Annotated in this window: 51 protein-coding genes, 1 rRNA gene and 1 pseudogene (1 of these 53 only partly in view); 36 read left to right on the forward strand and 17 right to left on the reverse strand. The window is 71.8% G+C overall.

Translation table 11 applies throughout. The annotated features are described in order from the left end of the window. Nucleotides 1–201 precede the first annotated feature (201 nt). From rrf to ACWD02_RS22075, 3 genes and pseudogenes are all read left to right on the forward strand, one after another. Nucleotides 202–318: ribosomal RNA gene (gene rrf / locus ACWD02_RS22065) — 5S ribosomal RNA — on the forward strand. A 279-nt stretch (nt 319–597) separates the two neighbouring features. Beyond that, a pseudogene (locus ACWD02_RS22070) lies at nt 598–1,236 on the forward strand (DEAD/DEAH box helicase); the annotation flags it as partial. A 429-nt stretch (nt 1,237–1,665) separates the two neighbouring features. Then, complete coding sequence (locus ACWD02_RS22075) at nt 1,666–2,487, forward strand: hypothetical protein (protein WP_451214550.1); 822 nt, start codon at nt 1,666–1,668, stop codon at nt 2,485–2,487. A gap of 84 nt (nt 2,488–2,571) precedes the next feature. Here the strand turns inward: ACWD02_RS22075 and ACWD02_RS22080 are convergent, their stop codons facing one another. Then, a complete protein-coding gene (locus ACWD02_RS22080; protein WP_451213400.1) occupies nt 2,572–3,849 on the reverse strand; it encodes a DUF1015 domain-containing protein in 1,278 nt (425 codons plus the stop codon). A 72-nt stretch (nt 3,850–3,921) separates the two neighbouring features. Between ACWD02_RS22080 and ACWD02_RS22085 the strand changes: the two genes are divergently transcribed. After that, entirely contained in the window at nt 3,922–4,950 is a 1,029-nt protein-coding gene (locus ACWD02_RS22085) for an HAD hydrolase-like protein (RefSeq protein ID WP_451213403.1), read from the forward strand. A 183-nt stretch (nt 4,951–5,133) separates the two neighbouring features. On the opposite strand, the gene ACWD02_RS22090 is transcribed toward ACWD02_RS22085, so the two are convergent. The 3 genes from ACWD02_RS22090 to ACWD02_RS22100 are packed head-to-tail and all read right to left on the reverse strand — an operon-like array spanning nt 5,134 to nt 8,038. Further along, nucleotides 5,134–5,967, reverse strand: a complete 834-nt coding sequence (locus ACWD02_RS22090; protein ID WP_451213406.1) for a siderophore-interacting protein — start codon at nt 5,965–5,967, stop codon at nt 5,134–5,136. After that, on the reverse strand, nt 5,967–6,998 hold the full coding sequence (locus tag ACWD02_RS22095) for an ABC transporter substrate-binding protein (protein WP_451213409.1): 1,032 nt from the start codon (nt 6,996–6,998) through the stop codon (nt 5,967–5,969). The genes ACWD02_RS22090 and ACWD02_RS22095 overlap by 1 nt, the downstream gene beginning before the upstream one ends. After that, nucleotides 6,998–8,038 (reverse strand): ABC transporter substrate-binding protein, encoded by a 1,041-nt coding sequence (locus tag ACWD02_RS22100; RefSeq protein ID WP_451214552.1) that lies wholly within the window; start codon nt 8,036–8,038, stop codon nt 6,998–7,000. The genes ACWD02_RS22095 and ACWD02_RS22100 overlap by 1 nt, the downstream gene beginning before the upstream one ends. Nucleotides 8,039–8,091: 53 nt before the next feature. Between ACWD02_RS22100 and ACWD02_RS22105 the strand changes: the two genes are divergently transcribed. From ACWD02_RS22105 to ACWD02_RS22115, 3 genes are read left to right on the forward strand one after another with little or no spacing between them, the layout of a single operon-like run. Continuing rightward, entirely contained in the window at nt 8,092–9,135 is a 1,044-nt protein-coding gene (locus ACWD02_RS22105; RefSeq protein ID WP_451213412.1) for a FecCD family ABC transporter permease, read from the forward strand. Next, the gene (locus ACWD02_RS22110; protein WP_451213415.1) at nt 9,132–10,160 is read left to right on the forward strand and encodes a FecCD family ABC transporter permease; all 1,029 of its coding nucleotides are present in this window, start codon (nt 9,132–9,134) and stop codon (nt 10,158–10,160) included. Before ACWD02_RS22105 ends, ACWD02_RS22110 begins: the two co-directional genes overlap by 4 nt. Beyond that, nucleotides 10,157–11,035, forward strand: coding sequence for an ABC transporter ATP-binding protein (locus tag ACWD02_RS22115; protein WP_451213417.1), 879 nt, complete (start codon nt 10,157–10,159; stop codon nt 11,033–11,035). Before ACWD02_RS22110 ends, ACWD02_RS22115 begins: the two co-directional genes overlap by 4 nt. Here the strand turns inward: ACWD02_RS22115 and ACWD02_RS22120 are convergent. Continuing rightward, on the reverse strand, nt 11,019–11,366 hold the full coding sequence (locus tag ACWD02_RS22120) for an alkyl sulfatase C-terminal domain-containing protein (RefSeq protein ID WP_451213420.1): 348 nt from the start codon (nt 11,364–11,366) through the stop codon (nt 11,019–11,021). The two genes, ACWD02_RS22115 and ACWD02_RS22120, sit on opposite strands and share 17 nt — an antisense overlap. 42 nt (nt 11,367–11,408) lie before the next feature. Between ACWD02_RS22120 and ACWD02_RS22125 the strand changes: the two genes are divergently transcribed. The 3 genes from ACWD02_RS22125 to ACWD02_RS22135 are packed head-to-tail and all read left to right on the forward strand — an operon-like array spanning nt 11,409 to nt 13,460. After that, nucleotides 11,409–11,720, forward strand: coding sequence for a hypothetical protein (locus ACWD02_RS22125; protein ID WP_451213423.1), 312 nt, complete (start codon nt 11,409–11,411; stop codon nt 11,718–11,720). Nucleotides 11,721–11,727: 7 nt separating this feature from the next. Then, nucleotides 11,728–12,543 (forward strand): TlyA family RNA methyltransferase, encoded by an 816-nt coding sequence (locus tag ACWD02_RS22130; protein ID WP_451213425.1) that lies wholly within the window; start codon nt 11,728–11,730, stop codon nt 12,541–12,543. Nucleotides 12,544–12,554: 11 nt separating this feature from the next. Continuing rightward, entirely contained in the window at nt 12,555–13,460 is a 906-nt protein-coding gene (locus tag ACWD02_RS22135) for an NAD kinase (protein ID WP_451214554.1), read from the forward strand. A 76-nt stretch (nt 13,461–13,536) separates the two neighbouring features. Here ACWD02_RS22135 and ACWD02_RS22140 read toward each other — a convergent pair whose 3' ends face one another. Next, the gene (locus ACWD02_RS22140; protein WP_451213428.1) at nt 13,537–14,886 is read right to left on the reverse strand and encodes an FtsX-like permease family protein; all 1,350 of its coding nucleotides are present in this window, start codon (nt 14,884–14,886) and stop codon (nt 13,537–13,539) included. A 231-nt stretch (nt 14,887–15,117) separates the two neighbouring features. Here ACWD02_RS22140 and recN point away from each other — a divergent pair, with 231 nt between their 5' ends. From recN to ACWD02_RS22155, 3 genes are all read left to right on the forward strand, one after another. Continuing rightward, nucleotides 15,118–16,845 (forward strand): DNA repair protein RecN, encoded by a 1,728-nt coding sequence (gene recN, locus ACWD02_RS22145; protein WP_451214556.1) that lies wholly within the window; start codon nt 15,118–15,120, stop codon nt 16,843–16,845. A gap of 112 nt (nt 16,846–16,957) precedes the next feature. Further along, a complete protein-coding gene (locus tag ACWD02_RS22150) occupies nt 16,958–17,734 on the forward strand; it encodes a hypothetical protein (protein ID WP_451213430.1) in 777 nt (258 codons plus the stop codon). A 574-nt stretch (nt 17,735–18,308) separates the two neighbouring features. After that, nucleotides 18,309–19,454 carry a glycosyltransferase family 4 protein gene (locus ACWD02_RS22155; RefSeq protein WP_451213433.1) on the forward strand — a complete coding sequence of 382 codons (1,146 nt, stop codon included), beginning with the start codon at nt 18,309–18,311 and terminating at the stop codon, nt 19,452–19,454. Nucleotides 19,455–19,475: 21 nt separating this feature from the next. Here the strand turns inward: ACWD02_RS22155 and ACWD02_RS22160 are convergent, their stop codons facing one another. Continuing rightward, nucleotides 19,476–21,119 carry a PucR family transcriptional regulator gene (locus ACWD02_RS22160; RefSeq protein ID WP_451213435.1) on the reverse strand — a complete coding sequence of 548 codons (1,644 nt, stop codon included), beginning with the start codon at nt 21,117–21,119 and terminating at the stop codon, nt 19,476–19,478. A 147-nt stretch (nt 21,120–21,266) separates the two neighbouring features. Then, nucleotides 21,267–23,078 (reverse strand): glycoside hydrolase family 15 protein, encoded by a 1,812-nt coding sequence (locus ACWD02_RS22165; RefSeq protein ID WP_451213438.1) that lies wholly within the window; start codon nt 23,076–23,078, stop codon nt 21,267–21,269. Nucleotides 23,079–23,487: 409 nt separating this feature from the next. Between ACWD02_RS22165 and ACWD02_RS22170 the strand changes: the two genes are divergently transcribed. The 11 genes from ACWD02_RS22170 to ACWD02_RS22220 all read left to right on the forward strand — a co-directional run bounded on the left by ACWD02_RS22170 (nt 23,488) and on the right by ACWD02_RS22220 (nt 36,245). Then, complete coding sequence (locus tag ACWD02_RS22170; RefSeq protein WP_451213441.1) at nt 23,488–25,146, forward strand: CTP synthase; 1,659 nt, start codon at nt 23,488–23,490, stop codon at nt 25,144–25,146. A gap of 86 nt (nt 25,147–25,232) precedes the next feature. Beyond that, nucleotides 25,233–25,859 carry an NUDIX domain-containing protein gene (locus tag ACWD02_RS22175; RefSeq protein ID WP_451213444.1) on the forward strand — a complete coding sequence of 209 codons (627 nt, stop codon included), beginning with the start codon at nt 25,233–25,235 and terminating at the stop codon, nt 25,857–25,859. A gap of 170 nt (nt 25,860–26,029) precedes the next feature. After that, nucleotides 26,030–28,129: a tetratricopeptide repeat protein gene (locus ACWD02_RS22180; protein WP_451213447.1), complete on the forward strand. Its 2,100-nt coding sequence runs from the start codon at nt 26,030–26,032 to the stop codon at nt 28,127–28,129. Nucleotides 28,130–28,273: 144 nt separating this feature from the next. Then, nucleotides 28,274–29,389, forward strand: coding sequence for an alanine dehydrogenase (ald, locus tag ACWD02_RS22185; protein ID WP_451214558.1), 1,116 nt, complete (start codon nt 28,274–28,276; stop codon nt 29,387–29,389). A 378-nt stretch (nt 29,390–29,767) separates the two neighbouring features. Then, nucleotides 29,768–30,928, forward strand: coding sequence for a ParA family protein (locus tag ACWD02_RS22190; protein ID WP_451213450.1), 1,161 nt, complete (start codon nt 29,768–29,770; stop codon nt 30,926–30,928). Further along, on the forward strand, nt 30,913–31,500 hold the full coding sequence (locus ACWD02_RS22195; protein ID WP_451213452.1) for a hypothetical protein: 588 nt from the start codon (nt 30,913–30,915) through the stop codon (nt 31,498–31,500). Before ACWD02_RS22190 ends, ACWD02_RS22195 begins: the two co-directional genes overlap by 16 nt. A 17-nt stretch (nt 31,501–31,517) precedes the next feature. Next, the gene (locus ACWD02_RS22200) at nt 31,518–32,504 is read left to right on the forward strand and encodes a segregation and condensation protein A (protein ID WP_451213455.1); all 987 of its coding nucleotides are present in this window, start codon (nt 31,518–31,520) and stop codon (nt 32,502–32,504) included. Further along, a complete protein-coding gene (gene scpB, locus ACWD02_RS22205; protein ID WP_451213457.1) occupies nt 32,501–33,166 on the forward strand; it encodes an SMC-Scp complex subunit ScpB in 666 nt (221 codons plus the stop codon). Before ACWD02_RS22200 ends, scpB begins: the two co-directional genes overlap by 4 nt. A gap of 10 nt (nt 33,167–33,176) precedes the next feature. Next, nucleotides 33,177–34,382, forward strand: coding sequence for a pseudouridine synthase (locus ACWD02_RS22210; protein WP_451213460.1), 1,206 nt, complete (start codon nt 33,177–33,179; stop codon nt 34,380–34,382). Nucleotides 34,383–34,509: 127 nt separating this feature from the next. Then, a complete protein-coding gene (locus ACWD02_RS22215) occupies nt 34,510–35,238 on the forward strand; it encodes an NUDIX hydrolase (protein ID WP_451213463.1) in 729 nt (242 codons plus the stop codon). Further along, nucleotides 35,235–36,245 (forward strand): ADP-ribosylglycohydrolase family protein, encoded by a 1,011-nt coding sequence (locus ACWD02_RS22220; protein WP_451213465.1) that lies wholly within the window; start codon nt 35,235–35,237, stop codon nt 36,243–36,245. Before ACWD02_RS22215 ends, ACWD02_RS22220 begins: the two co-directional genes overlap by 4 nt. On the opposite strand, the gene ACWD02_RS22225 is transcribed toward ACWD02_RS22220, so the two are convergent. The 4 genes from ACWD02_RS22225 to ACWD02_RS22240 are packed head-to-tail and all read right to left on the reverse strand — an operon-like array spanning nt 36,242 to nt 38,777. Further along, entirely contained in the window at nt 36,242–36,943 is a 702-nt protein-coding gene (locus ACWD02_RS22225) for a nucleotidyltransferase domain-containing protein (RefSeq protein ID WP_451213467.1), read from the reverse strand. The genes ACWD02_RS22220 and ACWD02_RS22225 overlap by 4 nt on opposite strands. Nucleotides 36,944–36,965: 22 nt before the next feature. Then, nucleotides 36,966–37,433, reverse strand: a complete 468-nt coding sequence (locus ACWD02_RS22230) for a Rieske (2Fe-2S) protein (RefSeq protein ID WP_451213470.1) — start codon at nt 37,431–37,433, stop codon at nt 36,966–36,968. Next, the gene (locus ACWD02_RS22235; RefSeq protein ID WP_451213472.1) at nt 37,430–38,023 is read right to left on the reverse strand and encodes a DUF6529 family protein; all 594 of its coding nucleotides are present in this window, start codon (nt 38,021–38,023) and stop codon (nt 37,430–37,432) included. The genes ACWD02_RS22230 and ACWD02_RS22235 overlap by 4 nt, the downstream gene beginning before the upstream one ends. Before the next feature lie 58 nt (nt 38,024–38,081). Further along, a complete protein-coding gene (locus tag ACWD02_RS22240) occupies nt 38,082–38,777 on the reverse strand; it encodes a hypothetical protein (RefSeq protein ID WP_451213475.1) in 696 nt (231 codons plus the stop codon). Between the two features lie 244 nt (nt 38,778–39,021). On the opposite strand from ACWD02_RS22240, the gene aroH reads away from it, so the two are divergent. The 5 genes from aroH (at nt 39,022) to der (ending at nt 43,475) form a co-directional block, all read left to right on the forward strand. Continuing rightward, a complete protein-coding gene (gene aroH, locus ACWD02_RS22245) occupies nt 39,022–39,384 on the forward strand; it encodes a chorismate mutase (RefSeq protein ID WP_451213478.1) in 363 nt (120 codons plus the stop codon). Then, the gene (locus ACWD02_RS22250) at nt 39,381–40,466 is read left to right on the forward strand and encodes a prephenate dehydrogenase (protein ID WP_451213481.1); all 1,086 of its coding nucleotides are present in this window, start codon (nt 39,381–39,383) and stop codon (nt 40,464–40,466) included. The genes aroH and ACWD02_RS22250 overlap by 4 nt, the downstream gene beginning before the upstream one ends. Before the next feature lie 139 nt (nt 40,467–40,605). Then, nucleotides 40,606–41,289, forward strand: a complete 684-nt coding sequence (gene cmk / locus ACWD02_RS22255) for a (d)CMP kinase (protein WP_451214560.1) — start codon at nt 40,606–40,608, stop codon at nt 41,287–41,289. Continuing rightward, on the forward strand, nt 41,247–41,933 hold the full coding sequence (locus ACWD02_RS22260; RefSeq protein ID WP_451213484.1) for a lysophospholipid acyltransferase family protein: 687 nt from the start codon (nt 41,247–41,249) through the stop codon (nt 41,931–41,933). Before cmk ends, ACWD02_RS22260 begins: the two co-directional genes overlap by 43 nt. A gap of 69 nt (nt 41,934–42,002) precedes the next feature. Continuing rightward, the gene (der, locus tag ACWD02_RS22265; protein WP_451213487.1) at nt 42,003–43,475 is read left to right on the forward strand and encodes a ribosome biogenesis GTPase Der; all 1,473 of its coding nucleotides are present in this window, start codon (nt 42,003–42,005) and stop codon (nt 43,473–43,475) included. An 80-nt stretch (nt 43,476–43,555) separates the two neighbouring features. Here the strand turns inward: der and ACWD02_RS22270 are convergent, their stop codons facing one another. Further along, nucleotides 43,556–43,855, reverse strand: a complete 300-nt coding sequence (locus ACWD02_RS22270) for a hypothetical protein (protein ID WP_451213490.1) — start codon at nt 43,853–43,855, stop codon at nt 43,556–43,558. Nucleotides 43,856–44,033: 178 nt separating this feature from the next. Further along, nucleotides 44,034–44,840 carry a hypothetical protein gene (locus ACWD02_RS22275; RefSeq protein ID WP_451213493.1) on the reverse strand — a complete coding sequence of 269 codons (807 nt, stop codon included), beginning with the start codon at nt 44,838–44,840 and terminating at the stop codon, nt 44,034–44,036. 526 nt (nt 44,841–45,366) lie between these two features. On the opposite strand from ACWD02_RS22275, the gene ACWD02_RS22280 reads away from it, so the two are divergent. After that, complete coding sequence (locus tag ACWD02_RS22280; RefSeq protein ID WP_451213496.1) at nt 45,367–45,999, forward strand: LysM peptidoglycan-binding domain-containing protein; 633 nt, start codon at nt 45,367–45,369, stop codon at nt 45,997–45,999. Nucleotides 46,000–46,118: 119 nt separating this feature from the next. Then, complete coding sequence (locus ACWD02_RS22285) at nt 46,119–47,042, forward strand: transglycosylase family protein (RefSeq protein WP_451213499.1); 924 nt, start codon at nt 46,119–46,121, stop codon at nt 47,040–47,042. Here the strand turns inward: ACWD02_RS22285 and ACWD02_RS22290 are convergent. From ACWD02_RS22290 to ACWD02_RS22300, 3 genes are read right to left on the reverse strand one after another with little or no spacing between them, the layout of a single operon-like run. Next, the gene (locus ACWD02_RS22290; RefSeq protein ID WP_451213502.1) at nt 47,020–47,709 is read right to left on the reverse strand and encodes an ATP-binding cassette domain-containing protein; all 690 of its coding nucleotides are present in this window, start codon (nt 47,707–47,709) and stop codon (nt 47,020–47,022) included. The two genes, ACWD02_RS22285 and ACWD02_RS22290, sit on opposite strands and share 23 nt — an antisense overlap. Further along, nucleotides 47,706–50,975, reverse strand: a complete 3,270-nt coding sequence (locus tag ACWD02_RS22295; RefSeq protein WP_451213505.1) for an ABC transporter permease subunit — start codon at nt 50,973–50,975, stop codon at nt 47,706–47,708. Before ACWD02_RS22295 ends, ACWD02_RS22290 begins: the two co-directional genes overlap by 4 nt. Before the next feature lie 4 nt (nt 50,976–50,979). After that, nucleotides 50,980–51,492: a hypothetical protein gene (locus tag ACWD02_RS22300; RefSeq protein ID WP_451214562.1), complete on the reverse strand. Its 513-nt coding sequence runs from the start codon at nt 51,490–51,492 to the stop codon at nt 50,980–50,982. 136 nt (nt 51,493–51,628) lie between these two features. Between ACWD02_RS22300 and ACWD02_RS22305 the strand changes: the two genes are divergently transcribed. The 5 genes from ACWD02_RS22305 to ACWD02_RS22325 all read left to right on the forward strand — a co-directional run. After that, a complete protein-coding gene (locus ACWD02_RS22305) occupies nt 51,629–52,219 on the forward strand; it encodes a hypothetical protein (RefSeq protein ID WP_451213508.1) in 591 nt (196 codons plus the stop codon). After that, nucleotides 52,194–53,474, forward strand: a complete 1,281-nt coding sequence (locus tag ACWD02_RS22310; RefSeq protein WP_451213511.1) for an ABC transporter substrate-binding protein — start codon at nt 52,194–52,196, stop codon at nt 53,472–53,474. The genes ACWD02_RS22305 and ACWD02_RS22310 overlap by 26 nt, the downstream gene beginning before the upstream one ends. 164 nt (nt 53,475–53,638) lie before the next feature. Next, entirely contained in the window at nt 53,639–54,919 is a 1,281-nt protein-coding gene (locus tag ACWD02_RS22315) for a glycosyltransferase family 4 protein (RefSeq protein ID WP_451213514.1), read from the forward strand. Continuing rightward, nucleotides 54,916–55,791 (forward strand): hypothetical protein, encoded by an 876-nt coding sequence (locus ACWD02_RS22320; RefSeq protein WP_451213517.1) that lies wholly within the window; start codon nt 54,916–54,918, stop codon nt 55,789–55,791. The genes ACWD02_RS22315 and ACWD02_RS22320 overlap by 4 nt, the downstream gene beginning before the upstream one ends. A 75-nt stretch (nt 55,792–55,866) precedes the next feature. Next, nucleotides 55,867–55,986, forward strand: partial view of a helix-turn-helix transcriptional regulator gene (locus ACWD02_RS22325; protein WP_451213519.1) — the 5' portion only. 951 nt of this gene lie beyond the right edge of the window; only the first 120 of its 1,071 coding nucleotides appear in the window; its start codon is at nt 55,867–55,869; its stop codon lies beyond the right edge, outside the window.

Genomic DNA, 55,986 nt, shown 5'->3' on the forward strand with positions numbered 1-55,986 from the left:
AGATCTGGAAGCCCGGTAACGGGTGGAGGTGACTGGTACTAATAGGCCGAGGGCTTGTCCTCAGTTGCTCGCGTCCACTGTGTTGGTTCTGAAACAACGAACAGTTGTGTCGGCTGAACGGCTACACCACTTAATTGAAGAGTGTGCTTGTTCGCTGCCCTGTTTGAGATCCCGCTTTTGCGGCGGGATATTTCATAGGGTTTCGGTGGTCATAGCATGAGGGAAACGCCCGGTTACATTCCGAACCCGGAAGCTAAGCCTCATAGCGCCGATGGTACTGCAGGGGGGACCCTGTGGGAGAGTAGGACGCCGCCGAACAATTTTTGGAGGACCCTTGGTCCCAGCGTCCACGCTGGGACCAAGGGTCCTTTTTGTTTTTGTCGAAGCGCGCCGGCTACCCGGCTGCGCGAGAATGACTGCGGTACCGAAGACTAGGAGTCACCGATGTCCACCAACTCTCCCGACGAGCGACCGGAGCGCGGGCAGCGCAGCCGGGACGGTGGCGACCGGGGCGGATACCGTGGCGGCGCACCGCGTCGCGACAACGACCGCAGTGGTGGCGGGCGTCCTCCGTTCCGCCGCGACGACCGCCCCACCTCCGGTGGCCCCCGCCGTGACGACCGTGACCGGGGCGCCCCCCGCCGCGACGACCGTGGTGGCGAGCGCGGCGGTTTCCGTCGTGACGACAACCGTGGTGGCGGCGGTGACCGTGGTGGTTTCCGACGTGATGACAACCGTGGCGGCGGCGACCGCCCCGGGTTCCGTCGTGACGACCGCTCGACCTCGGGCGGTCCGCGCCGCGACGACCGCCGTGACGGCGACCGTCCCCAGTTCCGCCGGGATGACCGGCGTGACGACCGCGGCGGTGACCGCGGCGGTTTCCGTCGCGATGACAACCGCGGTCGCGACAACCGTGGCGGCGGCGACCGCCCCGGGTTCCGTCGTGACGACCGCTCGACCTCTGGCGCCCCGCGTCGTGACGACCGGAGCGGTGGCGGCGACCGTCCCCCGTTCCGCCGTGACGACCGGTCCACTTCCGGTGCTCCGCGTCGTGACGACCGGAGCGGCGGCGGCGACCGTCTGCCGTTCCGCCGGGATGACCGGCGTGACGACCGCGGCGGTGGCGGTTTCCGTCGCGATGACAACCGCGGTGGTGGCGACCGTGGTGGTTTCCGCCGTGACGACAACCGTGGCGGTGGCGACCGTGGTGGCTTCCGTCGGGATGACCGGCCCCGTGGCGGCGACCGTCCTGCCTTCCAGCGTGATGACCGGCCCCGTGGCGGCGACCGTCCTGCCTTCCAGCGTGATGACCGGCCCCGTGGCGGCGACCGTCCCGCTTTCCAGCGCGACGACCGGCGTGACGACAACCGTGGCGGTGGCGATCGCGGTGGGTTCCGCCGTGACGACCGTCGGGATGACCGCGGTGGCGACCGTGGTGGGTTCCGGCGCGACGACCGCGGTGGTGACCGTGGTGGTTTCCGTCGCGATGACAACCGTGGTGGCGGCGGTGGCGGCTTCCGTGGGCGCGATGACCGTGGGCCGAGGCGTGACGACCGTGGTGGGCGGCCCGGTGGGTTCCGCGGGCGCGACGACCGGCGTGACGGCGACCGTGGTGGATACCGCGGCCGTGACGACCGGGACCGTGACCGCGAGCCGATCAAGCGGCTGCCGATCCCCGAGGACGTCACGGGGCGCGAGATCGACAAGGACGTGCAGCAGGAGCTGCAGAGTCTTCCCAAGGGGCTCGCTGAGGACGTCGCCAGGAACCTGGTGATGGTCGCCAACCTCATCGACGAGGACCCCGAGCAGGCCTACGAGTACTCGCGCGTCGCGCTGCGGCTCGCCTCGCGTGTCGCCGCCGTACGCGAGGCGGCGGGCTTCGCGGCGTACGCGACCCAGAAGTACAGCGAGGCCCTCGGTGAGTTCCGGGCCGCCAAGCGGATGACCGGCAGTGTCGAGCTCTGGCCCGTCATGGCGGACTGTGAGCGCGGCATGGGCCGGCCCGAGAAGGCGCTGGACATGGCCGGGGCGCCCGAGGTGCAGAAGCTGGACAAGCCGGGACAGGTCGAGATGCGTCTGGTCGCCGCCGGTGCGCGGCGTGACCTGGGGCAGATCGATGCCGCGATCGTCACCCTGCAGGGCCCCGAGCTGGCGTCGAACTCCGTCCAGCCGTGGACCGCGCGACTGCGGTACGCGTACGCCGACGCGCTGCTCGCCGCGGGGCGTGAGGACGAGTCGCGCGAATGGTTCGCAAAGGTCGTCGAGTCCGACAAGGACGGCAGCACCGACGCCTCCGACCGTCTGGCTGAGCTGGACGGTGTCGAGTTCGTCGACGCGCTCCATGGCGACGCTGACGCGCCGGTCGCGGAGCCCGCGGCCGTCGAGGCCGCTCCCGTCCATGAGGACGAGGACGAGGGCGTCGAGGAGTACTACGACGAGGACGACTTCGAGCTGGACGACGATGGTGACGAGGACCGCAAGGCCTGAGCACTGACCTGGTAGTACGACAACGGGCGGGATCCCATCGGGGGTCCCGCCCGTTGTCGTATGTGGGCGTCGTATGCGCGCGCTTCAGAAGTCCAGGCTGCGCAGGACCAGGCCCGATGCCGGCTTGGGGCCGAAGGACGTGGACTTGCGGGGCATCGTGACGCCCTGGCGGGCCAGGTCGCGTACGACTTCTTCGCGGACCGGGTGCATCAGGACCGCGGTGCCTCCGTCGCGTTCCGCCTTCTCCACGGTCGCCTCGGTGTCGTGGATGTACGCGATGTGTTCCGGGGCGTCCGGGATCTGCCAGATGTGATCGAGGAGCGTGGAGTGCAGGACCGTCGCGTCCAGGGTGCGCCAGGCCTCCGGCGGGTCCGCCGGGATCGTACGGGCCAGGAGGTCGGGGGAGGGGCGGTCCACGAGGTGGAAGGCGCCGTCACCCACGAGGAGGAAGGCGTTGCCCTCGGCCGCTGCTTCGGCCAGGGCTTCGAGGGCGCGTGGCAGGGGGCCATCGACGGTGCGTGTGCGGAAGGAGTCCCCGAGGGCGGCGAGGGCGTCGGCGACCGGAAGCCCGTGCAGGTAGCGGTGGATGGAGCGGACCCGGAGCGGGTAGCGCGCGGTGTCCACCAGGAGTACCAGGCCGTAGTCCCAGGCGCTGTCGGACGGGTGCTCGGAGCGCAGCCGGAGATTGGTCGCCCAGCGGTGGTGTCCGTCCGCGATCAGGGCCTGGTGGTGGGAGAGATCTGACTGGATCTCGGCGAGGTCGGCGGGGTCGGTGACCGCCCACAGGCGGTGGCTGAAGCCGTCCTCCGTGGTCGTCGACAGGAGAGGTTCGGTTATGACGGTGCGCTCGATGACGGCTGTCGCGCCCTTGGCGTCGCCGTCCGAGCGGTAGGTCAGGAGCAGCGGTTCCAGGTTGGCGCTCGTCGCGCGCATCAGGGCCGCGCGGTCCTCCACGACGTGCGGCATGACGCCTTCGTGGGGCAGGACGATGCCGTCCTTCGCCTCGGAGAGGCGCAGTGCGCCGATGACACCGCGCTGCAGGATGCCGGCGTCGCGCTGCTCGTAGATGTAGAGGCTCGGCTCCGGGTCGGGCGCGAGGATGCCCTTGGAGAGCCAGGCGTGCAGGGTCTCGGCGGCCTGTTGGTTGCGCGCCGCCGGTGTGGTCGCCTGCGGGAGGATCAGCCGGACGATGTTGTGCGGGTCGGCGGACTCCAGGTGGAGCAGCCCGTCGGGCCGTACGACCACGTCGTACGGCGGGGACGTCACGGCGGCAAGGCTGCCGACCCGATCGGGGTCGTAGCGCACGCCTCGGAACGGGATCAGCTCGAGGCCTTGGTCGTCGGTATGACCCGCTGTGTTCATTGCTGCATCGTATGTGTGTCAGTGGCATGAGCGATGATCGGGGGAGTGGGATCGATCGAGGAGCGATGCGTAATGAGCCAGACCGTCAGGACGCGGCCCGAAGGCAGCCGGAATGTGCTGAGCGAGGCGTATGACACGGCGCTGCTCGACCTGGACGGGGTGGTGTACGCGGGCGGTCACGCGATCGACCATGCCGTCGATTCGCTGGGGACGGCCCGGTCCGGCGGCATGCATCTGGCGTACGTGACGAACAACGCGCTCCGTACGCCGGACGCGGTGGCCGAGCATCTGTCGGAGCTCGGCATCCCGACGGGGGCCGCGGACGTCATCACGTCCGCGCAGGCGGCGGCGCGGCTGGTGAGCGAGCAAGTCCCCGAAGGGGCACGTGTGTTGGTGATCGGCGGGGAGGGGCTGCGGGTCGCGCTGCGGGAGCGTGGTCTTGAGCCGGTGGAGTCGGCTGACGACGGTCCCGTGGCGGTCGTGCAGGGGTACGGCGGTCCCGACATGGCGTGGGGGCGGTTCGCCGAGGCCTGTTACGCGATCGCGCGGGGTGTGCCGTGGTTCGCGTCCAACACGGATCTGACGATTCCCGGTGCGCGGGGCATCGCGCCGGGCAATGGCGCGGCGGTCGAGGTCGTGCGCATCGCGACGGGTGCGGAGCCGCAGGTGGCGGGCAAGCCGTTGCCTCCGATGCACCGCGAGACGATCCTGCGGACGGGTGCGAAGCGGCCGTTGGTCGTGGGGGACCGGCTCGACACGGACATCGAGGGCGCGTTCAACGGCGAGGTGGACTCGCTGCTCGTCCTGACCGGAGTCACGGACGGCGCCCAGCTGCTCGCCGCCCCGCCCGAGCACCGGCCCACGTACGTGGACGCGGACCTGCGCGGCATGCTGACCGGCCAGCCCGAAGTGACTCCGGCGGAGGGCGGCTTCGGCTGCGGCGGCTGGACGGCTTCGGCGCGGGGGCACGAGCTGGTGCTCGACGGCGAGGGCGAGGTCATGGACGGGCTGCGGGCGCTGTGCGCGGCTGCGTGGACGGAGGCGGGGGACGGGAAGTGCGCGCTGGACGGGGAGAAGGCGCTGACGCGGTTGGGGTTGTAGCTCCGGGGCTCTGCCTATGACTTTGGCCAAGGGGCCGGTGCGGATTGGGGGGAGAGAGACCCCGCGCTGCCCGGCCCACGGCGAATCCGTGCTCCGCGGTGAAGCCCCGTCCCCTGGTGAAGCCCCGGCCGCGGCGGGGCGGTCGGGGCTTCACCGGGGGCAGGGCTTCGGTGAGGGGGCGGGTCAGGCCGTCTCGTTGCGGTCTATCAGCTCGTCCGTGGTGGTGCCCTTGCGCCAGTATCCGGAGAACGAGATCCGCTTGCGATCGAAGCCGCGGTCGCCGACCAAGTGGCGCCGGACCGTCTTGACGGTCGCGGACTCGCCCGTGACCCAGGCGTACGGGGTGCCCGAAGGCAGCTCGGCGGCGCGGATCGCGGACGGCGTCGAGCCCTCCTCCGTGAGCCAGGTGATCTCGGCGTCGGCCTTCGTGGACAGCTCCTGCTTGTCTGCCAGGTCGTGGACCTCGATCCAGACGCGGGTCGGCGTCCGGGGCGGGAGCGTCTCCAGGATGGCCGCGACCGCCGGGAGCGCCGACTCGTCCGCCGTGAGGAGGACCCAGTCGGTGTCCTGCGGCGGCCTGAAGTCGTAGGCGCCGTTCTCCTCCTCGATCGGGGCGAGCACGCCGATCCGCGCGCCCGGCCCAGCGGACCGCGCCCAGCTGGTGGCCGGCCCGTCAAAGGGCGAGGGGGTCGCGCCGTGGACCGCGAAGTCGACGATCAACTCGTCCGGATCGCGGCGCAGTTCACGCGTGGTGTAGGTGCGCATGATGCCCCGCACGTCGGGGTCGAGGGCGCACCAGTCGGCGTACCAGCTGGATGCGTCGCCTTCCGTCGTGTCCGGCATGACCGGGGCGTCCTGGCCCGGGTGCGGCAGGAACACCTTGATGCGCTGGTCGCGGCCCGCCGAGGCCATCCGTGCCAGGTCCTCGCCGCCGAGGGCCACGCGGATCATGGAGGGGGTGACGTACTCGGTGCGCAGTACGTGGGTGTCGAAGAAGTGGTAGGGGGAGTCAGTCATCAGGTGAGCCTCTTCGACTTCTCGATGGCGGCGGCGAGTTGTTCGAGCACGGGGGCGAAACCGGCGTAGCTGTAGCGCTCCTCCATCGACCAGGGCACGGTCTGGTCGGCCTTGACGGCGGGGAGCAGTTCCCAGGTGGGTTTCTTCGCGAGCTCCTTGGGCGGCAGCGCGCTCGACCGGTTGTCCATCATGATGAGATCCGCGTGGTATTTGTCGGCGTTCTCCCAGCTGAGGAATTCCCAGAAGCCCCATTCATCGCTCTTCTTGCCCTCGACGAATTCGACGCCGAGATCCTTGAAGTAGTTCAGGTCGCAGTACGAGTCCGGCACGGCGACATAGAACTGGTCGGCGTCGCCGGTCATCGCGAGGACCTTCAGGCCGGGGTTGGCCTTGGCCGCCTTGCGCAGTCGGCGCTCGGCCTTGTCGAAGCGGGCCTTGGCGGCGCGCACCTTCTCCGACTTGAGGTCGCCGCCGAGCGCCTCCGCGAGTTCGGTGTAGCGCTTGAGCGGCTCCAGGAGTGAGGCGCGGGCGCCGTTGATGCCGACCGTGGGCGCGAGTGCCTCGATCTTCTTGGTGCTTTCCTCGGGCACGAACCAGAGGGCGGGCGGCGGGAACATGTTGCTGACCAGGAGGTCGGGCTCGAGCGCCGCGTACTTCTCGATGCTGAACTGGTTGAAGGACTCGCCCAGGCTCGTCAGTTTGCCGACATCGAGATCGCCTGCCTGTGGGTTGGGCTTGCCGTCCACCGGCTTGGAGGGGCCGAAGACTCCGGTGCAGGTGACGCCGTAGTCGTGCAGGGCCGCCGCCGTGCTGATGTAGGCGACGATGTTCTTCGGGGCGTGGTCGAGCTCGGCGGTCTTGCCACGGTCGTCCTTGAAGCTCCAGGACTTCGAGCCCGCGCTCTTCCCGGATTTCTTCTCGTCGCTCCCGCAGGCGCTGAGCAGCGCGCCGAGCCCGAGGGCTCCGCCGGAGGCCAGCAGGCCGCGGCGGGACATGCCTCTGGAGGCGAGGGGGCGGTGGGTGGTGGGCATCAGGCTGCCGCCTTCTTCGACTTGTCGACGGCTGCCGCGAGCTGCTCGATGAGCGGCGCGTAGCCGGCGTGACTGAACTGGGCCTCGTTCGACCAGGAGATGACCTGGCCCGCCTTGACCGCGGGGAGTTTCGCCCAGGTGGGCCTGGACTTCTTGAGCTCGTCGGGCTGGAGATTGCCGGTCCGTTCGTCGACGAGGATCAGATCGGCGTCGTAGGTGTCGGCGTTCTCCCAGCCCAGCTCCTGGAAGAAACCGCCCTTGGCCGTCCGCGCCGGGGTGACGAACTCGATGCCGAGGTCGGCGTAGTGGCGCAGGTCGGTGAAGTCGGCCGGGTTGCCCACGTAGAGCAGGTCGGCCTGCGCCGCCACCGCCATGACCTTCAGGCCACCCCGGGAATTGGCTGCCTTCGCGGACCTGCGGAGCGTCTCCGATGCCGCCTCGAAGCGCTTCTTCGCGGCGGTGACCTTCCGTGCCCCGAGATCGGCGCCCAGCGATTCGGCGAGTTCCGCGAAGCGGCCGATCGCCTTCGTCAGGGAGGTCTTGCCGGTGAGGATGCCGACGGTGGGTGCGAGCGAGGTGATCTTCTTGGCGGATTCCTCGGGGACGTACCAGAGCGTCGGCGGCACGTTCATGGTGGTGACGAGGAGTTCGGGGCGGAGCTTGGCGTACTTCTCGATGCTGAACTCGCCCCAGGTGTTGCCGATGACGGTCACCTTGTCGACATCGACACCCGCAGCCTGTACGTCGGGTTCGCCGTTCTTCAGCTTCGTCGGGCCGAAGACGCCGGTGCATTCGACGCCGAAGTCGTGCAGCGCGGCGGCCGCTCCGATGTAGGCGACGATCCTGCGCGGACGCCCGGCGGCCTTCGCCGTCGTGCCGCGGTCGTCCTTGAAGCTCCAGCCCTTGCCGCCGTCTGACGACTTCGCGTCGTTCTCAGTACCGCCGCATGCTGTCAGGAGCCCGCCGATGCCGAGGGCGCCGCTCACGCCTAGTACGCCACGTCGGGTCGGACCGGGAGGTATCGGGCGGCGGGCACGCATGCGGGGTGCCTCTCTCGTCGAAGTCAAGTGCGAGGGTAGGCTAACCTAACCTGGTGTTGGTCGACAGTCCCCCCGAAGCCAGCGCGGAGACCGCCCCCGCGCCACCCAACCGCCGCGCGATACGCAGCGCCGGGCTCCTCGTCTCGGTCTGTGTGCTGCTGCTCGTCGTCGTGGCGAGCATCGCGGTCGGTGCCAAACAGATGTCCCTGGACCAGGTCTGGCACGGGCTCTTCCAGGACACCGGGACGTACGGCGATGTCGTCGTCGGAGAGCGGCTCTCGCGGACGCTGCTCGGCGTGCTCGTCGGCGTGGCCCTCGGCCTCGCGGGCGCCGTGCTGCAGGCGCTGACGCGCAACCCGCTGGCCGACCCGGGACTGCTCGGCATCAACCTCGGGGCATCGGCCGCCGTCGTCACCGCCATCAGCTTCTTCGGCGTCACCTCGCTGAGCGGCTACGTGTGGTTCGCCTTCGCCGGAGCGGCGGTCGTCGGCGCCGCCGTCTACGCGCTCGGCGGGACCCGCAACGCGACGCCCGTACGGCTCGCGCTCGCCGGTACCGCGCTGAGCGCCGCGCTCTACGGCTATCTGCAGGCCGTGATGATCACGGACAACGCCGCGCTCAACAAGATGCGCTTCTGGACGGTCGGCTCCCTGGCATCGGCCAAGTACGAGACCATCCTCCAGGTCCTGCCCTTCCTCGTGATCGGCATCGTGCTCGCCCTGGGCCTCGCCCGGCCGCTCAACGCCATGGCCATGGGCGACGACACCGCCCGCGCGCTCGGCGCCCATCTGAACCGCACCCGCGCCCTGTCGATGGCCGCCGCGACGCTGCTCTGCGGGGCGGCGACCGCGGCCTGCGGGCCGATCATGTTCGTCGGCCTGATGGTGCCGCACGTCGTGCGCTCCTTCACCGGGCCCGACATGCGCTGGATCCTGCCGTACGCGGCGATCCTCTCGCCGGTGCTGCTGCTCGGCGCCGACGTCATCGGGCGTATCGTCGCGCGCCCCGCCGAGCTGCAGGTCGGCATCATCACCGCGTTGATCGGCGCCCCGGTCTTCATCTTTCTCGTACGACGGCGGAGGCTGGCCCAGCTGTGAAGGCGATACGCACCCGGGGCGGGCTCAGCTTCCGCCTCGACGTCCGCACGGCCGTGGTCGTCGCCGTGCTCATCCTGGCCGCGCTCGCCGCGAGCGTCGTCCTGATCGGCACCGGCGACTTCCCCATCCCCGCCGCCGACGTCATCCGCACCCTGCTCGGCAACGGGGACGCCGGCCAGGAGTTCATCATCAACGACCTGCGCCTGCCGCGGGTCCTCGTCGGCCTTCTCGTGGGGGCCGCGCTCGGGCTCGGCGGCGCGATCTTCCAGTCCATCTCCCGCAATCCGCTGGGCAGTCCGGACATCCTCGGCCTCGGGCAGGGGGCCACCGCGGGCGCGCTCATCATGATCGTCCTCTTCCAGGGCACCGCGGTGCAGGTCGCGGGCGGGGCGCTGGTGGGCGGTCTGGTGACCGGCTTCGCCATCTACGTGCTCGCCTGGAAGCGGGGCGTGCACGGCTTCCGGTTCGTGCTTGTCGGCATCGGCGTCTCCGCCTTCGTCACCGCGATCAACGGCTATCTGCTCACCAAGGCGGACATCGTCGATGCCGCCCGCGCCGTGGTCTGGATGACCGGGTCGCTCAACGGCCGTGACTGGGAGCAGGTCTGGCCGCTGCTCATCCTGTGCGCGATCCTCGTGCCGCTCGTCATGACGTACGCCCGTCCGCTGCGGATGCTGGAGATGGGCGACGACGTCGGCTACGCGCTCGGCGTGCCCGTCGAGCGCACCCGCATCGTCCTGATGGCCTCGGCCGTGCTGCTCACCGCAGCGGCCACCGCCGCCGCGGGCCCCGTCAGCTTCGTCGCGCTCACCGCGCCGCAGCTGGCCAGGCGGCTCACCCGCTCACCGGGGCCGAACCTGATGCCGGCGATGTTCATGGGCGCCACCCTGCTGATCGTCGCGGACTGGGCCTCACAGCGGGCCTTCGGCGCCGACCAGCTGCCCGTAGGCGTGGTCACGGGTGTGCTCGGCGGCATCTACCTGCTGTGGCTGCTCGTCATCGAGCGCAAGGCGGGGCGGATATGAAGACCCGTACCGACACGAAGATCTCTGAGAGCACCGACAGGCAGGAGCGTGCCGCAGTGAACCGGCTCATCGCGGACGACGTGACCCTTGGCTACGACCAGCGCGTCATCGCGGAGAAGTTGTCCGTCGAGATACCCGACAACTCCTTCACGGTGATCGTCGGCCCGAACGCCTGCGGCAAGTCCACCTTGCTGCGCGCCCTGTCGCGGATGCTCAAGCCCTCGGCGGGCCGTGTCCTGCTCGACGGCAACGTCATCCAGTCGATGCCCGCGAAGAAGGTGGCACGGACCCTCGGCCTGCTCCCGCAGTCGTCCATCGCGCCCGACGGGATCACCGTGGGCGACCTGGTGGCGCGCGGCCGCTACCCCCACCAGGGGCTCCTTCGCCAGTGGTCGGCGGACGACGAGCGGATCGTGAACGAGTCGATGGCCTCGACCGGTGTCGCCGAACTGGCCGACCGCTATGTCGACGAGCTCTCGGGCGGCCAGCGCCAGCGCGTCTGGATCGCGATGGCGCTCGCCCAGCAGACCCCGCTCCTGCTCCTGGACGAGCCGACGACGTTCCTCGACATCCAGCATCAGATCGACGTGCTGGATCTGTGCGCCGACCTCCACGAGGAGCAGGGGCGCACACTCGTCGCCGTCCTGCACGACCTCAACCACGCGGCTCGCTACGCCACCCACCTCATCGCTCTGCGCGACGGCGAGGTCATCGCCGAGGGCCCGCCGTCGGAGATCGTGACGGCGGAGCTCGTACGGGAGACCTTCGGGATGGAATGCCAGATCATCGACGACCCGGAGTCGGGGACGCCGCTCGTGGTGCCCGCGGCGCGGCGGCGGACGAAGACCACGGCCGGGGCTAAAGCAGCGACCTGAGACGGAGCATGTCGCGCAGGCCCGCCTCCAGCTTGACCCGGCCGGAGGCCCAGGCCTTCGCGAAGTTCAGCTCGCCGTCGACCAGCGCCACCAGATCGTCGCCGGACATGGCCAGGCGGATCTCGGCCTTCTCGCGAGGGGCTCCGGGATGGGTGTCGAGCACCGTGATCCGGCCGTTCTCGAGACGGCCGGTGAAGGTCACGTCGAGATCGGTGATGCGGCAGCTGAGTGAGCGGTCGAGCGCGGCGGCGCCGCGCACGCCGCCTTCGGCGCCCGCCAGGTTGTCCGAGAGTTTGTCGAGCGCCGTGCGGCACTCTTCGATCGTCGCCATCGTGATCGACGGTACCGCAGCGCTTCGCGGTAGCGTCGTGGCATGAGCGACTCGTTGCCGGGCCCCGAGCCTGAGCCGGAGACGTACGACCCCGTCGGCCCCGCGCCCCTCGGGGTGGAGCGTGTCCCGACCGGTGACGCGGAAGTGGACGGCCTGCTGCGGCGTCTCGGCGACGCCGACCACCTCGCCACGGACGGCCACATCGAGGTGTACGAGGATGTACACCGGGGACTGCGTGACGCGCTGACCGCGCTCGACGCACGCCCCGGGCCGCCGGCGCCCTCACCCATGGGGACGCCCGCGGCTTCGTCCCAGCACGCACCCCCGTACTCGCCCTCGTACAACAGGAGCTGAACAGAACGTGGCAGGAGTGGCACGCCGCCGCCTCGACGCCGAGCTCGTCCGGCGCAAGCTGGCGCGCTCGCGCGAGCACGCCAGCCAGCTGATCGCCGCCGGCCGGGTGACCGTCGACAAGAACACCGCGACGAAGCCCGCGACGCAGGTGGAGACCGCGGCGGCCATCGTGGTCGCGAACGACGAGGGCGACCCCGACTACGTCTCGCGCGGCGGTCACAAGCTGGCGGGCGCGTTCGCCGCGTTCGTCCCGCAGGGCCTGGTCGTCGAGGGGCGGCGCGCGCTCGACGCGGGCGCGTCCACCGGCGGCTTCACCGATGTGCTGCTGCGCGCGGGCGCCTCGGGCGTGGTCGCCGTGGACGTCGGTTACGGCCAGCTCGCCTGGTCGCTGCAGAGCGACGACCGGGTCACCGTCAAGGACCGTACGAACGTACGCGAGTTGACGCTGGAGGCCATCGACGGCACCCCCGTCGACCTGATCGTCGGCGATCTGTCGTTCATTCCGCTCGGTCTGGTGCTGCCCGCGCTCGTGCGCTGCGCCGCCCCGGACGCCGACCTGGTCCTGATGGTCAAGCCGCAGTTCGAGGTCGGCAAGGAACGCCTGGGCAGCGGCGGTGTGGTGCGCAGCACGGCGCTGCGGGCCGACGCCGTACGCGGTGTGGCGCGCCAGGCGTGGGGGCTCGGGCTCGGTGTGCGTGGCGTGACCGCGAGCCCGCTGCCCGGACCTTCCGGGAATGTCGAGTACTTTCTGTGGCTGCGTGCCGGGGCGCCCGAACTCGACCCGGCGGACGTTGACCGTGCCGTGGCGGAGGGGCCCCGTTGACTCAGACCCGAGTGACCCAGACCCGAGCTCGTACTGTTTTCCTGCTCGCGCACACCGGCCGGCCCGCTGCCATCCGCAGCGCCGAACTCGTCGTCCAGGGGCTGCTGCGCAGCGGCATCGGCGTGCGCGTCCTGGAGGCGGAGGCCGCCGATCTGCCGCTGCCGTCCGAGGTGGGCACGGTCAAGGAGGCCACGCCGCAGTGCCTCGACGGCTGTGAACTGCTCGTCGTGCTCGGCGGTGACGGCACGCTGCTGCGCGGCGCCGAGTTCGCCCGGGCCTCCGGGGTGCCGATGCTCGGCGTGAACCTGGGCCGGGTCGGCTTCCTCGCCGAGGCCGAGCGCGACGACCTCGACAAGGTCGTCGACCGGGTGGTGACGAAGGCGTACGAGGTCGAGGAGCGGATGACCATCGACGTCGTCGTGCACAGCAACGGCGGTGTCGTGCACCGCGACTGGGCGCTGAACGAAGCCGCCGTGCAGAAGATGTCGGCCGAGCTGATGCTCGAGGTCGTCCTGGAGATCGACGGGCGTCCGGTCACCGGCTTCGGCTGCGACGGCATCGTGTGCGCGACGCCCACCGGCTCCACCGCGTACGCCTTCTCCGCGGGCGGGCCCGTGGTGTGGCCGGAGGTGGAGGCGCTCCTGATGGTGCCGATCAGCGCCCACGCCCTGTTCGCCAAGCCCCTGGTGACGTCGCCGGACTCGGTGCTCGCCGTCGAGGTCCAGCAGCACACGTCGCACGGGGTGCTGTGGTGTGACGGCCGGCGGACCGTGGAACTGCCGCCGGGGGCCCGGGTCGAGGTGCGCAGGGGTGAGGTGCCGGTGCGGCTCGCCCGGCTGCACCACGCCTCGTTCACCGACCGGCTCGTGGCCAAGTTCGCCCTGCCGGTGTCGGGGTGGCGCGGGGCTCCGCACTAGCGTCTCGCCGGGGTGCGGGCTCAGCTGTGGGTTCGTCGTGGCTGAGCGCGCCGTTCCCCGCGCCCCTTCGGGGCGCTCACGTTCCCTGCACGACAGTGATCGCTCGGCGCCGCAGCACGCTCGCGATCGGGAGGCCTGTCGCGAACAGGGTGAGGAGCAGGGTGCCCGCCGCGATCCCGGTCGGCACGGCCCACGGCAGGTGCGGGAGTGACGAACCGAACGCCGTGCTCAGGATGGGCGCCAGTGTGCCGAGGGCTATCGCCGTGCCGAGCAGCAGCGCCGTCCCCGCGACGACCACGGCCTCCCAGGCCGCCATGGCACGCACCTGGGAGCGCCGGCTGCCCACCACTCGCAGCAGGGCGACATCGCGGCGGCGCTCGAAGGAGATCATGGCGAGGGTGTTCGCCGCGGCTATCGCGGCGAAGCCCGCGTAGAGCCCGGTGCCCACATAGTCGAGCCAGACCTCGCCCGTGCTGCCCGCCGAGCCCGTGTGGTGCTGCGCCGTCGTGTGCATGCTGATCTTGGTCAGGCCGAATCCCACGACCAGGACGAGCGGCACGACCGCGGCGGAGAAGCGGCGGGGCTGTGAGCGGATGTTGAGCATGGCGAGGCGCGCGCTGCCGCCGAACCGGCCCACCAGCGCGGAGACCAGCCAGGCCGCGGGTCCGATGATGCGCGGACCGAGCAGACCCGCGCCGGCGCAGAAGAGGATCAGGACGAGGAAGGCCCCCTCACCGGCCTCGTCCGCCGGCTGCTTCGACAGGAGCACGGCCAACGCGCAGGCCCCCACGACCGCGATCACGCCGAGCGGCGCCCGCAGCGTGCCGAGGCCCCGCCGACCGGTCGCCGCCTCGCTCAGGGCGCGGGCCGGGCGAAGGAGCGAGAACCGCAGTGCCGAGAGGAACGCGGCGAGCGTCGTCGTCACCACGGCCACGCCCAGGCACACCGGCAGCGCGACCCAGCCGAACCGGAAGCCCGCCTCGGCGGGAAGCAGCCCGTGCGACACCATGCCCGCGTGCCACCAGCGTGCGGCGAAGCCGCCGATGACGAAGCCGACGAGCGCCGCCGGGACCGACGCGGCGAGCGCCTGACCCGCCACGGCCCGGCGGATCTGCCGGGGCCTGGCGCCGATGGACCGCACCAGGGCGAGCTCGCGGTGCTGCTGGGCGACGGCCGTGCCCATGGTCGACGCGACCACGAATATCGACATGTAGATCGATCCGATGAGCAGGACGAGGGCCATGTCCCCGACGCCGTTCTCGGTGATCTGTCCGCGGGCCCGGGCGGAGAGACCGTCCGTGCTCGTCGTGCCGAGCATCATCGTCGACGCGCTGACCACCGTCGCCGCGAAGAGCGCGGCCACCGCCGTACCCATGAAGGCCGGGCGATGCGCCCGCAGCGCCGCCCATGCCAGTCCCGTTCCCATACCGATCATGGTGGGGCCCTGGGTCCCCCACGCACCAGGGGGCTGTCAGGAAGATCGTGGTGGGGTAATCCCGTACTTCCCCGCCCCGGAAAACCCCACCCCCTGCGAGTGACAGCGTCCGTTCGGTCCGCCTTTGCCACCTGCGTCTTCGTGGAAGGAAGGTGGAAGGAGACCGGGCGCCGTCGCACACCTGGCCCATGACCTCGTAAGGTCGTGTCCGTGTTGGAGGAGATGCGGATACGGTCGCTCGGAGTCATCGACGACGCGGTGGTCGAGCTGTCGCCGGGGTTCACCGCGGTGACCGGCGAGACCGGTGCGGGCAAAACGATGGTGGTCACCAGCCTTGGCCTGCTGCTCGGCGGACGTGCCGACGCCGCCCTGGTGCGGATCGGCGCCAAGGCGGCGGTGGTGGAAGGGCGGATCACTGTGCCCGCGGGTGCCACGGCTGCCGTGCGCGCCGAGGAAGCGGGGGCCGAACTCGACGACGGGGCGCTGCTCATCAGCCGTACGGTCTCGGCGGAGGGGCGCTCGCGTGCGCACCTCGGCGGCCGTTCGGTTCCGGTGGGTCTGCTGTCCGAGCTCGCCGACGATCTCGTGGCGGTGCACGGTCAGACGGATCAGCAGGGCCTGCTCAAGCCGGCCAGGCAGCGCGGGGCCCTCGACCGGTACGCGGGTGACGCGGTCACCGTGCCGCTGGCCAAGTACACGGCGGCGTACCGCAGGCTGCGGGCCGTGACGACCGAGGTCGACGAGATCACCACGCGTGCGCGTGAGCGGGCCCAGGAGGCCGACCTGCTGCGTTTCGGCCTCGAAGAGGTCGCGGGCGTGGAGCCGCGTGCGGGCGAGGACACCGAACTGGCCGCCGAGGCCGAGCGGCTCGGCCACGCGGAGGCCCTCGCCTCCGCCGCCACGTCCGCGCACGCCGCGCTCGCGGGTGTCCCCGAGGACCCGGAGGGTGTCGACGCCACGACGCTCGTGGCGGGCGCGCACCGGGCGCTCGAAGCGGTGCGGTCCCATGACCCCGCGCTGGCCACCCTTGCCGAGCGGATCGGTGAGATCGGGATTCTGCTGGGCGATGTGGCGGGAGAGCTCGCGGGTTACGCCGACGACCTCGACGCCGATCCCCTGCGCCTCGCGGCGGTGGAGGAGCGGCGGGCCGCGCTCACCCAGCTGACCCGCAAGTACGGCTCCGACATCGACGCCGTGCTCGCCTGGGCCGAGGAGGGGGCCGCACGGCTCACCGAACTCGAGGGCGACGACGACCGCCTGGAGGAACTCACCGCCGAGCGGGACGCGCTCCGCGGTGAACTCGCCGGGCTCGCGCAGGCGTTGACCGACGCACGCCAGGAGGCCGCGTCGCGGTTCGCGGCGGCCGTCACCGCGGAGCTGGCCTCGCTCGCGATGCCGCACGCGCGCGTGACGATCGACATCACCAGTACGGAGGTGCCGGAGGGCGCGGACGGTGTGCCGGTCGACGGGCGCTTCGTCGCGTACGGCCCCGCGGGCGTGGACGAGGTGGAACTCCTCCTCGCCCCGCACCCCGGAGCCCCGCCGCGGCCGATCGCCAAGGGTGCGTCCGGTGGTGAGCTCTCGCGTGTGATGCTCGCCGTCGAGGTCGTCTTCGCGGGTACGGACCCCGTTCCGACGTATCTCTTCGACGAGGTCGACGCGGGTGTCGGTGGGAAGGCCGCGGTCGAGATCGGCCGCAGGCTCGCCAAGCTCGCCAAGTCCGCGCAGGTCGTGGTGGTGACGCATCTGCCGCAGGTGGCGGCGTTCGCGGACCGGCAGCTCCTTGTCGAGAAGACGAACGACGGGTCCGTGACGCGCTCCGGCGTGCTCGTGCTCGAAGGCGAGGACCGGGTGCGGGAGCTGTCCCGGATGCTGGCGGGCCAGGAGGACTCGGAGACCGCGCGGGCGCATGCGGAGGAGTTGCTGGCCACGGCTCGGGGGGACGGGTAGCGGGCGGGGGCGCCTTCAGCTGGGGCGCTTTGTGTACCGCCGGTCACCGGCTTCGCTTCGCCGAGTTCGTCCTCGGACCGGACGGGCCGGGCCTCCCCGTAGCCTGGCCCGCATGATCGACCGCAAGCCCGCCCGACGCCTCACCGCCCTCCTCGCCGCGGCCGCCGTCACCCGTGCCGCCACCACCGCGTTGCGCTCCCGCGCCCCCGGCGGCCCCGACCGCTGGCAGCGGAGGAACTACGCGGGGCGGGCGGTGGAGTTGTACGCCGGGCCGGCCGCCGCCCTCGGTGCGGTGGCCGGAGCCGTGGCGCTGCCCGCCAGGACCCGCACCGCGGCCGCGCTCGCCGTGCTCTCGGCGGGGACCTGCGGGGCGTACGACGACGTGGCGGGGGAGGGTGATCCGCGCCGGGGCTTTCGCGCGCACCTGGGCGCGCTGCGGGACGGCGAAGTGACCAGCGGGGCCGTGAAGTTGTTCGGGGTCTCCGCGGCGGGGCTCGCCGCGGGCGCACTGCTCAAGGAGCGGCCGGTGGACAAGCTCCTTGCGGGCGTGGTGATCGCGGGCGCCGCACACTTCGTCAACCTCGTGGACGTACGCCCGGGAAGGGCCGCCGCGGCGGTGGTCGCGCTGGGGGCACCGGGGATGCTGCGCCGAGGCGATGCCGGAGTCCTCTCGGCCGCCTCCGTGGGAGCCGCGGTGGCCGTGCTGCCGGACGACATCGGGGAACGCGTCATGCTCGGCGACGCGGGAGCACACGCCTTGGGCGCGGCACTCGGGCTCGCCATCACCACGGGCAACGGCCGAGCCGGCCTCGCGCTGCACGCGGCGGGGGTCGTGGCGGCGGCCGCGTTCGGCGAGAAGGTGAGCGCGGTGGCGCGGGGTCGGGCCTAGGGGTTCGGCCGGGGCCCGGCTTTGTCACACGCGCCCCGCGTCCTGCCGCGGGGCGCGGGGCTGTGCGCCTCGGGTGTGAACCTCGGCCTCACCGTTCGCGCGCGCCTCACGCTGCACGCGGCGTGGCCCTGGCTGTGGGGGCCGACCCGCGAGGGTGCGTGCCGGGCGTCGCGACGCCACGGAGTCCGGCAGAAGGACCCCAGCCGTGGGCGTCGCAGTGTGCGCCTTCGGCCGGAGGCTCGGCCTTGCCTTTGGCCTGGGCTGTGCCTGCCGTCGCTGGACGTGGGGGAGCCGGGTGCAGGGTCGGGCCTCGGGGGGCGGGTGGCATGGGGCGGGGAAGTCCTGGTGTGCTGAAGTTTCGGAAGTCTTTCGTCGGGGGCGTGGTCGCTGCGAAGATGCGAGGGCCGTAGGCCGTTCGCGGTGCTGAATCCTCGTTGTCCTCACCCGTGTGGGTGATCCGCGTCAGGGAGTTGCCCGCCCTGACACGGAAGAGACCTTTCGGCGGTGCCGGAACGTCCGTACGGACTGGCATCCTTGGCGCAGCCCCCGACGCCTACCCAGGAGCCCCGGCTACGTGAGCCACGTGAGCAGCCACTCACCGCACGGTCAGTCCCCGATGCACACCGTGCAGGTCCTGGGCGGTGGCAGCGCGGGCAGCAGTGCCCACGTCAGGTCGCTGGCCGCCGGCCTCGCGGCGCGGGGCGTGCGGGTCACGGTGTGCGCCCCCACCGAGGCGGCCGACGCCTACGACCTCACGGGCACCGGCGCCCGGCACGTACACGTACCCCGCAGCAGCGACCCCGCGTCCGTCGCCTCCCTCCGCCTGGCCTGCGCCGACGCCGACCTGGTGCACGCGCACGGTCTGCACGCCGCGCTCCGCGCCGCCCTCGCGCTCACCGGCCGCCGTACCCCCCTCGTCGTCACCTGGCACACGCGCGTGCACGCGGAAGGCGCGCGCGCCCGCCTCCTGCGCCTCCTTGAGCGACGCGTCGCCAAGGCCGCGGCCGTGGTTCTCGGCACCTCGTCCGACCTCGTCGACCGCGCCCGCAGCAGGGGCGCGCGGGACGCCCGGCTCGCCCCCGTCACGTTCCCCGCGCCGCGGCCGGTGACCGGGGCGGGAGGCGACGCCGAGGACGCCGAGGGACTGCGCCACAAGGCGCTCGCCGAACTGGGCGCCGTCGGAAGGCCATTGATCGTCACGCTCGGCACGCTGGAACGGCAGCGCGGCTACGACGTCCTCCTGGAGGCCACGCGCGCGTGGCGCCACCTCGACCCCCTGCCGCTCCTCGTCATCGCGGGCGAGGGGCCGGAACGCGGCGCCCTGCAGCGCCGCATCGACGGCGAGGGGCTGCCGGTCCGGCTCGTCGGGCGGCGCGACGACGTACCGGAAATGCTCGCGGCGGCCGACCTCGTGGTGCTGCCCAGCAGTTGGGAGGCCCGTTCCGTGCTCGCCCAGGAGGCCCTGCACGCGCGCGTGCCGCTCGTCGCGACCGCCGTCGGCGGCATCCCCGAACTGGTCGGCGACGCCGCCGTGCTCGTCCCGTACGGGGACGCCGAGGCCCTGGCCACCGCCGTCGCGCGACTCCTCGCCGACCCGGCGCTCCGGGAGCGCCTCAAGGACAAGGGCACGGTGCAGGCGGCGACGTGGCCGACCGAGGACGAGACGGTCACCCAGGTCCTCAGCGTCTACGACGAGTTGACGCGGCCGTTCGGCATGTAGGGCAGGGGCGGGACGGCGTCGCTACGCCACATGCCTGCGCGCCCGCAGGGCCAGGCTCAGCGCGAGCACCGTCTGCGGGTCGTCCAGGTCCGTGCCGAGGAGCTCACTGATCCGGGCGAGGCGGTTGTAGAGCGTCTGACGGTTCAGGTGCAGTTCGCGCGCCGTCTCCGCCTTGCGTCCCGCATGCGCCAGATACGTCTGCAGGGTGGGCAGCAGCGGCGGCTTCGAGCGCAGGTCGTGGGTGCGCAGCGGGCCGATCGCACGGTCCACGAACGCCGCGAGCGCCGAGTCGTCGTAGTTGTGCAGGCGCCACAGCAGCAGGTCGATGTCCAGGCGCCGCGCGTCGTACCAGGGGCGGTCGATGAGGCCCTGCGCGGCCGTCGCTGTCTCCGCCGCGTGCCGGAGCCCCGCCGAAGCCGCCGCCCAGCCGCCCGCGACCCCGACCACCACGACCGGCGGCAGCGCCCCGGCCCGCTGCATCCCCGCCCGCTCCACGCCCGCCCGCAGCGCGGCGGCGACCCGGTCGGCCACCGCGGTGCGCTCGGACTCCGAGCGCAGTCCGAGCAGCAGGGGTACGCGCCCCTCGACCGGACGCACGCCGAGCAGCACCGGCACCCCCACCGCCGCGAGCTCCTCCGCCACCGCCCGCGCGAGCACCGCCCAGCCCCCGCCGGGCGGCAATCCGTCCGCGAGGCGCATCACCACCGGCAGCAGCGGGCTCTCGCCGGGCTTGAAGCCGAGCACCCGCGCCTGGGCGGGCGCGTCGTCGGCCAGGATCCGCCCCTCCGCCAGATCGGTCAGGAAGTCGCCCCGGCCCCGCGCGGCGAGCTCCTCCTCCTGGCGCGCCTGCATCAGGACCACCGCGAGCGAGCCCGCGGCCCGCTCCGCCGCGATCCGGTGCACAGGGAGCAGCGCGGACTCCACGGCGAGCAGCACGAGGCGGGCGCGCACCGAACCCGCACCGGGGCCGCCGCCCGGCACGTCGACGAGCAGCGCGCCCGCGGGCGGCCCGGCCCGGTCGACGGACCGGCCCCGCAGCCCCTCCCACACCTGGAGCGGATCGGCACACTCCGTGCCCGCCCCGGCGGCGTACAGGAGCTGCCCGTCCGGCGACTCGAGGAACACCGGGTTACCGCTGAAGTCCGCCAGGACGCGCAGCACTTGAGGGACGCCGCCCCCGCCGAGCAGCGCCTCCGTGCAGCGCCGGTGGACCTCATCGGCCCGCTGGAGCAGCGCGTAGTGGCCGTTGACGATCTCGGTGTGGATCTCCTCGGTGACCGTCACGAACGGCACCTCCCGGTGCAGCTGCACCAGCGGAAGACCCGCGGCGCGCGCCGTCTCCACGATCGCCGCGGGCAGCCGTGCGAAGCGCGGGCCCAGCTCGACGACGAGGGCCGCGATGCCGCGCTCGGCGAGCTTGCGCACGAAGACGCGCTGCTCGGCGGGGCGCGCGCCGAGGCCGAGGCCCGTGGTCAGGAGCAGCTCGCCGCCCTTGAGGAGCGAGGCGATGTTCGGCACCTCGCCCGCGTGCACCCACCGCACCGTGCGCTGCAGCCGCTCGGCGCCCGCGACCACCTCGGGCAGCCCGCCGCGCAGACCCGGAAGTTCCAGGGCACGCTGCACGGTGATGCCGCCCTGAGTGCCCTGCGTGCCCTGACTTTCCATGGAGCGGACGGTACCTGCGGATACCTCCCCAGAACATCTCCGACCGGTTACGGGAGTGATCTGTTCCGCTCATACCCCGACAACTCGCACGGGCGGCGACGGAGAATCCGTCGCCGCCCGTGACCAAGGGGTCCCCGAGGAGCCTCGCTAACCGCCGTACGCCCCGCTGGCCGTCAGCCGCAGTGCCGTGTCGATCAGCGGCACGTGGCTGAACGCCTGCGGGAAGTTGCCGACCTGGCGCTGCAGCCGCGGATCCCACTCCTCGGCCAGCAGCCCCAGGTCGTTGCGGAGCGCGAGCAGCTTCTCGAAGAGCTTGCGGGCCTCGTCGACGCGGCCGATCATCGCCAGGTCGTCCGCCATCCAGAACGAACAGGCCAGGAAGGCGCCCTCGTCGCCTTCGAGGCCGTCCACGCCCGCGGCGTCGCCGGTGGTGGGGTAGCGCAGGATGAAGCCGTCCGACGTCGAGAGCTCCCGCTGGATCGCCTCGATCGTGCCGATCACCCGCTTGTCGTCGGGCGGCAGGAAGCCCATCTGCGGGATGAGGAGCAGCGAGGCGTCCAGCTCCTTCGAGCCGTACGACTGGGTGAACGTGTTCCGCTCCTTGTCGTAGCCCTTCTCGCAGACGTCCCGGTGGATGTCGTCGCGCAGGTCGCGCCACTTGTCCAGGGGGCCGTCCGCGTCACCGGACTCGATGAGCTTGATCGTGCGGTCGACGGCGACCCACACCATCACCTTGGAGTGCACGAAGTGGCGGCGCGGGCCGCGGACCTCCCAGATGCCCTCGTCCGGCTGGTCCCAGTGCGTCTCCAGATAGCGGATCAGCTTGAGCTGGAGCAGCGAGGCGTAGTCGCTGCGGGCCAGGCCCGTCATGTGCGCCAGGTGCAGGGCCTCGGTGACCTCGCCGTACACATCGAGCTGGAGCTGGTGCGCGGCGCCGTTGCCGGCCCGGACCGGCGTCGAGCCCTCGTACCCCGGCAGCCAGTCGAGCTCGGCCTCGCCGAGCTCGCGCTCGCCCGCGATGCCGTACATGATCTGCAGGTTCTCGGGGTCGCCCGCCACCGCGCGGAGCAGCCACTCGCGCCAGGCGCGGGCCTCCTCGCGGTATCCGGTGCGCAGGAGCGAGGAGAGCGTGATGGCGGCGTCGCGCAGCCAGGTGTAGCGGTAGTCCCAGTTGCGGGAGCCTCCGACGTCCTCCGGCAGCGACGTCGTGGGCGCCGCGACGATGCCGCCCGTGGGGGCGTACGTCAGGGCCTTCAGGGTGATCAGCGAGCGGACCACGGCCTCGCGGTACGGGCCGTGGTACGTGCAGTGGTCCACCCACTCCCGCCAGAAGTCCTGCGTCGCCACGAGGGCGTTCTCGGGCTCGGCGGGCGGCGGCGGCTCCTTGTGCGAGGGCTGCCACGAGATGGTGAACGCGACCCGGTCACCGGGCGAGACCGTGAAGTCCGAGTACGTCGTGAGGTCCTTGCCGAAGGTCTCGGCCGTCGTGTCGAGCCACACGGAGTCGGGCCCCGCGACGGCCACGGTGCGGTCGTCGACCTTGTGCACCCAGGGCACGACCCGGCCGTACGAGAAACGCATCCGCAGGGCGGAGCGCATCGGCACCCGGCCGCTGACGCCCTCGACGATCCGCACCAGCTGCGGGGCGTCCGTGTCGCGCGGCGGCATGAAATCGGTCACGCGGACCGTGCCGCGCGGGGTGTCCCACTCGGATTCCAGGATCAGCGAGTCGCCGCGGTACGTGCGCCGCGCGGCTGTCGGCGGTGGGGCGTCGGGGCTGTGAGCGGGCCCGAGCCGCCAGAATCCGTGCTCCTCCGTGCCGAGCAATCCGGCGAAGATGGCGTGAGAGTCGAAGCGGGGCAGGCACAGCCAGTCGACTGTGCCGTCCCGGCAGACCAGGGCAGCGGTCTGCATGTCTCCGATGAGTGCGTAATCCTCGATGCGCCCGGCCACGTGCATCTCCAGTCAAACGGCCACGTCGCCCTCTCGGGGCGCTCGCTACTACGGTCAAGGGTTCGCTGTGAAACGAACTGCGCGAGCCTCTTGTTCCAAGAACGGTAGGGGGTGATTGCCGTTAGTCGGTCCGGCTCGGCAGCGAGTGTCCGAGCAGGATACGACGCACCCCGGTGATCTGCGCGCCGCTCCCGGCAACCAGCCTGCGCCGAACGGGTGAGCGCCTGGTGAGGGAGGTGTGACGGGAGTGCCCGAGCGTGGCCGGAAGCAGCCTCGCCCGAGCGCTGATACCCTGGTAGCCCGTGAGCCGGTGGTCATCGAACCCCCGAACCGCAGCGACGGCACCTCCTCCAAATCCTGGGACGAGGCCGGTACGCACCCTTCGAACCGCGACCACGGGAGCCCCCTCTTGGCCATGCAGACTCGATCCTCTGCGTCATCGACGACCAAGCACATCTTCGTCACCGGGGGTGTCGCCTCTTCCCTCGGCAAGGGTCTGACTGCCTCGAGCCTGGGTGCGCTCCTCAAGGCGCGCGGCCTGCGCGTCACCATGCAGAAGCTCGACCCGTACCTGAACGTCGACCCCGGCACGATGAACCCCTTCCAGCACGGTGAGGTGTTCGTCACGAACGACGGCGCCGAGACCGACCTGGACATCGGCCACTACGAGCGCTTCCTGGACGTCGACCTCGACGGCACGGCCAATGTGACCACCGGCCAGGTCTACTCGCAGGTCATCGCCAAGGAGCGGCGCGGCGAGTACCTCGGCGACACGGTGCAGGTCATCCCGCACATCACGAACGAGATCAAGCACCGCATCCGCCGCATGGCCACCGACGACGTCGACGTCGTCATCACGGAGGTCGGCGGCACGGTGGGCGACATCGAGTCCCTGCCGTTCCTGGAGACCGTCCGCCAGGTGCGCCACGAGGTCGGCCGCGACAACGTCTTCGTGGTGCACATCTCGCTGCTGCCCTACATCGGCCCCTCCGGCGAGCTGAAGACCAAGCCGACCCAGCACTCGGTCGCGGCCCTGCGCAACATCGGTATCCAGCCGGACGCCATCGTGCTGCGCGCCGACCGCGACGTGCCGACCGCCATCAAGCGCAAGATCTCGCTGATGTGCGACGTCGACGAGGACGCGGTCGTGGCCTGCAAGGACGCGCCGTCGATCTACGACATCCCCAAGGTCCTGCACACCGAGGGCCTGGACGCGTACGTGGTCCGCAAGCTGGACCTCCCGTTCCGCGACGTGAACTGGACCCAGTGGGAGGACCTCCTGGACCGGGTGCACAACCCGAACCACGAGGTCACCATCGCGCTGGTCGGCAAGTACATCGACCTGCCCGACGCCTACCTCTCGGTGACCGAGGCCCTGCGCGCCGGCGGCTTCGCCAACCGCGCCCGCGTCAAGGTCAAGTGGGTCACCTCCGACGACTGCAAGACCCCGGCGGGCGCCGCCAAGCAGCTCGGCGACGTCGACGGCATCCTGATCCCCGGCGGTTTCGGCGAGCGCGGCGTCAACGGCAAGGTCAGCGCCATCCAGTACGCCCGCGAGAACAAGGTGCCGCTGCTCGGCATCTGCCTCGGCCTGCAGTGCATCGTCGTCGAGGCCGCCCGCAACCTCGCGGACATCCCCGACGCCAACTCCACGGAGTTCGACGCCGCGACGTCCCACCCGGTCATCTCGACCATGGCGGAGCAGCTGGACATCGTCGCCGGTGAGGGCGACATGGGCGGCACGATGCGCCTGGGCATGTACCCCGCGAAGCTCGCCGAGGGTTCCATCGCCCGTGAGGTGTACGACGGCAAGGAGTACGTCGAGGAGCGCCACCGTCACCGCTACGAGGTGAACAACTCCTACCGCGCCGAGCTCGAGAAGAAGGCAGGCATCCTCTTCTCCGGCACGTCCCCGGACGGCAAGCTCGTCGAGTACGTCGAGTACCCCCGCGAGGTCCACCCCTACCTGGTCGCCACCCAGGCCCACCCGGAGCTGCGCTCGCGCCCGACGCGTCCGCACCCGCTCTTCGCGGGCCTGGTGAAGGCCGCGGTGGAGCGCCAGACGGGCAAGTAACACAAGAGCGATACGGTTGCCGGGGTACGAGCCTTGTGAGGCGCGTGCCCCGGTTTCTGTTTGCACGTGTGGGAGGACAGGGCGACATGACGATCAAGGACACCGCCGAGGAGTGGCAGGTCACGGCGACGAAGACGCCCTTCGTGGGGAACAAGACCTCGGTCCGCACCGACGACGTGGTCATGCCCGACGGGTCCGTCGTCCACCGTGACTACCAGGTGCACCCCGGCTCGGTCGCGGTGCTCGCCCTGGACGACGAGGGCCGCGTCCTGGTCCTGAGCCAGTACCGCCACCCAGTCCGCCACAAGCTGTGGGAGATCCCGGCGGGCCTGCTCGACATTCCCGGCGAGAACCCCTTGCACGCCGCCCAGCGCGAGCTCTACGAAGAGGCGCACGTCAAGGCCGAGGACTGGCGTGTCCTGACCGACGTCTACACCACGCCCGGCGGCTGCGACGAGGCCGTGCGGATCTTCCTGGCCCGCGATCTGTCCGAGGCCGACGGAGAGCGCTTCGAGGTCTCCGAGGAGGAGGCCGACATGGAGCTGGCGCGCGTACCGCTCGAAGAGCTCGTACGCGGTGTGCTCGCCGGTGAGCTGCACAACAACTGCCTGGTCGTGGGCGCCCTTTCGCTGACCGCAGCGCTGAGCGGCGACGGCGTCGACGCGCTGCGTCCCGCCGAGGCACCCTGGCCCGCGCGCCCCTTCGAGGCCTGAGAGGCGCCGCTCCGGCCCACCCAAGTCCTCCGGTGTGACGATCTGCTGATCCGATCGGGGGACTTGTGCGTGCCGCTCGCCAGGGGAGACGCCAGGGCCTGAACTAGGCTCTGGAAGCGTCCCGACCGGAGTCCCGGCGGGTTCGCGCGCAGGCGGACGGAGCATGACCCGTGACGGATCAGGCGGTCGACACGGACGGTGCGGCGGCGGGCGGCGCGGTGCCGTGGCCCGCTCCGGCCCAGACTTCCGAGGACGGTCAATTCGTCGGCCGGCGCAGGGAGTTGAAAGAGCTGCGCGCCGACATCGACCGTGCGGGGCTCGACACCATCGCGGGCCGCAAGGCACCCCGGGCGCGGGTGCTCCTCATCGCGGGCCGCCCCGGCTCGGGCCGCTCCGCGCTCGCCGCGGAACTCGCCCGGCAGGTCGCCGACGACTACCCCGACGGGGTGCTGCGCGCCCACCTCACCGAACCCGACGGCACGCGCGTGCCCACGGAACGCACCGCCCGGGAGCTCCTCGACGCCCTCCAGGTCCCCGCGCCGCCGGGCGCCGACGAGGACGAGCTCGCCGAAGTGCTCCGTGAAGCCCTGTCGGACCGCAGGGCCCTGCTGCTTCTCGACGGCGCCGCGGACGCCGAGCAGGTCGACCCGCTGCTCCCGGACGCGCCCGAGTGCCTGGTCGTCGCCGTGTCGGAGGGCCCGCTCACCGGGATCCCGGACGTGCGGCCCTGCACGCTGGGCGGCCTGGACACCGCCGCGGGGGTCGAACTGCTCTCCCGCGCGGCGGGCCCGGTGCGCATCACCGTGGACCCGCGGTCGGCGGAGAGCCTGGTCGAGGCCTGCGCCGCGCACCCCGCCGCGCTCGTCCTGGCCGGCGGCTGGCTCTCGGGGCGGCCCAAGGCGGCCGTCGCCGACCTGGCCAAGCAGGTGCACGACCGGCCCGAGGACGAGTCCGCCGCCGGTGCCCTCGCCCGCATCTTCGAGCTCTCCTACACCTCGCTGCCGGGGGCCGCCGCGCGGATACTGCGCTACCTCTCGCTCGCCCCGGCCGGCTACCTCGACCCGCACACCGCGTCCGCGCTCGCGGGCTGCTCGGTCTCCGCGGCCCGTACGACCCTGGACGACTTCGTGAAGCTCGGCCTGGTCAGGGCCGTGGATTCGACCCTTCCGCAGTACGAGCTGCCGGCCTGCCTGCTGCCGCTGCTCCGTGCGCGCACCGAGAGCCAGGACCGGCCCGCCGAGGTGCAGCTCGCGCGGGCCAGGATGCTGGAGCGGACCGTACGCCTCCTCCAGTCCTGCCGGGCGGTCACGGAGCCGGACGGCTCCGGCGCCCGCAAGAAGCTCGCCGGGCTGCCGCGCGCCCTGCGGTTCCCCAACCCGGCGGCCGCCTCCGAGTGGCTGCGCATCCGGCAGCCCGCCCTGCTCGCCGCGGCCCGCCTCGCCGTCGCCGACGGGGAGCTCGACACCCTCGCGCGGCGCCTGATGGCGGCTCTGACGCGGGCCCTGGTCGCCCACCGGGGCACGGAGGAAGCCGCTCCCGAGCTGTACGGCGTACACCGGCTCGTCCTCGATGTCGCCGAGCGGCGGAACCTGCCCCGCGAGAAGGCCGCCGCCCTGCTGAATCTGGCGGATCTGGACGCGCGGACAGGGCGTACGCAAGAGGCACTGGTGCGATATCGGCTCGCTCTGGACGCCGGACGGGAAGCAAATGACCCGTACGCGACCGGCCGCGCGATGGAATCCGTAGGCGGCGCCTACCAGGAGCTGGGGGACTGGTCGCGGGCCTCCGACTGGTTCGGGCGCGCACTCGCCCAGCGCCTCGCGCGAGACGAGCGCACCGACGCAGCCCGCCTGTACGGCCGCATCGCGACGGCGCACACGTACGCGGGCCGTTACGGCGAGGCGCTGCGCAACTGGAGCTCGGCGGTCACCGGCTACCGCAAGGCCGGTGATGTGGCGGGCCAGGCAAGGGCGTTGAGCGAGCTGGCGCGGGTGCAGGAGTACGCGGGGCGGCCCGAGGAGTCGCTGCGCACCTGCCAGGAGGCCGTCGACTGGGCGCGGCAGGCCGGTGACGTACGTCTCCAGGCCGCGCTGCAGCTCAGGCTGGCCGACACCCTGGACCGGCTCGGCGACCCGGCGGCCGCCCGGCTGCACCGCAGTGCCGCCGACCGCATGCTGGGAACGGGGGCGGAGCAGGTCCCCGGGCTTGCATCGCAAGCTGGAGCCACACCCTCCGCCTACGAAATCCGCAGCACTACCGTAGAAGATTGATGCTTTGAAAGGCTAGACAGCGAGAAGTCCTTCATTAGACTGGCTCCGCCGCGTACTTCCGTGGTGTCTCCGATGCGCCCTCTTGTGTATCGGTATGTAGTGCAATGCCCGAAGAATCCCTGAGCCAAGAGGACCGTGATCGACGTGAAGGTCGGCATCCCCCGCGAGGTCAAGAACAACGAGTTCCGGGTGGCCATCACCCCCGCCGGCGTGCATGAGCTGGTGCGCCATGGCCACCAGGTCGTCATCGAGCGGAACGCCGGTGTCGGCTCCTCGATCACGGACGCGGAGTACGTCTCCGCGGGCGCCGTCATCCTGGACACCGCGGACGAGGTCTGGGCGACGGCCGACCTCCTCCTGAAGGTCAAGGAGCCCATCGCCGAGGAGTACCACCGCCTCCGCAAGGACCAGACCCTCTTCACCTACCTGCACCTGGCCGCTTCCAAGGAGTGCACGGACGCGCTCCTGGAGTCCGGCACGACCGCCATCGCGTACGAGACCGTCGAGACCGCGAACCGCGCGCTCCCGCTGCTCGCCCCGATGTCCGAGGTCGCGGGCCGCCTGGCCCCGCAGGTCGGCGCCTACCACCTGATGGCCGCCCAGGGCGGCCGCGGTGTGCTGCCCGGCGGTGTCCCGGGTGTCGCGGCCGGCAAGGCCGTCGTCATCGGCGGTGGCGTCTCCGGCTGGAACGCCGCGCAGATCGCCATCGGCATGGGCTTCCACGTGACCCTGCTCGACAAGGACATCAACAAGCTCAAGGAGGCGGACAAGATCTTCGGCACGAAGATCCAGACCGTCGTCTCCAACGCCTTCGAGCTCGAGAAGGCCTGCCTCGACGCCGACCTCGTCATCGGCGCCGTCCTCATCCCGGGCGCCAAGGCGCCGAAGCTCGTCACCAACGAGCTCGTCTCGCGCATGAAGCCGGGAAGTGTCCTTGTCGACATCGCGATCGACCAGGGCGGCTGCTTCGAGGACTCGCACCCGACGACGCACGCCGAGCCGACCTTCCCGGTCCACAACTCGGTGTTCTACTGCGTCGCCAACATGCCCGGCGCGGTGCCCAACACCTCGACGTACGCGCTGACCAACGCGACGATGCCGTACATCGTCGAGCTGGCGAACCGCGGCTGGGTCGAGGCGCTGCGCCGTGACCACGCGCTCGCCCTGGGTCTCAACACCCATGACGGCAAGGTCGTTTACAAGGAGGTCGCCGAGTCGCACGGCCTCGACCACGTCGAGCTGGAGACGCTCCTCGGCTGAACCCGAAGCTGAACCTGACCGCTTTCGTCAACGAAAGTCGTCAATCTCACGCCCACGGCCGGACCTTGAGAGGGGTCCGGCCGTATGCGTATGTCCGTGGACATGGTCAACTCGCCTTGAACGTAACCCTTTAACCGATTCGCACACCCCGGAAACGCGCCGAAGACACGCCGCACACCCTTGACATGGGGGCGTTCGATTGCCGACACATCGGGCCGGGTCCGGCGGATTGTGTTGCTGCGGACCGGTGACACGCCATAGAGTCGCCAACCGTCGGCATGGTGCCACGCTGACCTATCGAGAAATTTCCTGGTCACCAAGGAGGTAAGACGACTTGTGAATGAGTCGACATTTGCTCCCGGGGGTGGTCAACCAGGAATGTCTGAGCGCGGCCAAGGACCCGTGGGGCTCGAGGCTGTCGGCTCCGTCGCTGTCCGCACCTTCGCAGCCCGCCAGAACCCTCAGCAGACACAGCCGACGCAAGCGACCCAGTCGACATCGTCTGGACCCCAGAGCATGGATGGCCATCACGTGAACGCCATGGCCGGCGACCGGAGTGGCGAGAACACCACCCACACCCAACTCGCCGACTACGAGGAACTGCCCCAGGGGCACTTCTACGACCCTGACGCCGAGTACGAGCCCGATCCCGAGTACGCGGCCACGCTGGCCCCGGACGCGGCCCGTCAGCGCCGTGAGCGCATCGGTCCCACCGGACGCCCGCTGCCGTACTTCCCGATTCCGGGTCCGCTGACCGATCACGGCCCCGCGAAGATCATCGCGATGTGCAACCAGAAGGGCGGCGTGGGCAAGACGACGTCGACCATCAACCTGGGTGCCGCGCTCGCGGAGTACGGACGCCGGGTCCTGCTGGTCGACTTCGACCCGCAGGGCGCCCTCTCGGTGGGCCTCGGGGTGAACCCGATGGAGCTGGACCTGACGGTCTACAACCTGCTCATGGAGCGGGGCATGTCGGCCGACGAGGTGCTGCTGAAGACGGCGGTCCCGAACATGGACCTGCTGCCCAGCAACATCGACCTGTCCGCCGCCGAGGTGCAGTTGGTGAGCGAGGTCGCGCGCGAGTCCACGCTGCAGCGGGCGTTGAAGCCGCTGATGCAGGACTACGACTACATCGTGATCGACTGTCAGCCCTCGCTCGGCCTGCTCACCGTGAACGCCCTGACGGCGGCTCACAAGGTGATCGTGCCGCTCGAGTGCGAGTTCTTCGCGCTGCGCGGTGTGGCCCTGCTCACGGAGACCATCGAGAAGGTCCAGGAGCGGCTCAACCCCGACCTGGAGCTCGACGGCATCCTGGCCACCATGTACGACTCCCGCACGGTGCACAGCCGTGAGGTGCTCGCGCGAGTGGTCGAGGCCTTCGACGATCACGTGTACCACACGGTGATCGGACGCACGGTCCGCTTCCCGGAGACCACGGTCGCCGGTGAGCCGATCACGACGTACGCATCGAACTCGGTCGGCGCGGCCGCTTATCGCCAGCTCGCCAGGGAGGTGCTCGCCCGGTGTCACGCCGAGTGAGTCTGCCGGGGGCCGACGAACTGTTCCGTACGACCGGGGGGATGGCGCTGCAGTCGTCGTCCCCGCGACGCCAGACCAACGGCGAGACGCGGGTGCCCGCACCCGCGGGCGAGAGCGACGAGGCCGCTGCCGTCGACGCGCACGGCACTGTCACGGCGGGAGACGGCGGTGACGGCGCCGAACACGGCGCCGCCGACGCGGAGTCGGGTGAATCCCGCAGCCGGCCGGCCGGCGCCGAGGGCCGCTCCGCCCAGGGGCAGGACCAGGAGGGCGCCGCCGCACAGGGCGGCGGCCGGTCCGCGAACGCCTCCTCCACGGCACAGGCTCGGCGGCGCGCACGGGCGGCCAACCGGCGGCCCAGCGGGCGCGAGCGGCACGACGAGAAGATCACCGTGTATGTCTCCGCCGAGGAGCTGATGGACCTGGAGCACGCGCGTCTCGTGCTGCGGGGCGAGCACGGGCTCGCCGTCGACCGCGGGCGCATCGTCCGCGAGGCGGTGGCCGTGGTGCTCGCGGATCTGGAGTCCCGCGGGGACGCGAGCATTCTCGTACGACGGTTGCGCGGGCGGTAGCGGTAGCGTTCCCGCCGATGCCCCCGAACGACGATTCCGCACCGGCCGCCCGTCGGCGTGCGCTGGGGCGCGGCCCGGGTGCGGCTCCCGCGGAGCCCGCGCCGGAACCGGAGCCGATTCCCGAACCGGAGCCGCTTGCCGAGCCGGAGCCAAAGCCCGAGTCCGAGTCGGAGCCCGAGCCGGACGACGGGCGGTTCAAGGTCCGCCTCGCCAACTTCGAGGGCCCCTTCGATCTGCTGCTTCAGCTCATCTCGAAGCACAAGATGGACGTCACCGAAGTGGCGCTGTCCACGGTGACCGACGAGTTCATGGCGTACATCCGCGCCATGGGGCCCGACTGGGACCTGGATCAGACCACCGAGTTCCTCGTGGTCGCCGCCACCCTGCTCGATCTCAAGGCGGCCCGGCTCCTGCCCTCCGCCGAGGTCGAGGACGAGGCGGATCTCGCGCTGCTCGAAGCGCGGGACCTGCTCTTCGCCCGGCTGCTCCAGTACCGCGCGTACAAACGGATCGCCGACATCTTCAGCGAGCGGCTCGAGGAGGAGGCGCGGCGCTATCCGCGCACCGTCGGCCTCGAGGCCCACCACGCGGAGCTGCTTCCCGAGGTCGTCATCAGCATCGGCGCGGAGGGGTTCGCCCGGATCGCGGTGAAGGCGATGCAGCCCCGTGCGAAGCCCCAGGTGTACGTCGACCACATCCATGCCCCGCTCGTTTCCGTGCAGGAGCAGGCCGGGGTGGTGGTGGCCCGGCTCCGGGAGCGGGGCGAGCTCAGCTTCCAGGTGCTCGTGGAGGACGCGGGGGACACCCTCACCGTCGTCGCCCGCTTCCTCGCGCTCCTGGAGCTGTACCGCGAGAAGGCCGTGGAACTCGACCAGGAGGCCGCCCTGGGCGAGCTGATGGTGCGGTGGACCGGCGGGGACGGCGAAGGGGAGCCGACGGTGACCGACGAGTTCGACCGCGCGCCCGAGACGACGGGCGAGACGAGTGAGGAGACGGCCACATGAGCCCCACGAGTGCGGAGAGTCCCGCGGGAGACCTGGCGGGCGCCGTCGCCGATCTGGAGCTGCGGCCCGCCTTGGAGGCCGTCCTCATGGTCGTCGACGAACCGGCCACCGAGGAGCACCTCGCCAAGATCCTCGACCGGCCCCGGCGGCAGGTCGCCGACGCGCTGCGGGAGCTGGCCGACGAGTACACCGCGCAGAAGCGGGGCTTCGAGCTGCGGCTGGTGGCGGGCGGCTGGCGGTTCTACACGCGGCCCGAGTACGCCGCGGCCGTGGAGCGCTTCGTGCTCGACGGGCAGCAGGCACGGCTCACCCAGGCGGCCCTGGAGACCCTCGCGGTCGTCGCGTACCGCCAGCCGGTCAGCCGTTCCAGGGTCTCCGCGGTGCGCGGGGTGAACTGTGACGGCGTGATGCGGACGCTTCTCCAGAGGGGTCTGGTGGAGGAGGCGGGCGCGGAACCCGAAACAGGTGCGATCCTGTACAGGACGACGAACTACTTTCTGGAGCGGATGGGCCTGCGCGGCCTGGACGAGCTCCCGGAGCTCGCGCCTTTCCTCCCCGAGGCGGAGGCGATCGAGGCCGAGACCCTTGAGGGCGTTCCGTCGTTCGATCCGGACGCACCCGATGCGCCGGGTTACGAGTACACCGAGAGCACAGACGACTAACGGAAATTTGATGCGAAGCAGCAACGGCAGGAACAGCAGCGGAAACAACGGCGGGAGCCGTGGTGGCAACAGCGGCAGCCGTGGCAGCAGCGGTGGCCGCCCGAGCAGTGGTGGCCGCCCGAGCGGTGGCGGCCGCGGCAACAGCGGTGGCGGCCGCGACTACCGGGGTTCCGGCAACAGCCCCGACCGGCAGGGACGCGGCGCCGGTGGCGCGCGCGACGACCAGCCGCCGAAGCGCGAGAGCAAGCCCCGCCCCGAGGAGCGCCGCTACGACGTGGGCGGCGACGCCTCCCGCAAGGGCCGCGGCGCGGCCGCGCGCGGTGGCGCCAAGGGCGGCCCCAGGGCCCCTCAGGGCTCGGACAGGGGCACGCGGCGCGGCGCGGGAGCTCCCGCGACGTCCCGTGAGTACGACGCGCGGCAGGAAGAGCGCAACCGCGAGCGTTACGCGGGCAAGCCGAAGGTCAGCCCGCCCAAGACCTTCCCCGGCGCCGAGCAGGAGGGCGAGCGGCTGCAGAAGGTCCTCGCCCGCGCGGGCTACGGCTCGCGCCGTGCCTGCGAGGAACTGGTCGAGCAGGCCCGCGTCGAGGTCAACGGCGAGATCGTCCTGGAGCAGGGCCTGCGGGTCCAGCCCGAGCGGGACGAGATCAAGGTCGACGGCCTGACGGTGGCCACGCAGTCGTACCAGTTCTTCGCGCTGAACAAGCCCGCCGGTGTCGTCTCCACCATGGAGGACACCGAGGGGCGGCAGTGCCTCGGGGACTACACGAACAACCGCGAGGCGCGGCTGTTCCACGTCGGGCGGCTCGACACCGAGACCGAGGGCGTCATCCTGCTCACCAACCACGGTGAGCTGGCGCACCGCCTCACGCACCCGAAGTACGGCGTGAAGAAGGTCTACCTCGCGCACATCGTCGGCCCGATCCCGCGTGACCTGGGCAAGCAGCTCAAGGACGGCATCCAGCTCGAGGACGGGTACGCCCGCGCGGACCACTTCCGCGTCGTCGAGCAGACCGGCAAGAACTACCTGGTCGAGGTGACGCTGCACGAGGGCCGCAAGCACATCGTGCGCCGCATGCTCGCGGAGGCCGGCTTCCCGGTCGACAAGCTGGTGCGGACATCCTTCGGTCCGATCGCGCTCGGCGACCAGAAGTCGGGGTGGCTGCGCAGGCTCTCGAACACCGAGGTCGGCATGCTGATGCAGGAAGTCGACCTCTAGGCCGTACCGAGGTCGACATCGGCGGCCGGTCCCTGCACGCGCAGGGGCCGGCCGCCTTTTGCGTATTGCGGGGCCGGACCTCCTCCCTTTATAGTCGCACTGACCATTAAGGGAGGGGTGGGGAACCATGCAGGGCTACGACAAGTACGCCTTCGAGCCGTTCGCCGTCACCGTCGACCTCGCCGTCTTCACCGTCCGCGCGGGCCGTCTGCACGTGCTGCTCGTCGAGCGCGGCCAGGAGCCGTACGCGGGGCGCTGGGCGCTGCCCGGCGGATTCGTGCTGCCGGACGAGTCCGCCGAGACCGCGGCGGGACGTGAGCTCGCCGAGGAGACCGGCCTCACCGACAGCGCCGGACTCCACCTGGAACAGCTGCGCACCTACAGCGAACCGGACCGCGACCCGCGGATGCGCGTCGTCTCGGTCGCCTTCGCCGCCCTCGTCCCCGACCCGCCCGCGGTACGCGCCGGCAGCGACGCGGCCCGCGCGGAATGGCTGCCGTACGGCACTCACGGGCCGCTCGCCTTCGACCACGACGGAATCCTGGCCGACGCCCACGACCGCGTCTGCGCGAAGTTCGAGTACACCGGCCTCGCCACCGCCTTCTGCCCGCCCGAGTTCACGCTCGGCGAGCTGCGGCAGGTCTACGAGACGGTGTGGGGCGCCGCACTCGACCCGGCCAACTTCCGGCGCAAGGTGCTCGGCGCGGCCGGCTTCGTCGAGGCGGTCCCCGGCGCCGCGCGTCTGACCGGCGGCCGGGGCAAACCTGCCGCCGTCTACCGGGCGGGCCCCGCCACCTCCCTGCACCCGCCCCTCCTGCGCCCTTCGACCGTCCCCTCGGAAGGAAAGCCCTCATGAAGCGTGCCGCCACCGGATCCCTCATAGGCCTCGCCCTGGGGGACGCGCTCGGCTTCCCGACCGAGTTCAACGACGTGCCGTCGATCCTCGCCAAGTGCGGGCCCTGGCGGGAGATGGAGCTGCCGCGGCCCGCGATCGTCACCGACGACACGCAGATGACGCTGGCGCTGGGCCGCGGCCTGCGCACCGCCATGGACCGGGGACTGCTCGGGCCGAAGCGGATGGAGCGGCCGGTGCGCGAGGAGTTCGTGGAGTGGTACCAGTCGCCGGAGAACAACCGCGCGCCCGGCAACACCTGCCTCAAGGCGTGCTACCTCCTCAAGACCGGCAAGCCGTGGGAGGAGGCGAGCCAGATCCACTCCAAGGGCTGCGGCGCCAACATGCGCGTCGCGCCCATCGGCCTCGCCCCCGGCCTGAGCGACGAGCAGCGGGCAGGCGCGGCCCAGCTGCAGTCCGCGCTCACCCACGGGCACCCGACGGCGCTCGCCGCGTCCGACCTGACCGCGCACGCCGTGCGACTGCTCGCGGAGGGCGCCGAGCCGACGGGGCTCGTCGGGCTGCTGCGCTCGTACGCGTACGAGAACCGGGAGACCTACCACGCGCGCTGGCTCGGCGAGCTGTGGACGCGGGACGACGACCCGACGCCCGGGATGTTCATCGCCCGCGGCTGGGACGAGTGCCTCGCCGTCCTGGAACGCCTGGAGGCCGCGCTGCGGGACACCAACCCGGAGACGGACCCCTGCCTGGCGACCGGCGCGGGCTGGATCGCCGAAGAGGCGCTCGCCACGGGGCTGCTGTGCTTCCTGCAGTTCGTGGACGAGCCGCTCACCGCCCTGCGCCGAGCAGCCTGTACCGCCGGCGACTCCGACTCGATCGCCTGCCTGGCCGGCGCCTTCGCGGGTGCCCACCTGGGCGCGGACGCCTGGCCCGCCGAGTGGGCCGAGCGGATCGAGTACCGAGGGGAACTGCTCGAGCTCGGGGCGCTCTGGGACGACGCGAACGGCTAGGCCGCCGCCGCCGAGGCGCGGCGCGTGCGGAACAGGAAGTCCGCCACGCGCTCGCGGTCCGGTTCGGCCGGGAGCGGGGTGTGCGTGGCTGCCGTGTCGGCCTCCGCCGCGAGGCGCCGCATCCAGGACTCGACGTCCGGCCAGGACACGTCGCCGCGCTTGACCGCGAGCAGGGGCTCGCGCTGATCACCCACGTCGATCGCCAGCTCGCCGGTGCGCAGGAGGTCGCGGCAGCTCGTCAGGAGGCGCAGGAGATGCATGGCGTGCTTCCAGCGGGGTGCGCCGTGCAGGCGTACGTCCGCCTCCAGTTTCCTGTGCTGGCCGAGCGCGTAGCCGACGAACGTGTCGTGGGCCCGACGGGAGAGGAACGCGTCGCGCAGGGCCAGGAGCTCGCGGCCGGTCGCCGTGACGTGTTCCAGGAGAGGGGAGTGCAGGCACTCCAGGACGTTCGGGTTGGCGCGCAGGGCCAGCTCGCAGAAGCGTTCCAGCTCCCAGCTGAACTGCTCCGGCGCCGGTCCGTCCACGTGCGTGGGCGGCTTCTCGAAGTGCCAGAAGAGGGGCGTGGGGGCGAGGAAGACGCCCCTGAGGTCGGTGTCGCTGCCCTCCGTGGCCAGGCCGAAGGCGCGTGAGCCCATCACGCAGGCGTAGACGGTGTGGTCGCGTACGAGGTCCAGGTCGGTGTCCGTGGGGCGGTGCATGCCGGGAGCGTACGGCCACCGGCTAGCCGCGCGTGATCGAATTTCCGGTGACCTTGATGTTCTCCGGGGCGAGCGGGCGTGGTGCCGGGCCGTCCGCCACCGAGGCGTCCGCCACGCGGTACTTGCTGCCGTGGCAGGCGCAGTTGATCGTGCCGTCCGCGACCTCGCTGACCGTGCAGCCCGAATGCGTGCAGACCGCGGAGAAGGCCTTGAAGTCGCCCTCCTCGGGCTGGGTCACAACGATCTTCTTGTCCTTGAGGACCTTGCCGCCGCCGACCGGGATGTCGGAGGTCTTGGCCAACTCCTCCGCCTCGGGCGGGGGTTCGTCCTTCCCGCCGGATTTCGAAGGCCCGGCCGATGTGGCCTCCGACTCCGACTCCGGCGGCTCCGGCTCCGCGCCCTCGTCCCCGTACTTGCTGCATCCCGCGGTCAGCGCGACGGCGCCGCTCGCGGCGAGGATGGTGCGCCGTGACGGCGGTGCGTCGCTCATGTCGTCACCCCGAACGTGCGGAAGAACCACAGGGCCGACGTCCACCAGACCACCGTGAGGACCACGAACACCAGACCGCCCATCACCGGAAGCAGCCAGCCCGGCAGTTTCTCCGAGCGCAGCAGCAGCATCTTGGCGCTGAACGCCCCGAAGAAGAAGCAGCCGAGCAGCGAGTGCCACATCACCCGGGACGAGTACGTCTGGTAACCGAGGGCGTAGAGGCAGTGGACCGCCACGGGGACCGACACCAGGAACGCGATCCGGCCCGACCAGCGGTGCAGCGCCGACGACCAGGACGGCCCCGGCAGGCGCCCGTACACCATGAGCGCCGAGACGACCTGGACCAGCGCGAACGCGAACGTCGTACTGCCGAGCCAGGCCTTGACCGCGCTCGTGCTGCTGAACCCGGCCAGGTTGAAGGCGGTGCCCTCGGGGTCGTGCGACTTGCCGTACACCCCGAGGCCGACCGCGACCGCCCCGGCGACCAGGGCGGGGACGAGATAGCGGGCCGGGTGCGGACGGCGGTGGTCACCCGCACCCGGGGGCGGGCCGAAGCCGCCCTGGGTCGCGGCGTTCGGATCGACGCTCATGGCGGCTCCATGGTCGGGGCGGAGCGGGGTCAGGGCTCGGCAGGGCCTGGCGGGTTTTTCAGGGCTCGACGGGGCGGGCGGTGAGACGGTCGCCGTCGACGGTGACGGCGCCGGTCTCCGGGTCGAGGCGCGGGGCGGGCTGCGGCTTGCCGTCACGCTTGACGATGCCGACCTGTCGCCCGTCGGGCAGGACGATCCAGCCGCCGTCGATCTCGGCGCCGCGCACCTCGGTGGTCGCGCGGTACAGACCGGACGGCTTCTTCGCCCTGGCGGCGGTGAAGTCCCGTGGCTGTTCGCCGACCTCTACCGTGCCGGTGACCGCGTTGCCGGCGAGCGTGCCCTCCAGCTTCGCGCCCTTCTTGCCGGTGAGGCGCATGGAACCGTCCTCCTCGACGTTCCCCTTCAGCCAGGACTCCGCGTCGCGGCCGTTGCAGTAGTACGCGATGGCCTTGTCGTCGCGGATCGAGAGGGAGATCGCGGCGGCGTCGTCGGCCGTGCGGCCCGCGTACTCGGACTTGCCGGCCGGCCTCTTCGAGGGGCTCTCCGGCTTCGAGGGACTCTGCGACGGACTCCTGGTGGGCGCGGGAGTGCTCTTGGTGGGCTTCGCGGAGCTGGGCGCGGGCGATGCCGCGCCGCCGGGCGAGTCCCCTCCGTACGACGAATTGCCCGTCCCGGTCGTCGCGTTGAGCGACAGCATGAACAGGGCGAGCAGCAGCCCCCCGAGAAGCGTGTAGAGCGGTCCTGAGCGCTTCATGCGGCCTCCCCCGAGGCGTGGGCCTTGCCGGCCCCTCCATGCAAGCGGACCGTGCCCCCGGCGTCCATAGTTGAACGGCCACCAATCGGACGAAGTGGCGACAGGGGGCGATTCGGGTGACATTGACATGGTCTGAGGCGCGCGGCGTCCGTCTCGGCAGGCGGGCGCCGCGCACTCGTCCCCCGGGCGCTGACTACCCTTGGTCCGTACAGCAGTCGTAGACACGCGAGCGAGGAGCGGCACAGTGGCGGTACGAGCGGTCCGGGGCGCCGTCCAACTGGAGCGGGACGCGGCCGACCACATGGACGAGCAGGTCAGCGAGCTGCTCACCGCCATCCTCGAGCGGAACGCGCTGACCCAGGAAGACCTGATCAGCATCTGGTTCACCGCGACGCCCGATCTGCACAGCGACTTCCCGGCGGCCGCGGCGCGCAAGCTCGGCATCGTGGACGTCCCGCTGATCTGCGCGCAGGAACTGCAGATCGACGGCGCCATGCCACGGGTCGTCCGTGTCCTGGCGCACATAGAGTCCCCCAAGCCCCGCTCCGAGATCACGCACGTCTACCTCGGCGCCGCGGCCACCCTGCGCAAGGACATCGCCCAGTGAGAACCGCCCTCGTCATCGGCACCGGCCTGATCGGCACCTCCGCCGCCCTGGCCCTCGTATCGCGCGGTGTGACCGTGCACCTCGCCGACCACGATCCCGGTCAGGCCCGCACGGCGGCCGCGCTCGGCGCCGGGACCGACGAACCGCCGGCGGGGCGGGTCGACCTGTGCGTCGTCGCCGTGCCGCCCGCGCACGTCGCGGCCACGCTGGCCGACGTCATGCGGCGCGACGCGGCCCGCGGCTACCTCGACGTGGCGAGCGTCAAGGGCGGCCCGCGCCGGGAACTGGAAGCGCTCGGCATCGACCTCACCCCGTACATCGGCACGCACCCCATGTCGGGGCGCGAGCGCAGTGGCCCGCTCGCCGGCACCGCGGACCTCTTCGAGGGGCGGCCCTGGGTCCTCACGCCCACCCGCGACACCGACACCGAGGTCCTCAACCTGGCCCTGGAGCTCGTCGCCCTCTGCCGTGCGGTGCCGGTCGTCATGGACGCCGACGCGCACGACCGCGCGGTCGCGCTCGTCTCGCACATGCCGCACCTGGTCTCCAGCATGGTCGCCGCCCGCCTGGAGAACGCCGAGGAGACGGCGGTGCGCCTGTGCGGGCAGGGCATCCGTGACGTCACGCGCATCGCCGCGTCGGACCCGCGGATGTGGATCGACATCCTGTCGGCCAACCCGGGGCCCGTCGCCGATCTGCTGTCCGCCGTCGCCACCGATCTCGACGAGACGGTGACGGCCCTGCGTGCGCTGCAGTCGGCGGACGACGCGAAGCGGCGCGAGGGCGCCGCGGGCGTCGAGAACGTCCTGCGGCGCGGGAACGCCGGGCAGGTCCGGGTGCCCGGCAAGCACGGGGCGGCCCCGACCGCGTACGAGGTCGTCGCGGTGCTCATCAACGACCAGCCGGGTCAGCTGGCCAGGATCTTCGCCGACGCCGAGCGGGCCGGGGTGAACATCGAGGACGTCCGCATCGAGCACGCCACGGGGCAGCAGGCGGGCCACGTGCAGCTCCTCGTCGAGCCGAAGGCCGTGCCGGTGCTCGCGGCGGCGCTGCGGGAGCGGGGCTGGGCGATCCGGCAGTGAGCGTGGGCGGGGCGGGACAGGGAAGCCCCACCGGGCAGTAAGAGACGCCCGTGGGAGCCAGTAACCTTGTGCAGGGCAAGAATGGCCGCCCTGTTCCAGCCCCGTGCACACAGAAAGGTGCCCGCACCCCGTGGAAACCGTGGAAACCGCCCCGGCAGCAGTGATCGTCGCCATCGACGGGCCCTCCGGCACGGGCAAGTCGAGCACCTCCAAGGCCGTCGCCGCCCAGCTGGCCCTCAGCTACCTGGACACCGGTGCCCAGTACCGCGCGATCACGTGGTGGATGGTGCACAACGGCATCGAACTGACGGACCCGACCGCCATCGCCGCGGTCGCGGGCAAGCCCGAGATCATCTCCGGCACCGACCCGCTCGCCCCGACCATCACGGTCGACGGCACGGACGTCGCGGGACCGATCCGCACCACCGAGGTCACCTCGAAGGTCAGCGCCGTCAGCGCCGTCCCCGAGGTCCGTGCCCGCATCACGGAGCTGCAGCGCACCATCGCCGCCTCCGCCGAGAAGGGCATCGTCGTCGAGGGGCGTGACATCGGTACGACCGTCCTGCCCGACGCCGACCTGAAGATCTTCCTGACGGCCTCGCCCGAGGCCCGCGCCGCCCGCCGCAGCGGCGAGCTCAAGGGCGCCGACGTCGCCGCGACGCGTGAGGCGCTCATCAAGCGGGACGCGGCCGACTCGAGCCGCAAGACGTCCCCGCTGGCCAAGGCGGACGACGCCGTCGAGGTGGACACCACCGAGCTCACGCTGCAGCAGGTCATCGAGTGCGTCGTCACCCTCGTCGAGGAGAAGCGGGCGGCGAAGTGACCGCGGCGCCGTCGGAACGGGGTGCGGAGGTCGGCCGCCGCATCGGCGTCGGCCTCATGTACGGCCTGTGGAAGCCCCGCGTCCTCGGCGCCTGGAAGGTCCCCGTGACCGGCCCGGTGATCCTGGCCGTCAACCACTCCCACAACGTCGACGGCCCCATGGTGATGGGCACGGCACCCAGGCCGACGCACTTCCTCATCAAGAAGGAAGCCTTCATAGGCCCCCTGGACCGTTTCCTCCAGGGCATCGGGCAGGTGAAGGTGGACCGCGAGATCGCCGACCGCACGGCGATCACCCGGGCCCTCGGCGTGCTCGACGACGGCGGCGTCCTCGGGATCTTCCCCGAGGGCACCCGCGGCGAGGGCGACTTCGCCTCGCTGCGCGCCGGCCTCGCGTACTTCGCCGTGCGGAGCGGGGCGCCGATCGTCCCGGTCGCGGTCCTGGGAAGCACGGAGAAGCGCGGACGGTTGATAAGGAAGCTGCCCCCGCTGCGCAGCCGGGTCGACGTCGTCTTCGGCGACCCCTTCGAGGCGGGCGACGACAGCGGACGGCGTACGCGCAAGGCGCTGGACGAGGCGACCGTGCGCATCCAGCAGCGGCTCACCGCCCACCTGGCCGACGCCAGGCGCCTGACCGGGCGCTGAGCGAGACTTTCAGTAGTGGACTCCTCCGAGGGGTCCACCGATCACGAATACGACAGAGGTACGGACTTCATGAACGACCAGATCCAGCCCGAAGGCTCGGCTGAACACGAGCACGGGGCGCTTGGCGACGCCGAGTACGCGGAGTTCATGGAGCTCGCCGCGGAGGAAGGCTTCGATCCCGAGGACGTCGAGGGCGCGATCGGCGACGCGGGCCACGGCCCGCTGCCCGCCCTCGCGGTGATCGGCCGTCCGAACGTCGGCAAGTCGACCCTCGTCAACCGCATCATCGGCCGCCGCGAGGCCGTCGTCGAGGACCGCCCCGGCGTGACCCGCGACCGCGTGACGTACGAGGCGGAGTGGGCGGGCCGCCGCTTCAAGCTCGTCGACACCGGCGGCTGGGAGCAGGACGTCCTCGGCATCGACGCGTCCGTGGCCGCCCAGGCGGAGTACGCGATCGAGGCCGCCGACGCGGTCGTCTTCGTCGTGGACGCCACGACCGGCGCCACCGACACGGACGAGGCCGTCGTGCGCCTCCTGCGCAAGTCCGGCAAGCCCGTCGTCCTGTGCGCCAACAAGGTCGACGGCCCCTCCGGCGAGGCCGACGCCACCGCCCTGTGGGCGCTCGGCCTCGGCGAGCCGTACCCCGTCTCCGCGCTGCACGGCCGCGGTACGGGCGACATGCTGGACGCCGTCCTCGAGGCCCTGCCCGAGGCGCCCGAGCAGTCCTTCGGCGGCGGCATCGGCGGCCCGCGCCGCATCGCGCTCATCGGCCGTCCGAACGTCGGCAAGTCGTCGCTGCTCAACAAGGTGGCGAACGAGAACCGCGTGGTCGTCAACGAGATCGCGGGCACCACCCGTGACCCGGTCGACGAGCTCATCGAACTCGGCGGCGTCGTCTGGAAGTTCGTGGACACCGCGGGCATCCGCAAGCGCGTCCACCTCCAGCAGGGTGCCGACTACTACGCCTCCCTGCGCACGGCGGCCGCCGTCGAGAAGGCGGAGGTCGCGGTCATCCTGATCGACGCCAGCGAGTCGATCAGCGTCCAGGACCAGCGCATCGTCACGATGGCCGTCGAGGCGGGCCGCGCCATCGTCGTCGCGTACAACAAGTGGGACACCCTCGACGAGGAGCGCCGCTACTACCTGGAGCGGGAGATCGAGACCGAGCTCCTCCAGGTCGCGTGGGCCCCCCGGGTCAACGTCTCCGCCGAGACCGGCCGCCACATGGAGAAGCTCGTCCCGGCGATCGAGACGGCCCTCGCGGGCTGGGAGACGCGCGTCCCGACGGGCCGCCTCAACGCCTTCCTCGGTGAGCTCGTGGCCTCTCACCCGCACCCGATCCGCGGCGGCAAGCAGCCCCGCATCCTCTTCGGCACGCAGGCGGGCACGAAGCCGCCGCGGTTCGTGCTGTTCTCCTCCGGCTTCATCGAGCACGGCTACCGCCGCTTCGTGGAGCGCAGGCTCCGTGAGGAGTTCGGCTTCGAGGGCACGCCCATCCACATCTCGGTGCGCGTGCGCGAGAAGCGCGGCCGCAAGAAGTAGGCACGGATGGACCAATGGGCCGGGCCCCGCCTTCGGAGAGAAGGCGGGGCCCGGCCCATTGCCGGTGGTGCGGTGGTGGCTCAGAGCCCCCTGCGCGGCCCCGGCGGCAGCGCCGCGGGGAACTGCTGGTGCACCGTGCCGTGCTGCTCGTGGCCGTAACGGGAGACGTGCAGCTGGCTGAAGGTGTTGTTCCGGGGATCGTGCCGGTCACCGACGCGGTGCATGCCGTACGGCGCGCTGCCGAACGACGTGAAGCCCAGATCCTCCTCGCCGGTCCGGTCTCCCGGAAGGGCCTTGAACGACCTGCGGTACTCCGAGTAGAGCGCGTCGTAGATCGGTGTGGCCGAGTGGTCGCCCCCCGCGTCCTGCGACGAGCGCATGGACGGGATGGGGGTCTGGTACGCCGGCCGGGGGCGGGAGGGGTCGTATGTGTGCACGTATGTGCCAACGACCCCGTGCTCGTACGGATGCGGGGGCCGCGCCGCTTTCACGGGGCGCCGGGGGCGTGAGTGGCGCAGCCGGGACCCGGGGCGTGGCGGCGGCGCGGCCCGCACGGACTCAGGTGCCCGCGAGCGGCATCGCGGCCGCGACCAGACGCCCGTGCGTCGCCGCCTTGTCCAGGGCGCCGCGCAGCAGGTCCTCGCGGGGCTGGCGGCCGATGGAGCCGACCGGTGCCGCGAACAGGAGCACCGACTGCAGCTTGTTCGCCGCGGACCGCCACGCCTCGGTGACCTGCAGCGGGTGGTGGGCCTGCCACCAGGCGAAGGGAGAGCCGCCGCCCGCGGCGGGCTGGAGCACCGCGTGCAGCTGGCCCGCGGCGAGCAGCACCGACCAGCCGTGCAGCACGGGCGGTACGACGTCCAGCGAGGCCGCAGGCGTGAATCCCTGCTCGACCAGGAGCTGCAGGAAGTCGTCGCCACCGCCGGGGGCGGACCCCGGGCGGGCGATGGCGCCGGTCGGCTCGACGACGAGGGCGGGATGCAGCTCGCCCTCGATGAGGACGAGACCGCTGGTCACGCCGAGGACCGCCTGGTCGGGCACCCCTTCGGCGGGGCCGGGTCCCGGGACGCCGGCGAGGCCGGTGCCCTCCTCGCCGGTGATCGAGCGCACGGCACCCTGCAACTGCTCCTCGGAGACCTGGACGATCTGGGAGGGCAGGCAGGTGGCGTGCGCGAAGGCGAGTACGGCGGTCTCGTCGCCGATGAACAGGACGGTGCTCGTGCGTTCCTGCTCCGTGTCGCCCGGGGTCCGGCAGGACGTGCAGTCGTAACTGCCCGGGGCGTTCTCTCCGGCGAGCAGCCGGTCTGCTTCTTCGTCGCCGATCTCGGCGCGTACGTCGTCGCCGACGTCGAGCATGCGCGGCACGGGGGGCTCCTCGGAATCGTTGCGTGCGGACCGGGGATGCCCGGCTCATAAGAAGACAACGGGCGATCAGTGGCGCAAGTCACGCGCGAAGGCGAACGGAATCGAACCATCCGCAGCGGAGGGTGAGTTGCCCGACGGAATCCGTCACTCCGCGCCAACATCTGCCGCTCGCGGGCAAGTTACGCCGGTGAGCTGGGTCACAGATCGTCATGGTGGCAGGTCGACAAATCATGAAATCAGTGAATTAAGTGGCTGGCTTGAATTCGCTGATACTCCGGGTAACGGGCAACTGGCCTGGAATGACAAGGAGTTGGTTGATATCGGGGTGAGGAGGCACCTAGATTCCACCGCCGTGTGCAGCGAGCACCGCTCGGGTACGTCCGCCGGCCGCACCAGGCAGCCAGCTGGGGCACCACGGCACGAACGTGCCGCACTCCGGCGGACGGGGTGAACGGGCCTCCGGCGCCAGATGCGCGCGGAGGTCCGGGCCACCTGGGGGACCCCGGGTCCTTCGAGAGGGATATTCATGTCCGCACGTCCCAAGTGCGTTCGCAGGACAGCAGTGATCGGCGGAGCGGCGTTGCTCGCCCCGCTGGGACTGCTCACCGCCACCGGCAAGGCCGGAGCGGCGGACAGCGGAGTGTGGGATCGCATCGCTCAGTGCGAGAGCGGCGGAAACTGGAGCATCAACACCGGGAACGGCTACTACGGAGGGCTGCAGTTCTCCGCGTCCACCTGGCGGGCGTACGGCGGAGGCGCCTACGCGGCGACCGCCGACAAGGCGTCCAAGGCGCAGCAGATCGCTGTCGCCACGAAGGTCCAGCGCGCCCAGGGGTGGGGCGCTTGGCCCAGCTGCTCGGCGCGGGCGGGTGCGTCCGGCAGCGCGCCGGGGGCGGCAGCCGCCCCGGCGGCCCCCAAGGCGGCCAAGGCTCCACAGGCCCCCAAGGCGGCCGAGCAGCCCGCGAAGCCGCAGAACCGCACGCCGAGCCATGTGGGCCGGGGATCCGGGCGCGGTGACTACACCGTTCGGCAGGGGGACACCCTCAGCCGGATCGCGGCCGCGCACGGCGTCAGCTGGCAGAAGGTGTACTCCGCCAACAAGGCGGTCATCGGCGGGAATCCGAACGTGATCCTGCCCGGGCAGCGGCTCGACCTCTGAGTTCCGGCCCCCCGTGGCGTGGTTCCGCCCGGTCGTCCGACCGGGTGGGGCCGCGCCCGTGGCGGCGCGGCACGGCTCCGCGCCGCGGTGGCGCTGCCTAGCTTGGGCGGATGCATCCGATGCCGATCAAGAGTCTTCGGTCGCTGTGGCCCGCCGGACTGGTCATCGCCGCTGTCACCTCACTGCTGCTGCCCGAGTCCGCGCACGCCGCTCCGGCTCCGGCCGCGCCCCTGCGGGGGCCCGGGGCCGCCGAGGCGCTCGAATGCTCCCGGACCGGGGGCCCCTGGGAATGCCTCGCGCAGTGCGAGAGCACCGGCCGGTGGCATGTGAACACCGGGAACGGCTTCTACGGAGGGCTGCAGTTCCGGCAGTCCACCTGGGAGGAGCACGGCGGGCTCAAGTACGCGCCGCGTGCCGACCTCGCCACCAAGAAGGAACAGATCAAGGTCGCCGAGGCCGTGCAGCGGAACCAGGGGTGGAAGGCCTGGCCCGTCTGCTCCAAGAGGATCCCCAAGGAGATCCGGGACGGCTACGTCGTCGTGCACGTCGTGAAGGCGGGGGAGACGCTGAGCTCCATCGCGCGGCGATACAAGGTGCGGGGCGGCTGGCAAGCTCTGTATCGAGCCAATCGCAAGGCCGTGGGAAGCGAGCCCGACCGGCTGGGCGTCGGCACCAGGCTGGTCATCCCGGGGAAGTCCCCGGCGAAGCCGGCGAAGCCCGTGAAGCCGACGAAGCCGGCCAAGCCGGCGAACCCTGGGGGCACCGCGAAGCCCGGGGCGACGGCCGAGCCCGCGAAGCCTGCCGAGTCGGGCAAGCCCGCGGGGAGCCCCGCGCCCGCGAAGCCCTCGGAGTCGGCCGGGCCTCCGAAGGCCTCGGAGCCCCCGGAGCCCTCCGAGACCCCCGAGCCGTCAGGAACCCCCGAGCCCTCGAAGTCCGCCGAGTCCGCCGAGTCCGCCGAGACCAGCGGGACAGGCGGGACAGGCGGGACAGGCGAGCCTGCCGCCGCGAGCGCTGAGCCCGTCAGGACCGCCTCCGTCGGCTGAGTTCGGATGCCTCGCCGCTGAACACGACCTCGCCACGGCGTAGTTCGTGAACCACCACTGCCGTCCGGTCCGCGTGTCCGCGCAGACCGGGCGGCAGGCGTTGTTCGGCGGTCAGTACGCAGGCGTGCGCGCTCAGGCCCACCAGGAGGTCGTACGTGCGTGACGCGACGGAGGGGGACATCCCCTGGGTGGGTTCGTCGATGAGGATCACCCGGGCTCGGGTGGTCAGGAGGGCGCGGGAGAGCGCCAGCATGCGTTGCTCGCCGCCGGAGAGGGTGCCTGCGCGGCGGGAGAGCAGGGGGCGCAGTTCGGGGTACGCGTCCAGGGCCGGTGTGAGGTCGGGGGCGGCTTCGGGGCCCGCGAGGCCGAGGTTCTCGGTGACCGTGAGGTGGCTGAAGACGGCTGGTCCGTCCGGCACGAAGCACAGGCCCCGCGTCGCGCGTTCGTGGGCAGTGAGCCGGGTGACGTCCGCTCCGTCCCAGGTGACGGCGCCGGCGGTGAGGCGCGCCGTGCCGGCCAGGGCACGCAGCGCCGTGGTGCGGCCCGAGCCGTTGCGCCCCAGTAGGACGGTGAGGCCGGGGGCGGGGGCGGCGAGGGTCACGCCGTGCAGTGCTTCGAGGGGGCCGTAGCGGACCCGGGCCGCGTGGAGTTCGATGCCGGTTCTCATGAGGTCGCCCCGTAAAGGACTTCGGTCGGCGGGCCCGAGGTGACGATGCGGCCTGCCGCCATGACGTGCACGGTGTCGGCCAGGTCCGCCACGAGGTCGATGTCGTGTTCCACCACCAGGAGGGCCATGCCGTCGGCGGCCAGGGCGCGCAGGACGCGGGCCAGTGCGGCCACCTCGGCGGTGTCCAGGCCTGCTGCCGGTTCGTCCAGGAGGAGGGTGTGGGGGCGGCCTGCGAGGGCGCGGGCCAGCTCCACGCGCCTGAGGGTGCCGGTGGGCAGGTCCGCGGCGGGGTGGTGGCGGGTCGCGGGGTGGTGGAGGGAGAGGAGGCGCAGGGCTTGGGTGGTGGCTGCCCGGGGGTACGTGGAACTCGTCTGGTCCGCTCCTACCTGGACGTTCTCCGTGACGGTCAGGGACGGGAACACCGCCAGTTGCTGAAACGTGCGGGCCAGGCCCAGGCGGGTGCGGGCATGGGCGGGAGTGCGCGTGATGTCCCGGCCGCCGAGGGTGATGCGGCCCGCGACGGGGCGAAGAGTGCCGGCCAGACAGTGGAAGAGGGTGCTTTTGCCTGCGCCGTTGGGGCCTACGACGGCGGTGATGTGGCCCGGGGGCACGGAGAGGCTCACACCGTCGAGGGCGGTGAAGCCGTCGTCGTAGGTGGCGGTGATGTGGTGGGCGGTGAGGGGGTGTCGTTCGTGTGGGCTTTCGTGGCGGGGGCGGTTGGCGAGAGGGCGTCGGGGCCGACTGGGGGGCGGGGCCGCCTCGGCATGCCCGTCCGCCGCCGGGTACTCGGCTGCGGCGGCTCCGGAGCGTTCGTCCGCCGCCGGGTGCGCGGCTGCGGCGGCTCCGGAGCGCCGCGAACCGTGCTCCTGGCGGCCATACGAAACCGCCCCCTCCGGGGGGAGCGACGTCGGCGGCCCAGTGGCGGCTTCCGCTGCTCCGGGGGTGCTCTCACGACCCGCTTGCTCGTCGTGGGGCGGCTGTTCAGGTGGCCGGTCGGAGGATCGGGTGGGGGTTGTGCGCCAGGGGAGCAGTCGGGCGAGGGCCGTTGTCGTGCCGCTGGGGGCCGGTTCGGGTTTCGCTGTTGCGGGGGCGCTTTCGCGGTCCGCTGGTTCGCTGCGGGGTGGCCGGTCGGAGGATCGGGTGGGGGTTGTGCGCCAGGGGAGCAGTCGGGCGAGGGGCGTTGTCGCCCTGCCGGGGCTCGATCCGGGGTCCGCTGTTGCGGGGGTGCTCTCGCGGGGCGTCTGCTCACCGAGGCGTGGCCGTTGAGGCGATCGGGCGAGGGGCGCCCTCGGTTCGCTGGGGGGCGGTCCCACCGGGCCGGTCATGTCCTCCCGTTCGCTGCGGGGTGATCGGGTGGGTGGGTGGGAAAAGCTGTTCGTGGGAGCGGTGCCGCGGGGTGCGCGGGCAAGGGCGTGGGGAGGCGGGGGCAGCGCGGCTCGGGTGCGGTTGCCCAGGGGGGTTAGTTCGGGGTGGCGGTTCGGGCGGGGGATCAGGGAACGCAGCGCTTCGTAGGGGCCGCCGGGGAAGCGGCCCGTCAAAGCCGCCAGGACGCCGATCAGGGCGGCGGCCACACCGCCCCGCGTACCCGCGTCCAGGCCCACCAGGAGCGCCGCCGCGAGCAGGGCGCCGAGGAGGCTGTCCGCGCCGAGGACCACCACCGCCGCGAACCAGAGGAGCCCGCGCACGGGGTCGTACGCCGCGGGGTCGAAGGCCCGTAGGCCCATGCCCAGCATCCCGCCCCCCAGGGCGGCAAGCCCCGCGCCTGCCACGAAGGCGGTGAGTTTCAGTCCGCGTACCGGCACCCCCGCGGCTGACGCCCCCGCCTCGTGATCCCGCATCGCGGCGAGGGCGCGCCCCATGCGGCCCCGGCGCATCCCGGCCGCGAAGAGCAACGCGGCGGCAAGCAGGAGCAGTTCCAGGACGTAGTACGCGCGGTCGCTGTCGAAACCCGCCGGACGGTCGAGGGTGAGGCCCGACGTCGCGTACGGCTGGGCGAAGACGAAGCGGCTGACCCCGACCCCGACCGCGAACGTCGCGAGGGCGAGCGCGAGCCCCCGGCGGCTGATCGCGGGCCAGCCGGTGAGCAGGCCGAGCGGGGCCACCAGGAGGACGGCCACGGCCAGGGCGGGGAGGTGGGGAAGCTCGGGCAGGCCCGGGAAGCGGCCCGACGTGAGAAGCGCCGTGAAGAGCGCGCCCAGACCCGCGTACGCCGCCTGGCCCAGGGAGATCTGGCCGCCCCGGCCGGTGACGACCACCAGGGAGAGGAGGACGACGGCAAGGGCGGGGACCTGCACCGAGGTCGTCAGGTCCGGGCCCGCGAAGCCGAGGGGGATGAGGAAGAGGACCGAGGCCACGATCCACGCGCCCGGCGGCGTGGGGAAGCGTGCCGTCGCCGTGCGGGGGAGTGTGCTGTGCGAGCCGATGCCCGGAAGCACGAGGGCCGCGACGAGGAGAGCGACGACGAAGAGGTTGGCCCCCAGGGACTGCAGGAGCGGCTCCGCCCAGCCCGATGGGTGCAGCCGGGTCAACTGGCTCTGCGCCACGCCGAGTCCGACGGCCACCGTGACCGCGACGAACAGGCTCCGCATCCGGGCCGCCACCGCCACCGCCACCACTTCCATCACGAGCAGCGGCATGCCGTAGGGATCTAGGCGCACGAAAGGGGCGAGCAGTACGCCGGTGAGCCCCGCAGTGAAGGTGCCGAACGCCCAGCCCGCCGACGCCACCCGGTCGGCGTCGATGCCGCTGAGGACGGCGAGGGGGCGGTTGTCGACCACGGCCCGCAGCCGGCCGCCGAAGCGCGTCCAGCGGGTCACCGCCCAGACGCCGGCGGCGAGGGCGACCGTCACCGCCAACTGCGCCCAGGGGTCCGCCGACACGAGGGTGGGCGCGTCCGCTCTCGCTCCCGGGCCCCAGACCAGTGCGGCGCCCCCGACCAGCAGGACGAAGACGCCGATGGACGCCACCAGGGTCTGGGCCGGGTCGCTGCCCAGGACGGACAGGGGGCGGAAGACCGCCTTCTCCAGGAGCAGGCCGATGGCAGGGGCGATCAGGAGGAGCGTCACCGCCGTGGCCAGTGGGAGGTGCCAGCCCCAGTCCACCGTCAGCTGGCGCAGGACGTACGCGCAGAGCATCGCGATCGCTCCGTGCGCGAAGTTGAGGACACCGGTCGCGCGGTACGTGACGATCAGGCCGATGCCGGTGAGGGCCGCCGCGCTGCCGACCGCGAGCCCGGCCAGCGTCAGGTCGTAGCTCAGGGACGCCACCGGGTCATCGCTCCGGAGAGGGGGTGATCGGGGTCGGCTGTGGTTCGCAGATGGGGCACGGACTCAGGTCGCCGGTCGCGAGAATGTGGGCGTCCGCGGGGACCGCTTCCGGTTTCTCCGCCACCAGGGGGCAGTCCGCGCGGTGCCAGAGCGTGCCGCCGGGGATCATCAGCAGGTCGCCGCTCGTGGCCGACGCGGCCGGTCGCTCCGTCGTGCCGGCAGGCGACCCCGCGGTCACCAGAAGCTCGTACAGCTCTTCGACTCGGGCCGTGGCCAGCGTGCTTCTGCCGTGCGTGTAGAGCACCGCTCCGGCGACGATCAGCGCCGCGCCGGGCACGGTGCACGACGCCAGATACGGGAGCTGCCGTTCGGCGAAGCGTTCGCCGGACGTGCCGTACCAGCCGGCCACGCAGAGCACCGCACCGGCGGCGAGGGCGGCGAAGGCCACCCAGAGCACGGGGCGCACGGCACGCAGCCGGGCCGAACGGAGTGTCTGATCCGGTTGAGCCGCCCGCATCTGCGCCCCCTGGGACACGTTCGTAGCGTCGGTGGGCTGTCCATGTCAGCCGATGGCTTGCACTATGCCTTCTGCAAGCTGACCCTGAAAGCTCCGGGCCCGCGACGGCTCGGACCGATACCCGGTGGTGAGCCAGATGGTTTTCTGGACCAGCCCCAAGCGGGGGAGCGACCTCAGGCGGGGAAGGGTGCGGAGCGCGGCCCTCGCGGCAGCCGCGGTCCTGCTCGTCGCTCCGGCCGCCGTGGCATGCGGTGACGACAGCGGCGGGGGCGGCGACAGCGATCCGCCCGAGCCGTCCACGGACAGGACGAGCCAGGAGGCCTCTTCCCAGGCGCCTGAGGAGGACGAGCCGGCAGAGGACGCGCCCGCGGATCCGGCGGCGGCCGAGAAGGAGGTCAAGGAGAACTTCGAGAAGTTCTTCGACCCTTCCGTCCCCCTGAAGGAGAAAGAGGCCGTCCTGGAGGACGGGGCGAAGATGCGGGGTGTCCTGGAGAGCTTCAACGGCGACGAGCGCGGCAAGCAGGTCAGCGCCGACGTCAACAAGGTCGAGTTCAGCTCGGCGACCGAGGCGGACGTGACGTACGCCTTGACCCTGAAGGGTGCCACCGCGCTGCCCGACGCCTCGGGCACCTCCGTCAACGAGGACGACACCTGGAAGGTGTCCGTCAAGACTCTCTGCGCACTGGTGAAGCTGAGCGGCAATGAGTCGCCCGGTCCGGGCTGTTGAGGTCTTTGCCGTGGCCGCGCTGCTCGTGGCGGTGGCGGGGTGCGGCAGCCGGCTTCCCGAGAGCGACTTCGAGGGCAGGCGCACGGCGCCCGCCCCGCCGGGGGCGCCGGTCCGGGTCGGCATCGTCACCAGCGCGACGAGCCCGGTCGGCGGCTCCGCCTTCACCGGGCCCCGGGACGGGGCCAAGGCGTACTTCGAGCGGCTGAACGCGCGGGGCGGGATCGACGGACGCAAGGTCGAGGTGCGCACGTGCGACGACGGCGGCAGCGGCGTCGGCAACAACGAGTGCGTGCGCGAGCTGGTCGAGGAGGAGCGCGTCGTCGCGCTCGTCGCCACCAGCTCCCTCGACTACGCGGGCGCCTCCCGCGTCTCCCGCGCGCGCGTGCCCGACATCGGCGGCCAGCCGATCGGGTCCGCGTACGACACCTATCCGCATCTGTACGGGATCTACGGCAGCCTCGCCCCCCGTGACGGGAAGCCGGGCTGGGGCGGCAAGCTGATCGGCGGGACCGAGGTCTACCGCTACTTCAAGCGGGAGCAGGGGGCTCGGACGGCCGCCGTCGTCTCCTACAACCAGGCCGCGTCCGCCGCGTACGCCCGTCTCGTCACCCGGGGCCTGAAGGCCGAGGGCTACAAGGTGATCACCGAGCAGGTCGACTTCGCGCTGCCCAACTTCCGCGCGGCGGCGGCCGATCTGAAGGAGCAGGGCGCCGACCTGGTCTTCGACGCCATGGACACGCACGGCAACGCCCAGCTGTGCGAGGCGATGGACGACGTGGGCGCCGACGTCACCGCCAAGGTCACCAACGTGCAGAACTGGACCTCGACCGTCGCCGACGACTACAAGGACGCCCCGCGCTGCCGCAACGCCCTGTGGGCCACCGGCGCGAGCCGCAGCTACGAGGACACCGATCATCCGGCCGTACGCGAGTTTCGTGACGCCATGAAGGGACACAAGGACCTCTCGCAGTGGCAACTGGAGGGCTGGGCCGCCGCCATGTGGTTCACGGACGCGGCGAAGTCGTGCCAGGGCGACGTCACGCGCGCATGCGTCGACCGCTTCATGAACCGCGGCGAGTCCTACACGGCGCGTGGGCTGCTGCTCCCGGTGAGGTACGAGGAGCGGGCGCGGCCACCCGGCTCCCGTAGGACCTGTGTGTCGGTGGCCCGCTGGAAGGACAGTGAGGGCTGGGTCACACAGGGGGACATGGACGACAACTGCTTCGACGTGCCGCAGCTCTCCTACCAGCCATGATGCGTGTAGCTAGCAGGAAAGTTCCCGAAATCGGATACCGATGGCACAACTGTTCAAAAACAAGATGATGATGAAGCCCAACCCTTGGTCCCTAATCCCCGTCTAACCCTGCGGTAGGCGGACGAGAAGGACTGTCCGCGGGGAAGCGTGGGATACGGGGACGCATGCACATCTCTTTCCTGATTCACAACGCGTACGGAATCGGCGGGACGATCCGGACGACGTACAACTTGGCGAACACACTCGCCGAGCATCATGACGTCGAGATCGTCTCCGTCTTCCGGCATCGCGACGAACCCGTGTTCGCGCCCGACTCCCGCGTCAGGCTCAGTCACCTCGTCGACATGCGCAAGGAAAGTCCCGGGTACGAGGGGGAGGCCGCCGACGCCCTGCGGCCCGCCAGGACCTTCCCCAGCGCGGAAGGCCGCTACGCCCAGTACAGCGCCCTCACCGACCGGCGGATCGCCGCGCACCTCTCCTCGGTCAGCGCCGACGTGGTGGTCGGAACGCGTCCCGGTCTGAACGTGCACCTCGCCCGCGAGACCGCGCGCGGCCCGCTGCGGGTCGGCCAGGAGCACCTCACCCTCGACAGCCACTCCAAGGAACTGCGCCGTCAGCTGCGCAGCGTCTACCCCCGCCTCGACGTCCTGACCACGACGACCGAGGCCGACGCCCGCGCGTACCGCCGCATGATGCGACTGCCCGGAGTCCACGTCCAGGCCTTGCCCAACCCGGTGCCCGCGCCCGGCATCGAGCCCGCCGACGGCAACCAGAAGTGGGTCGTCGCGGCGGGGCGGCTCGCCCCCGTCAAGCGGTACGACCTGCTGATCCGGGCCTTCGACCAGGTGCGCGCCCAGCGCCCCGACTGGCGCCTTCGGATATACGGCGGCGGCAAACAGAAGGACAAGCTGCGCGCCCTGATCGACGAACTCGGCCTCTACAACCACGTCTTCCTGATGGGGCCCGCCCACCCCATCGAGCCCGAGTGGGCCAAGGGCTCCATCGCGGCGGTCACCTCCAGCCTCGAGTCCTTCGGCATGACCATCGTCGAGGCGATGCGCTGCGGACTGCCCGTCGTCGCCACCGACTGCCCGCACGGACCCGGCGAGATCATCGACAACGGTGTCGACGGGCGCCTCGTCGAGGTCGGCAACCCCGACGCCATCGCGGGCGGACTTCTCGAACTGATCAATGACGACGCGCTCCGGCGGCAGATGGCGGACGCCGCCCTGGAGGACTCCGAGCGCTTCGACCCGGTCCGCATCGCCGAGCGCTACGACGCGATGTTCACCGGGATGATCGCCCGCGGCAGCTCCTTCGGCGGCCGGATGCGCGGCTCACTGCACCGCACCCGCGGCGCGCTCCTGAACGGCGCCTACGCGGTGCGGGACATCGGACATGGGGTACCGACCAGCGGCATACAGACGAAGGGATCCACCGCATGACGGCCTTGGCCACCTCGGACGCCTCATCGCCCTGCGACACCGGTGCCGATCAGGACGTCGCCGCGGCCCCGCGCGCCGACTGCATAGCCGACTCCGCGGGCGGACTCACCTTCGACGTCACCGACCCCGGCGGCAAGGGCGAGGCCTACCTCCTGCTGCGCCGCCGCGACGCCGCCTCCGCCGACGAGGACGTACGCCTGCCGCTGTCCCCGGCGGCCGACGGCCGGCTGCGGGCCGCGCTGCCCAGCAGCGTCGAGCTGGCCGAGGGCCGCTGGAACGCCTACGCGGAGGTCGGCGGCGCCACCCCGCGCCGTCTCGCGCCCGGCGTCAACGACCTGCGCTCGCTGGTGGACCGCGCGCCCAGCGGCGCCCGCGGCCACATCGCCGTCCGCATCCCGTACGCGACCAAGCAGGGCAACCTCTCCGTACGCAGCTGGCTGCGCGCACCGCACGCGGAGATCGGCGAGCTGGAGATCGCGGGCGCCGCCGTGACCGCACAGGGCCGCGTGTACGGCACCGGGCTGACCGGCGCCGGCTACGCCGAGGCGACCCGCCGCGCCGGACCGGACCAGGCCGAGCGGTATGAACTGACCGCGAACGGCGCGGAGTTCAGCTTCGGGCTGCGGTGTGACGTGCTCGCGGACAGCGGCGCGGGCCCCTGGGACCTCTGGCTGCGCCCGGCGGGGGAGAGCGGGCCGCGCATCCGGCTCGCCCGGCTCCTCGACGACATCCCGGACAAGAAGCAGATCTTCACCTACCCGGCGGTCCGGCTCGACACCGTGGCGCACGGCCCGCTGGAGGCGGGACCGTACTACACGAACGACAACGACCTCTCGATCCGCGTCCGCGAGGCGAACGCGGTCGAGGGCTGATCCAGAGGGCATGTCCCCAGGGGCCGGCGCCATCGCGGACCGTGGCTGTCCGCGACGCCGGGCACAATCGGCCCCATGTTGGAGACCTCCGCACGACTGCTCCGCCTGCTCTCGCTGCTGCAGGCCCATCGCGACTGGTCGGGCGCGGACCTGGCCGACCGGCTCGGCGTCACCCCGCGCACCGTACGGCGTGAC

The sequence above is a fragment of the Streptomyces sp. NPDC002853 genome, from assembly GCF_053591915.1.

Coding starts and splice junctions, on each gene's coding strand:
- ACWD02_RS22080 (WP_451213400.1), bottom strand. CDS start 3,849: ATGAACACAGCGGGTCATACCGACGACCAAGGCCTCGAGCTGATCCCG.
- ACWD02_RS22085 (WP_451213403.1), top strand. CDS start 3,922: ATGAGCCAGACCGTCAGGACGCGGCCCGAAGGCAGCCGGAATGTGCTG.
- ACWD02_RS22090 (WP_451213406.1), bottom strand. CDS start 5,967: ATGACTGACTCCCCCTACCACTTCTTCGACACCCACGTACTGCGCACC.
- ACWD02_RS22095 (WP_451213409.1), bottom strand. CDS start 6,998: ATGCCCACCACCCACCGCCCCCTCGCCTCCAGAGGCATGTCCCGCCGC.
- ACWD02_RS22100 (WP_451214552.1), bottom strand. CDS start 8,038: ATGCGTGCCCGCCGCCCGATACCTCCCGGTCCGACCCGACGTGGCGTA.
- ACWD02_RS22115 (WP_451213417.1), top strand. CDS start 10,157: ATGAAGACCCGTACCGACACGAAGATCTCTGAGAGCACCGACAGGCAG.
- ACWD02_RS22120 (WP_451213420.1), bottom strand. CDS start 11,366: ATGGCGACGATCGAAGAGTGCCGCACGGCGCTCGACAAACTCTCGGAC.
- ACWD02_RS22125 (WP_451213423.1), top strand. CDS start 11,409: ATGAGCGACTCGTTGCCGGGCCCCGAGCCTGAGCCGGAGACGTACGAC.
- ACWD02_RS22140 (WP_451213428.1), bottom strand. CDS start 14,886: ATGGGAACGGGACTGGCATGGGCGGCGCTGCGGGCGCATCGCCCGGCC.
- recN (WP_451214556.1), top strand. CDS start 15,118: ATGCGGATACGGTCGCTCGGAGTCATCGACGACGCGGTGGTCGAGCTG.
- ACWD02_RS22150 (WP_451213430.1), top strand. CDS start 16,958: ATGATCGACCGCAAGCCCGCCCGACGCCTCACCGCCCTCCTCGCCGCG.
- ACWD02_RS22160 (WP_451213435.1), bottom strand. CDS start 21,119: ATGGAAAGTCAGGGCACGCAGGGCACTCAGGGCGGCATCACCGTGCAG.
- ACWD02_RS22165 (WP_451213438.1), bottom strand. CDS start 23,078: ATGCACGTGGCCGGGCGCATCGAGGATTACGCACTCATCGGAGACATG.
- ACWD02_RS22170 (WP_451213441.1), top strand. CDS start 23,488: ATGCAGACTCGATCCTCTGCGTCATCGACGACCAAGCACATCTTCGTC.
- ACWD02_RS22175 (WP_451213444.1), top strand. CDS start 25,233: ATGACGATCAAGGACACCGCCGAGGAGTGGCAGGTCACGGCGACGAAG.
- ACWD02_RS22190 (WP_451213450.1), top strand. CDS start 29,768: ATGTCTGAGCGCGGCCAAGGACCCGTGGGGCTCGAGGCTGTCGGCTCC.
- ACWD02_RS22200 (WP_451213455.1), top strand. CDS start 31,518: ATGCCCCCGAACGACGATTCCGCACCGGCCGCCCGTCGGCGTGCGCTG.
- scpB (WP_451213457.1), top strand. CDS start 32,501: ATGAGCCCCACGAGTGCGGAGAGTCCCGCGGGAGACCTGGCGGGCGCC.
- ACWD02_RS22210 (WP_451213460.1), top strand. CDS start 33,177: ATGCGAAGCAGCAACGGCAGGAACAGCAGCGGAAACAACGGCGGGAGC.
- ACWD02_RS22215 (WP_451213463.1), top strand. CDS start 34,510: ATGCAGGGCTACGACAAGTACGCCTTCGAGCCGTTCGCCGTCACCGTC.
- ACWD02_RS22220 (WP_451213465.1), top strand. CDS start 35,235: ATGAAGCGTGCCGCCACCGGATCCCTCATAGGCCTCGCCCTGGGGGAC.
- ACWD02_RS22225 (WP_451213467.1), bottom strand. CDS start 36,943: ATGCACCGCCCCACGGACACCGACCTGGACCTCGTACGCGACCACACC.
- ACWD02_RS22230 (WP_451213470.1), bottom strand. CDS start 37,433: ATGAGCGACGCACCGCCGTCACGGCGCACCATCCTCGCCGCGAGCGGC.
- ACWD02_RS22235 (WP_451213472.1), bottom strand. CDS start 38,023: ATGAGCGTCGATCCGAACGCCGCGACCCAGGGCGGCTTCGGCCCGCCC.
- ACWD02_RS22240 (WP_451213475.1), bottom strand. CDS start 38,777: ATGAAGCGCTCAGGACCGCTCTACACGCTTCTCGGGGGGCTGCTGCTC.
- der (WP_451213487.1), top strand. CDS start 42,003: ATGAACGACCAGATCCAGCCCGAAGGCTCGGCTGAACACGAGCACGGG.
- ACWD02_RS22270 (WP_451213490.1), bottom strand. CDS start 43,855: ATGCGCTCGTCGCAGGACGCGGGGGGCGACCACTCGGCCACACCGATC.
- ACWD02_RS22280 (WP_451213496.1), top strand. CDS start 45,367: ATGTCCGCACGTCCCAAGTGCGTTCGCAGGACAGCAGTGATCGGCGGA.
- ACWD02_RS22285 (WP_451213499.1), top strand. CDS start 46,119: ATGCCGATCAAGAGTCTTCGGTCGCTGTGGCCCGCCGGACTGGTCATC.
- ACWD02_RS22290 (WP_451213502.1), bottom strand. CDS start 47,709: ATGAGAACCGGCATCGAACTCCACGCGGCCCGGGTCCGCTACGGCCCC.
- ACWD02_RS22300 (WP_451214562.1), bottom strand. CDS start 51,492: ATGCGGGCGGCTCAACCGGATCAGACACTCCGTTCGGCCCGGCTGCGT.
- ACWD02_RS22305 (WP_451213508.1), top strand. CDS start 51,629: ATGGTTTTCTGGACCAGCCCCAAGCGGGGGAGCGACCTCAGGCGGGGA.
- ACWD02_RS22310 (WP_451213511.1), top strand. CDS start 52,194: ATGAGTCGCCCGGTCCGGGCTGTTGAGGTCTTTGCCGTGGCCGCGCTG.
- ACWD02_RS22315 (WP_451213514.1), top strand. CDS start 53,639: ATGCACATCTCTTTCCTGATTCACAACGCGTACGGAATCGGCGGGACG.
- ACWD02_RS22320 (WP_451213517.1), top strand. CDS start 54,916: ATGACGGCCTTGGCCACCTCGGACGCCTCATCGCCCTGCGACACCGGT.